The following is a 56,900-nucleotide window of genomic DNA, read 5'->3' as shown; positions in this document are numbered from 1 at the left end:
GCGGCGTGAACAGCTGGCTCTGAAGGTTCCTGCCCGTACATGGCGGGATGCTCGCCGTAGGTCCGCTGCCAGTGCTCGCGCTGGGCCTCGGCCAGCTCCTGCTTCGCCACCGCGGACGCCCTTCCCACCACCCAGCCAGCGCCGGGCCTTTAGAAGCCAGCCTAGAGAGTCCCGCCAGGTGCCGTCGTCGCGCCGTTCCTTACACGGTCCAGGGGCGGGCGGGCCGCCCGTTGCTGCCAGGGGTCGGGGCCTGGGTCGTGGCCGGTGGCGGCGTGGTGGAGGCGGGCCAGGAAGTGGTTCCAGCCGCTGGCGTGGACGGAGGTCTGGCTGTCGGGCAGGTTGCGGTGTTCGAGGCGCAGGCGGGTGCCGGTGGGGGTGGCGTCAAGAGTGAACTCGACTTCGGTCGCACCTGGGGGTAGGTCGGTGCTGCCGGCGACGCCCCAGGTGACGACGATGCGGTGGGGTGGTTCGACGATCCGGTAGTGGCCGCGGACGGGGACGCCGTTGACGTCGAGGTGGAAGGTGCCGCCGGGGCTGGGGTCGAGGGTGGCGTGCTGGCCCATCCAGCGGATCATGTGAGCGGGGTCGGTGAGGTGGCGGAACACGTCCTCGACGGGGGCATCAATGTTGATCTCGGTGCTGTAGGGGTCAGCCATCGCGGCGCCGCCCTGGTTCGGAGGCGTCGGGCGTCGGCTCGTTCGGCTCTCGCTGCCCGCGGGGGCGTTCGAGGGCGGTTTTGAGTTGGCCGAGGTGGTGGGTCCAGAAGTCGTCGAGGAAGTCCTGGACAGCGGCGAAGCCGTCGGGGCGGACGAGGAAGAGGTGACGTGTGCCCTCGCGGCGCTCGTCGACCAGGCCGGCTTCGTGCAGCACCTTCAGGTGTCGGGAGACGGCCTGGGAGGTGATGGCGAGTTGGTCGGCGATCTCACCGACGGACCGGGGGGTGGTCGAGACCAGCCGCAGGATGTCGCGCCGGTTCGGTTCGGCGAGCGCTTTGAGGGCCACGTCGGGGTTCATGACTGGCGGCCGAGGAATCCCACCAGCCGGTCGGTGACCGGGGCGGTCGCGGCGACCGGGAGTGCCGGCCCGATCGCGGTGCCGCGGAAGTCGTCGGTGATGGCCTGGCTGGCGAACGCGAGGACGTGGCTGGCGAGGTCATCGTCGAGGCTGACGGGCTGGCCGGTGGCGGTGGCGAGGTCCCAGCCGTGCACGAGAATGTCGAGCGTGGTCAGCCCCGCGAGGGCTGGGCCGGGCATGTCTCCTAGCGGGGTCGTGTGCAGGCGGGTGAGGGTGTCGCCGACGCGGGCCGCGGCCAGCAGCGCGGCGGACCCGGTCGCGTACGCCGTCGCCGGGTCGTCGCCGACCAGGTCGGTGGCGGGCAGGCCGCCGGGTGCCATCGGGTGGCGCGGCGCGGCGTCGGTGAACAGGGCCTCGCCGAGCCACAGCGTGCCGACGAGGTGGTTGAGCAGCGCGCGCACGTCCCACTCAGTGCAGGGTGTGGTGGCATCCAGCTGGTCGGGGCGCACGGTCTTGATGATGCCAGCGGTCGAGGTGACCGCGCCGTCGAGCGCGTCGAAGATCTCCATGCTAAGACTCCCATCTGCAACCAGATTGTTGTGCAACTGTACGTTAGCGCAATGGGTAGGTTGTGGATGTCGGGGTAGGGACACGTCGCCGGCTGCCGGCCGGTCGGCCAGTCCAAGCCCGGTCCGGACTGCCGCACGGCGCCTTGGACTGCGAGGTGACACCCCCGCCGGAGCGGAGGCTGCGTGACCACGGCACCGCCGCTCGGCTCGGCGGCCGGCCGTTGGGTCATCCGTTCTCCGTGGCCGAGACGGCCCGCCGCGACGCCCACGGGCGGGGCCGCCCCTATGTCGCCATCGGCCGCGACCGCGTCTCTCACGACCTGACCATTGCGGGGATCACCGCCGAGGGAATATTCGACCCGCCGGCCGGACGTGGCGCATGAAAGAGCCAACCCAGGAAACAAGGACAGAAGCACACCGGCCACATGGTCTGGTGCCGGCGTAACCGTAAGGGCGCCGCCACCAACCGTGCCAACCCTGTGGAGAACTGGATCTGGTCGCCGCGCGCGGTCCATGAGGCGTTCGTCTCACTCGAAGGCTTCGTCGACGCCCAACAAATCATCGCCCACCGTAGAGGGTCCCGCGGCGAAGGCGGCGTCAACCGGCACCCCCAGACCAAAAGGGTCTACCGGCTACGCAGCTACATCTTCTGCGAGCTGTGCGGGCGGCGGATGTACGGCAAGACCCACGCGAAGGTCAGCTACTACGTGTGCGCCCCGAAGAAGGGATACGTCCCGTCCGGGCACCCAGGCGCATCGAGTTTCTCGCGCCGCGAGGAGCACCTGCTCGACGGCATCAACATCTTCCTCGCGGAATGTGTGTTCGGCGGGTACCGCCGCGACCTCCTCGCCAGCACGATCACAACCAGTCACGACCACGCCGACGATCACAAGAAGCGGATCGGGAAGATCGACCTCGCAGGGCTGCCGGACGACCTGAACCGCCGCCTCTTCGAGGCGCTCCGGTTCGAGATCCGCTACAACCGCTACACCAGCAGGGCCACCTGTCGCATCACGCTTCGAGGCGAGACCGTACAACCCGCCGCAAAGATTGCACGTCAAGCCATGACTGTAGAACCGAGTCGGCCCGATGAGACCGACCGGCAGGAGGAAACAGGGTGGAGGGACACAGGCATGGTCAAAATCTCGCAGAAGGTTGCCTCCTTCTACGGAGTGCCCCCGGCAGGATTCGAACCTGCGCACCTGCCTCCGGAGGGCAGTGCTCTATCCCCTGAGCTACGGGGGCGTACAAGCCGCGGACCGCCTCGAACATACGGTCCCGCCGCCGGATCGCCTTGGCAACGAGGCATACCGTACCAGGTCCGATCGCCGGACCGGGGCGCGGGCTCGCCGTAAGCTTCCGCCGTGCACCTTGAACCCCCGCGTGTCCTGGTCGTCGACGACGACCCGACGCTGCGCCAGCTCGTGGTCGTGAACCTGGAGCTGGAGGGTTTCGAGGTCCATGAGGCGGTGGACGGCCAGGACTGCCTGGAACGCATCCGTGAGATCGCTCCGGCCGTGGTGACGTTGGACATCATGATGCCTCGGGTCGACGGCTGGGAGGTCGCGAGCCGGCTGCGGGAGGACCCGGCGACCGCGGACATCAAGCTCGTCGTGCTGACCGCCGCCACCCGCGAGGCGGACCTGCGCCGCGGCGCCCGGGTCGGGGTCGACTACTACCTGACCAAGCCGTTCGACCCGGACGACCTGGTCGGCGTGGTGCAGCGACTGGTCGCGGGACAGCGCGTCTGAGCCCGCGGGCCGGGCTGGTGCACGGGCGCTCCTGACGGCCCGGCGGCCGCTCGCGAAGGCCGCCCCGAGGCTCCGCGGCCCGCCGCGCCGGGCGGACTCGGCCTCACGCCCGGATTTGTGCCGGCGACTACTGTCCGACCGCGCCGATAGCATCGCGGCATGACTCCCGCCGACCTTGCCGACGTCATCGTGTCGGCCGTCCGCGCCGCGGTGGCGGACGGTGCGATCGACGTCGCCGTCCCCGTGACGGTTCCGGTGGAGCGCCCGAAGAACCCGGAGCACGGCGACTACGCCTCCCCGGCGGCGCTCCAGCTCGCGAAGGCGGCCCGGCGACCCCCGCGCGAGGTCGCCGAGCTGCTCGCGGACCGGCTGCGCAAGGACCCGGGAGTCGCGACGGTCGACGTGGCCGGCCCCGGCTTCCTGAACATCAAGCTTGCCTCGGACGCGCTCGGCGAGCTGGCCCGCACGATCGTGCGGGCCAGCGAGGCCTACGGCCGGGCGCCCGAGCGCAGGGGGACCCGGGTGAACGTCGAGTTCGTCTCGGCGAACCCGACCGGCCCGGTCACCCTCGCCTCGACCCGGTGGGCCGCGGTGGGCGACGCGCTGGTGCGCATCTTCGACGCGGCTGGCTACGACACGGCCGCCGAGTACTACGTCAACGACGCCGGCGTGCAGATCGCCCGGTTCGGCGCGTCGGTGCTGGCCGCGGCGAAGGGCGAGCCGACGCCCGAGGACGGCTACCACGGCGCGTACATCGCGGAGATCGCCGCGAGCCTGCTGGCGGAGCACCCCGGCCTCCTGGCCGGGGACGACGCGGCCGCGCTCGCCGTCACGACCCGGGACGGGCTCGCGCTGATGCTGGCCGAGATCACCGCCACGCTCGAAGGCTTCGGCGTCCACTTCGACGTCTGGAAGTCCGAGCGCTCGATGCATGACGCAGGCGAGCTCGAGGCGGCGGTCGTCGACCTGCGGGCCCAGGGCCACGTCTACGAGGCGGACGGCGCGGTGTTCCTGCGCACCACCGACTTCGGCGACGACAAGGATCGCGCGCTGATCAAGTCGGACGGTCAGCCCACCTATTTCACGGCCGACGCGGCGTACTACCGGGACAAGCGCCGCCGGGGCTTCGAGAAGATCGTCATGCTGCTCGGCGCCGACCACCACGGCTACGTCGGCCGGCTCAAGGCCCTCGCGGCCTGCTACGGCGACGACCCGAACGAGTCGCTTGACGTGATCATCGGCCAGCTGGTGACGCTGACGCAGGGCGGCGAGCCGGTGAAGATGTCCAAGCGGGCCGGCAACTTCCTCACGCTTGCCGACCTGGTCGACGTCGTCGGCGTGGACGCCGCTCGTTACTCGCTGGTCCGCTCGTCTCTCGACTCGTCGCTCGACCTCGACCTCGACCTGATCGCGAAGCAGACGAACGACAACCCGGTGTTCTACGTCCAGTACGCGCACGCGAGGATCGCCTCGCTGCTGCGCAACGCCGCCGCGTTGGGGATCACCCCGGCGGACGGTCCGGGCGCGGTCCTCGACGGGATCGACGTGTCGCTGCTGGAGCATCCCCGAGAGGGTGACCTGCTGCGGGCGCTCGGCGAGCTGCCGACCGTGGTCGCGTCGGCCGCGTCGTTGCGGGCGCCGCACCGGGTAGCCCGGTACCTGGAGGAGCTGGCCGGCACCTATCACCGGTTCAACGACGCCTGCCGAGTCCTGCCGCGCGGGGACGAGGAGCCGACGCCGCTGACCGGTGCCCGGCTGCTGCTGGTCGAGGCCACGAAGGTGGTTCTCGCGAACGGGCTGCGGCTGCTGGGCGTCTCGGCCCCGGAACGCATGTGACCCTGAGCGCTAGACCCGAATGTGACAGCTAGGCCCAACTGTGATTTCTGGGCCCCGAATGGATGTGAATGTGATGTCGCAAGCCTCGGGCGCCTTGGCGACGACGCCGGTGGCGACACCCGTGGCGCCGTTGGAGGAACAGGTGTGGCCGGCCACGGCCGCGCTCGACTCCGACGGGGTGCTGCGGGTCGGTGGCCTGCGGGTCGACGAGCTGGCGGACGAGTTCGGCACGCCGGCCTTCTTCCTCGACGAGGACGACTTCCGGGCCCGCGCGCAGGCGTGGCGGTCCGGCTTCCCGGACGGGGACGTGTACTACGCCGGCAAGGCCTTCCTGTGCCGGGCGGTGGCCCGCTGGGTCGCGGACGAGGGGCTCAGCCTGGACGTCTGCACCGGCGGCGAGCTGGCCGTCGCCGCGTCGGTGGACTTCCCGCCGGCCCGGCTGCTCTTCCACGGCAACAACAAGTCCGTCGAGGAGCTGCGCCGGGCGGTCGCCTACGGCGTGGGCAGGATCGTGCTCGACTCCTTCGCCGAGATCGAGCGGCTCTCCTCCGTGGCCCGCGCCGCGGGGGTCCGCCAGCGTGTGCTGATCCGCGTCACCCCGGGCGTCGAGGCGCACACCCACGAGTACATCGCCACCGGCCAGGAGGACCAGAAGTTCGGCTTCTCGCTGGCCAGCGGCGCCGCGCTCGCCGCCATCGGCCGGGTGCTGGCCGCCGCGGACGGGCTGGAGCTTGTCGGCCTGCACGCCCACATCGGCTCGCAGATCTTCGACACGGCCGGTTTCGGCCTGGCCGCGCACCGGATGGTCGGCCTGCTCGCCACCGTCCGCGACACCCACGGCGTCGAGCTGCCCGAGCTCGACCTCGGCGGCGGCCTGGGCATCGCCTACACGGGCGAGGACGCGCCGCTGCCGGTCGCGGACGTCGCCGACCGGCTGCACACGATCGTCGGCAAGGAGTGCGCGAGCGCTGGGCTCGCCGTTCCGCGGCTGGCGGTCGAGCCGGGCCGGGCGATGGCCGGCCCGACCACGATCACCCTCTACCGCGTCGGCACCGTCAAGGAGCTGCCCGGCCTGCGCACCTACGTCAGCGTGGACGGCGGCATGAGCGACAACATCCGCACCGCCCTCTACGACGCCCGCTACACTGCCCGGCTGGTCTCGCGCCCGGGCGCGGCCGAGCACCACGTCGTCACCCTGGTCGGGAAGCACTGCGAGTCCGGCGACGTGGTGGCGCACGACGTGTCGCTGCCCGCCGACGTCGCGCCCGGCGACCTGCTTGCCATCCCGGCCACCGGCGCCTACCACCGCTCGATGGCCAGCAACTACAACCACGTCGGCCGCCCACCGGTCGTCGCCGTCCGCGCCGGCGTCGCGCGGGTCGTCGTCCGGCGTGAGACGGAGGACGACCTGCTGCGCCTGGACGTCGACGATCCGGCCGGCGCGGACGCCGCCGGGCCGAAACCGGGGGAGGCCAGGCGATGAAGGTCGCGCTGCTGGGCTGTGGCGTCGTCGGCTCCGAGGTGGCACGGCTGCTGGTCGAGCAGGCCGCCGACCTCACGGCGCGGGTCGGTGAGCCGCTGGAGCTCGCCGGCATCGCCGTGCGGCGCCTCGACCGCGACCGGGACGTCCCGGTCGGGCCGGAGCTGTTCAGCACCGACGCCGCCGGGCTGGTCGCCCGCGACGACGTGGACATCGTCGTCGAGGTCGTCGGGGGCATCGAGCCGGTCCGTACCTGGCTGCTCGCGGCCCTCGACGCCGGGAAGTCCGTCGTCAGCGCGAACAAGGCGCTGCTCGCCTCGGACGGCTCGACCCTGCACGACGCGGCCACGGCGGCCGACGTCGACCTGTACTACGAGGCCGCGGTCGCCGGGGCGATACCGCTGCTGCGGCCGTTGCGCGAGAGCCTCGCCGGCGACCGGGTCCGTCGGGTGCTGGGCATCGTCAACGGCACCACGAACTACATCCTCACCAGGATGGATGAGACCGGCGCGTCCTTCACCGACGCGCTGGACGAGGCGAGCGCCCTCGGCTATGCGGAGGCCGACCCGACAGCCGACATCGACGGCTACGACGCCGCGGCCAAGGCGGCGATCCTCGCCCAGCTCGCGTTCCACACCCGGGTCACGCTCGCCGACGTGCACCGCGAGGGCATCGCGACCGTCACCGCCGCCGACATCGCGAGCGCCAAGGCGATGGGCTGCACCGTGAAGGCGCTGGCCATCGCCGAGCGCTCCTCCGAACGGCAGGGGGTGAGCGTCCGGGTGCACCCGGCGATGGTGCCCCGCTCCCACCCGCTGGCCAGTGTTCGCGAGGCGTTCAACGCGGTGTTCGTCGAGGCGGAGGCCGCCGGGCAGCTGATGTTCTACGGCCGGGGCGCCGGTGGCTCGCCGACGGCGTCGGCGGTGCTCGGTGACCTCGTCGCGGTCGCCCGCAACCGGGTCGCCGGCCGACGCGGCCCGGGGGAGTCCGCCTACGCCGACCTGCCCGTCCTTCCGATGGGTGAGACCATCACCAGTTACCACGTCAATCTCGACGTCACGGACAAGACCGGTGTCCTGGCCACGGTGGCCGGCGCGTTCGCGCACCACGGCGTGTCCATCCGCAGCGTGCGGCAGGAGGGCCGAGGCGACGATGCCAGCCTGGTGCTGGTGACCCACGCCGCCGCGGACTCCGCGCTGGCGGCGACAGTTGAGGACCTGCGGAACCTGGACATCGTCCGCGCGGTGGCCGGGGTGCTGCGGGTCGAGGGAGGTGAGCCATGACCACCACCACGTCATCGGCGCGGCCGGTGGACGGGCACACGAACGGGAGCGCAGGAGTGGACATCGCCGGTGCGTCGAACCTGTTCGCCGGGCCGGGCCGGCCGGCCCGCCGGCCCTGGCGCGGGATCATCGAGGAGTACCGCGACCGGCTCCCGCTGCCGGCGGACGCCCCGGTCATCACCCTGCTGGAGGGCGGCACCCCGCTCGTCCCCGCCAGCCACCTGTCCGAGGTCACCGGCTGCGACGTGCATCTGAAGGTCGAGGGCGCGAACCCGACCGGCTCGTTCAAGGACCGCGGCATGACGATGGCGATCAGCGCCGCCGCCGGCGAGGGCTCCAAGGCCGTCATCTGCGCGTCCACCGGCAACACCAGCGCCTCGGCGGCGGCCTACGCGGCGCGGGCCGGGATGATCTGCGCCGTGCTGGTCCCGAGCGGGAAGATCGCGCTGGGCAAGATGGCTCAGGCGCTGGTGCACGGCTCCCGGCTGCTGCAGCTCGACGGCTCGTTCGACGACTGCCTGCGGGTGGCGAGGGACCTGGCCGAGGCCTACCCGGTGACGCTGGTCAACTCGGTCAACCCGCTGCGGCTCGAGGGCCAGAAGACCGCGTCTTTCGAGATCATCGAGGCGCTCGGGGCGGCCCCCGACATCCACTGCCTTCCCGTCGGGAACGCGGGCAACATCACCGCCTACTGGCGCGGATACCTGGAGGCGGACAAGGAAGCGGGCACCGGGCGGCCGCGGATGTTCGGCTTCCAGGCCGCCGGCGCCGCGCCGATCGTGCGCGGCAGCGTCGTCACCTCGCCGCAGACGATCGCGACCGCGATCCGGATCGGCAACCCGGCCTCCTGGGACTTCGCCGTCGACGCGCGGGACTCGTCCGGCGGGCTGATCGACGCGGTGAACGACCGGCAGATCCTGGCCGCCTACCGGCTGCTCGCCCGCACCGAGGGCGTGTTTGTCGAGCCGTCCAGTGCCGCCAGCGTCGCCGGGCTGCTCGCCGCGCACGAGGCCGGCACGATCGACCCAGGCCAGCGGATCGTGTGCACGGTCACCGGCAACGGGCTGAAGGACCCCGACTGGGCGATCAGCGGCGCGGCCAAGCCGGAGACCATCCGGCCGACCGTCGCTGGCGCGGCCGAGGCGCTCGGGCTGCGGCGGTGACCCCTGCCCCTTCCGCGCCGGTCCTGGTGCGACGGCCCTTGGTGGCGACGGACCGGGCCAGGCCTTGACCGGGGTCTTCGGCCGCTCGTCCGCCAGCGGGGCGGCGGGCCTGGCTGATGCCATGACGGCGGCGAGCGGCGCGGCGCCCACCGCTGGGCAGCCGGGCGCTGAGCTGGACGAGGACGGGCCGAGTGTCGGCGTCCGGGTCCGGGTGCCGGCCACGAGCGCGAACCTCGGCCCGGGCTTCGACGCCTACGGGCTGGCCCTCGGCTACTACGACGACGTCGAGGTGACGCTGCGCCGTCACGGACTCTCGGTCAGCGTCACGGGCGCCGAGCAGGTCTCCGACGGCGAGGACAACCTGGTCGTGGGCGCTATCCGCGCCACGTTCGACGAGCTGGGCCGGCCGCAGCCGGGCCTGGAGGTGCGCTGCGTCAACCGGATCCCGCACGGCCGCGGTCTCGGCTCGTCCGCCGCTGCGATCGTCGCCGGCGTGGCCGCCGCCTGGGCTCTCGACCCTGCCGCGTACTTGGCCGGCGCGGATGGCACCTCAGGTTCGCCCGCCGATGGCGGCCTCACCAGCGGGGCCAACGCGTTCGACCGGTCCGGGGCACTGCGGGTGGCGACCGCGATCGAGGGGCACCCGGACAACGTCGCCGCCGCGCTGTTCGGCGGCTTCACCGTCGCCTGGACCGGGCCCGATGGCGTGGCGGTCCACCGCGCCGAGCCGGTCACCGAGCTGCGCCCGGTCGCGTTCGTGCCGTCGGTCCGAACGTCGACCGCGGACTCCCGTGGCCGGCTGCCGGAACGGCTGGCACACGCGGACGCGTCGTTCTCGGCCGGCCGCGCCGGTCTGCTCGCCCTCGCGCTCACCTCGCCCGTAGCCACGCCGGGCACCCTGGGCGAACCGGCGGCCGACGTCGGCGCGCGCGGCCGGCTGATGCTGGCGGCCACCGAGGACCGGCTGCACCAGCCGTACCGGCTGCCCGCCGTGCCCGAGTCGGCCGCGCTCGTCGAACGGCTGCGGGCTGCGGGCGTGGCGAGCGTGCTCTCCGGCTCCGGCCCGACCGTGCTCGCACTCGCCGTTGGAGGTGGGCAGGCCGCCGCCGCGGTTGGCGTGCCCGCGCCCGGCTTCGCCGTCCTCCCGCTCGCCGTCGACCGCGACGGCGTCCAGGTCACCTCGGCCGGGAGCCGATAGCACGCGTCCCGCGAGGCGGGCCGCCACTCGAGGATGCGGCGGACGGGCGATCCGGGAATATCGGGCGCGTGGTGGGCGCTGTCAGCTTCGCGACGGTCTCTGACGGTGCCCGGTCTGGTCCGCTCCACGCGTCGCCCGTCGGCCTCTCGCCGGCGGCGGGTGGCCGGGCTGGCGACTGCCTGGTGACCGAGCAGCGGTTCGGGGACATTGACCTGAAGCAGCCTGCTTTGCGGCGTGACCTGGGTGACCTTTGGTGGCCGCCGCTTCGGTACTGGCGACGGCGGGTACTGTGGAAGCACGAGAACCGCGGTTTCGGGTCGAGCTTGTGGCCCGATGCGCGAGGGGGCGGCGATCGGCCCGCTGATGGGCGAAAGCGCCACCCCGGCGTCATGACAACCCCAGGTTGTTGCCGAGGTGTCTCCGTCTGGATAGTCTGATGGCTGCACCCGCCGCGCCGCGGCGCGTGCTCGCCCCGCCGGTCTGGCTGGAGCTCTCTCTAGTCCGTCCTGGTGCAGGATTCCGGTGCCCGCGCCTCGCCGCCGTTGCCTCGGCTCGACACCGGCGATGTGGCGGGCGAGCCTGGTCGCTGACCTCTGGTCGGCATTCCGGGTTGGCCCGCGATGTCTCCCGGGGGCGACGACCCCCGGATCCACCGGGGAATCCGGGTTCGTTCGGGCGTCGGCCTTTGTGGCGTCGACGGGCGCGTCATGCGGCCCGGTCAGCGGCGATATCTCCCGCATCTGTCAGCCATGTACACGGTGGAGCCAGGTGACGGGGGTCCATACGCATCACCCGGCTCGAGAGGAGCCGGTTCCTTCAGGGAAGGAAAACCTTGAGCGACACCACCGACGTGCTGCCTGAGAGCGCACGTGAGTCCGCGGCGCCCGCACCGCTCCCCGTCAGCCAGCCGGCCGTCCTTGCGCCGGCTGCTCCGGCTCCGGTGCTGGTAGAGGGTGGGGCCGGCCAGGCGCCGGCGGACGACGCGACTCCAGGCTCGGCCAATCCGCGCCGTCGCCGTAGCGGTACCGGCCTCCAGGCCATGCTCCTGCCAGAGCTGCAGTCCATGGCGAGTTCGTTGGGGATTCAGGGCACCGGCCGGCTCCGGAAGGGGCAGCTGATCGCCGCCATCCAGAACGTGCAGAACGGCTTGGCGCCCATGGCGAACGGCGTCGGCGCCGAGCCTGAGTCCCCGGCCGCCGAGCCGGCCGCGCCTCGGGCCAGGAGCCGGCGGGTCACCCGCGGCATCGTCAGCCCCGAGCAGGCCGAACTCGTCGAGGCGCCGGCCCGGGAAGCCACCGAGCCGCCCGCCACCGAGCCGCCCGCCGCCGACCAACCCGCCGCGGCGACCCCCACCAGCACCACGGGCACCACGGGCACCACGAGCACCACGAGCACGATCAGTACCCCCCGAGCCCGTGAGGACCGCCGCGACCGTGGCGAGCGCCCGGAGCGAGGCGAGCGTCCCGAGCGGGGCGAGCGCGCCGACCGCGGCGAGCGGGCGGACCGGGGTGAGCGGGCGGACCGGGGTGAGCGTCCCGAGCGGGCGGACCGCGGGGAGCGTCCCGAGCGGGCCGAGCGCCCGGAGCGCTCCAACGGCCGGCAGGCCGACCGCCAGGGCTCCCGACAGGACCGCCAGCAGTCCGACCGGTCGGACCGGCAGTCCGACCGGTCGGACCGGCAGTCCGACCGCCCGGACCGGCAGTCCGAGCGCACGAACGACCGCCAGAGCCCCCGCGCCGCCCAGCAGCAGCCGCAGGATGACGACGAGGACGGCAACCGGCGGCGCGGCCGGTTCCGCGAGCGCGGCCGCAACCGTGGCCGCGGCCAGGGCGGCACCACCGACAACGAGCCGGTGGTGCGCGAGGACGACGTCCTCATCCCGGTCGCCGGCATTCTCGACGTCCTGGACAACTACGCTTTCGTCCGCACCAGCGGCTACCTGACCGGGCCGGCCGACGTCTACGTCAGCCTCGCCCAGGTCCGCCGGCACGGCCTGCGCCGCGGCGACGCCATCACCGGCGTCGTGCGGGCCCCGCAGGAGGGCGAGGCGCGCCGCGACAAGTACAACGCGCTCGTCCGGCTGGACACCATCAACGGGATGGACCCGGAGGAGGCCCGCGGGCGCCCCGAGTTCACCAAGCTGACCCCGCTCTACCCGCAGGACCGCCTGCGGATGGAGACCGAGCCGCACGTCATGACCACCCGGGTCATCGACCTGGTGATGCCGATCGGCAAGGGCCAGCGGGCGCTGATCGTCAGCCCGCCGAAGGCCGGCAAGACGATGGTGCTCCAGGCGATCGCCAACGCGATCACCACGAACAACCCGGAATGCCACCTCATGGTCGTGCTCGTCGACGAGCGGCCGGAGGAGGTCACCGACATGCAGCGGTCGGTGAAGGGCGAGGTCATCGCCTCGACCTTCGACCGCCCGCCGTCGGACCACACCAATGTGGCGGAGCTGTCCATCGAGCGGGCCAAGCGGCTCGTGGAGCTGGGCCAGGACGTCGTCGTGCTGCTGGACTCGATCACCCGGCTCGGCCGCGCCTACAACCTGGCGGCTCCGGCATCCGGCCGCATCCTGTCCGGTGGTGTGGACTCCACCGCGCTCTACCCGCCGAAGCGATTCCTCGGCGCGGCCCGCAACATCGAGAACGGCGGCTCGCTGACCATCATCGCCACGGCCCTCGTCGAGACCGGCTCCACGATGGACACGGTCATCTTCGAGGAGTTCAAGGGCACCGGTAACGCCGAGCTCAAGCTCGACCGCAAGATCGCGGACAAGAGGATCTTCCCGGCGGTGGACGTCGACGCGTCCAGCACCCGTAAGGATGAGATCCTGCTCGCGCCCGACGAGCTGGCGATCATGCACAAGCTGCGGCGGGTGCTGCACACCCGTGAGTCACAGCAGGCCATCGAGCTCCTGCTCGGCCAGCTCAAGCAGACGCGGACGAACTACGAGTTCCTGATGCAGATCGCGAAGACGACGCCGGCCAGCGACTAGCGGACGCCGCCCGCGGCCTGGGCCCAGGTCCCGCGCTCCGGCGCGGGACCGCGGGACTAGGGCGTGGGCAGCCGGTGTTACAGGGCTGGCGGCGGGTCGTGGGCGCGCCGCTGGCCCGGTCGAAGGTCTGGCAAACTTGGGCTGGTATCAGGCTCCGGTTCACGTCGTCGCGACATGCGGCGGCGACCCGGCGGCCAACGTGAGAAGAGGGACCACCATGAAGGCTGACATTCACCCGACGTACGAGGACACCACCGTGGTCTGTACGTGCGGGAGCACGTTCACCACCAAGAGCACCAAGGCGGGCGGCACGATCCACGCCGAGGTCTGCTCGCAGTGCCACCCGTTCTACACCGGCAAGCAGAAGATCCTCGACGTCGGCGGCCGGGTGGAGAAGTTCGAGCGTCGCTTCGGCAAGCGCCAGCCGGGCCAGAAGGCCTCCGGCACCAATTAGGTCGGTAGCGCGGCGCTCGTCCGGGTTTTGCGGGCGGGCGCCGCTTGCTTTGGCCCCGCCGTCCTACTGGTGCTGTGAAGAGGTAACTGATGCCATCGGCGTTGGAAAAGCTGCTCGATGAGCATGCCGTGATCGAGAAGCGGCTCGCGGACCCGGCGGTGCACAACGACGCCGCCGAGGCGCGCGCGCTGGGCCGCCGGTACGCCGAGCTGGCCCCGGTCGTCGACCTGGCCCGGGAGATCGACCAGGCGAACGGCGACCTGGAGACGGCGCGGGAGCTGGCCGTGGAGGACCCGTCGTTCCGCGCCGAGATGGCCGACCTGGAGACGGCCATCCAGGACCGGCGGCAGCGCCTGCGCACGCTGCTCGCCCCGACCGACCCGGATGACGGCCGGGACGCGATCCTCGAGGTCAAGGCAGGCGCCGGCGGCGAGGAGTCCGCACTGTTCGCGGGCGACCTGCTGCGGATGTACCTGCGCTACGCCGAGCGGCGCGGCTGGAAGACCGAGATTCTCGAGGCCAATCCCAGCGACCTGGGCGGCTACCGGGACGTCAGCGTCGCCGTGAAGTACCGCGGCCACGTCCCGCCGGGCCAGCCAGGTGTGTATGGCCGGCTGCGGTTCGAAGGCGGCGTGCACCGCGTCCAGCGAGTGCCGGTCACCGAGTCGGCCGGGCGGATCCACACCTCCGCGGCCGGCGTGCTGGTGATGCCGGAAGCCGAGGAGGTCGACGTCCAGATCGACCCGAACGACCTGCGTATCGACGTGTTCCGGTCCTCCGGACCGGGCGGCCAGAGCGTCAACACCACCGACTCCGCGGTTCGGGTCACCCACGTGCCGACGGGTGTCGTCGTCTCCTGCCAGAACGAGAAGAGCCAGCTGCAGAACAAGGAGTCGGCGCTGCGCATCCTGCGCGCCCGGCTGCTGACGGTCGCCCGGGAGAAGGCCGAGTCGGAGAAGTCGGCGGCCCGCGCGAGCCAGGTCCGCACGATGGATCGCTCCGACAAGGTGCGCACCTACAACTTCCCGGAGAACCGGATCGCCGACCACCGGGTCAACTACAAGGCCCACAACCTCGAAGCGGTCCTCGACGGCGACCTCGACGACGTGCTCGACGCGCTGGCCGCCGCCGACCTCCAGGCCCGCCTGGCCGGGGACTCCGACGACGACTGACCGCCTGCTGACGGCCGAGCTCGCCGCGGCCACCCGCCGGCTGGAGACGGCCGGCGTCGCCAGCCCGCGGACGGACGCCCAGCTGCTCGCGGCGCACGTGCTCGGAGTGCCCCGCGGGCGGCTTCCGCTGGTCCGGGAGGTCCCGGCCGAGGCGCTCGACCGCTTCTGGGACCTGGTCGGCCGCCGGGCCGGCCGGGCACCGTTGCAGCACCTGACCGGCGAGGCCCATTTCCGCCACCTCACACTCGCCGTCGGCCCAGGGGTCTTCGTTCCCCGGCCCGAGACGGAGACGGTGGTGGGCTGGGCCGTCGAGGCGCTCGCGGCCGAGGCGGCGTCGGCGCCCGGCGGCCGTCGTGGCCCAGGCGATGGGCCGGTCTGCGTGGACCTGTGCGCCGGGTCGGGCGCGATCGCGCTGGCGTTGGCCGACGAGGTTCCCGGCGCCGAGGTGCACGCAGTCGAGGCCGACCCGGACGCGCTCGGCTACCTGCGCCGCAACGTCGCCACCACGGGCCTCCCGGTGCGGGTCCACGCCGCCGACGTCCTGGGCATCCCCCCGACCGGCATTGGGCCCGACTCAGCCGTCGCCTGGGCCCGGCTGCCCGTGCTGGAAGCACTCGCCGGGCTGCTCGGGCGCGTCGACGCGGTCGTCTCGAACCCGCCCTACCTGCCCGACGCGGACCGGGCCGTCGTGGAGCCTGAGGTGGGCCGCCACGACCCGCCGTGGGCGTTGTGGGGTGGCGGCGGCGACGGGCTGGCCGGGCCCCGGGCCGTGGCCGTCGCGGCCGCGGTCCTGCTGCGGCCGGGTGGGCTGTTCGCGATGGAGCACGCGGACGGGCAGGGCGCGGCCGTCCGCGCGCCGCTCGCCGCGGCCGGCGGCTGGAGCGAGATCGCCACCCGCCGCGACCTCGCCGGCAGAGACCGGTTTGTCACGGCCCGTCGGTAGGGATCCGGGTCGTGCCCGCCCGGAGTGGACGATCGTGTGGCGCCGCGGGGAACCCGCGGACGACGGGGCCGTCCGGGCAAGGCAGTAGGTTGGGCGCGTACGTAGCGCTTCCGGGATCCGCGGCGTGCGTCGCCGGCCGAGTCCGGCCGAGCCGAGCGCGGGGCCTCGTGGCGGTCGCGGCGACGGAATGGCTGTGAGGGACGAACGATGCGGCGCTTCGACTGCACGGACGCGGCGGCTCGGCAGGCGGGCCTGGAGATGGCCGCGAGCGCGGTCGGCCGCGGTGATCTGGTCGTCCTGCCCACGGACACGGTGTACGGCCTCGGCGCCGACGCCTTCGACGCCTCAGCGGTGCGCGCCCTGCTCGCCACCAAGAACCGGGGCCGGAACATGCCGGTGCCGGTGCTGATCGGGTCCTGGCGCACCCTGGACGGCCTGGTCAACCATGTCTCGATGCCGGTGCGCGAGCTCACCCGGGCGTTCTGGCCCGGCGGCCTGACCGTGATCGTGCGCCAGGCGCCGTCGCTGCGCTGGGACCTCGGTGAGAGCCGGGGCACGGTCGCGGTGCGGATGCCGCTGCACCCGGTCGCGATCGACCTGCTCGGCCGCACGGGGCCGATGGCCGTCTCCAGCGCCAACCTCAGCGGCCAGCCGGCTGCGACCACGGCCGACGAGGCGGTCGCGCAGCTGGGCGAGCAGGTCGACGTCTACCTGGACGCCGGCCCCTCGACTCACGGCGTCGCGTCGACCATCGTCGACTGCACCACCGACGTCCCCCGGGTCGTGCGGCTCGGCGCGATCGACCTGCCGACGCTGCGTGCGGTACTCCCGCTGGTCGAGGCGGCCTCGGAGGTCTCCTCGTGACGTACGCCGGCCGGGTGACCGGCCGGCCCGGCCGTCTGGCCGGCGCGGCGCGCACCGGCGGTGGCCCGCGGGCCCTAGCCCGGCCCGGCGCGCCGCGCGTTCGCTGGGACAATGCGCGCATGGGGCGGACCCGTGCGTGAGTACCTGCTCGTCTTCGTCGTGGCGGCCGCCGTCACGTTCCTCGCGACGCCGGTCGCGCGGGCGCTGGCGCTGCGGATCGGCGCGGTCGCGGGTGTCCGGGACCGGGACGTGCACGCCAAGCCGACAGCGCGGCTCGGTGGCCTGGCGATGCTCGCGGGCCTCTACGCGGGGCTCGGGGTCGCCGACCGGCTTCCGTTCCTGTCCCAGGTCTCGCGGGACTGGTCGGAGCCGCGCGCGGTCCTCGTCGCCGCGACGCTGATCTGCCTGCTCGGGGTGGCCGACGACAAGTGGGAGCTGGACTCCCTGACCAAGCTCGCCGGGCAGATGGTGGCCGCGGCGGTGATGGTTCAGCTCGGGGTGCAGTTCTCGTTCGCGATCAACTGGAACAGCGAGACGACGGTCAGCCTCGGCCCGGAGACGGCCGTGCCGATCTCGATCTTCTCCATCGTCGTCCTGATCAACGCGATCAACTTCATCGACGGCCTCGACGGCCTCGCGGCGGGCGTCACCGCCATCGCCGCCGGGGCGACGTTCTACTTCGCCTACTCGCTCGCGGTCGTCGACGGCTTCTCCCGGGCCGCGCCCGCGGCGCTGCTCGCGGCGGTGACCGCCGGGGTGTGCGTCGGCTTCCTGCCACACAACTTCAACCCGGCCAGGCTCTTCATGGGTGACTCGGGGTCCATGCTGATCGGCCTGCTGTCGGCGTCGTCGATGATCTCGGTCACCGGGCAGGTCGCCTATGGCGGCTATGCCGGGCCGTCCCGGTCGCTGCCGTCGCTCATCCCGCTGGCCATCCCGCTCGCCGTGCTGGCGGTGCCGTTCCTCGACCTGGGGCTGGCGGTCATCCGGCGGACCAGGGCCGGTCGGTCGCCGTTCTCGCCGGACAAGATGCACCTGCACCACCGGATGCTGGAGATCGGGAAGTCGCAGGTCCGGGCCGTGCTGTTCATGTACTTCTGGGCCGCGCTGGTCGGTTTCGGCGGGGTGGCCGCGTCGTTCTCGTCCGCGCCGCTGCCGATCCTGCTCGCCACCCTGGGGGTGGGCCTGCTGGGGCTGGTGGTGCTGCTCCTGCTCGGCCAGCGGACCGCCCGCCGCGACGCCGGCGCCGCTCCGGCCAGTACCTCCACCTCGGCCTGACCGGCTTCGCGGCGATCGGTCTGGCCGGCTCGGCCGGGGCAGCGCCGGTCCTGGCCGTTACCGTGGGGTGAGGGCCGACGACGAACGGACGACGACGAGCGATGGATGAGGAGCGCGGGTGGCGAAGGGACCGGGAGACCAGGCGCTGATCGGGATGCCGGTGTTGCGGCTTGGCTTGGTGATCAGCGCGGTGATCGCCGTCCCTGCGATCGCGCTCGGCGCCGCCCTGTTCGGCGGGGCCGGAGCCGCCGGGGCACTGATAGGCAGTGCCGTCGTCGCCGGGTTCTTCTCGATGGGCAAGCTCGCCGTCGCGCTGGTCGCCCGCCGGGCGCCGCACCTTTTGCTGCCGGCCGCCCTCGGCACCTACACCGGCCAGATCGGGTTGCTGGGCATCCTGCTGGTCGCGCTGGACGGGGTCGAGGCCATCCACCTGCTGACCCTGGCCTGGACTGTCCTCGTCGGTGTCTTCGGCTGGATGGGCGCTGAGCTCTGGGTGGCGACGCACACCAGGGTGCCGTTCTTCGACCCGGCCGCCTTCGCGGCCCGCCAGGCGGCGCTGGCCCAGGCCGGCCGGCCCGCGAGGGCCGACCAGAGCTCCGCCGGTCCGGCCGGCGCCGCCGCGGAGCAGCGCGCGGCGGGCCGGTGAGCTGGGCGTCATGACGAACAACGAGGTTCCGAGCGGCAAGGAGGACTCCGGCACGGATGCTGGCCCGCGACGCCCGGACGGGCCGGACGGGCTGGCCGGCCCGGGCCAGGCCGGGTCACCTGGCCGCCAGGCGTCCCGCGCTGGCGGCCGGCGGGCCGGGCCGCGCCGGCCGGCTGACACGGACGGCAACGCGGGTCTGGCCTGGAACGTGATCGGGACGCTGGGCGCCGGCATGGCCTTCTGGGGCTTCGTCGGCTGGGGCATCGACCGGCTCGCCCATCTGCACAACGTGTTCCTGCCGATCGGCATCGTCCTCGGCATCGCGGCCGCGATCTACCTGGTGATCTACCAGGCGATGCGCCGCTAGCCTCCCACGGCCGGGGATGAGGCGTCGCATCAACGTTGCAAACCGTAATCATCTGCGGCGCGTCCTGGTTGCGGCATCGCTGACGGTAGCTGTTCGGTCGGATGCTCGCCGCGTTCGTCTGGCTAGACCCCGACCGGCCCTGTCGCCCGGCGTGAACGCCCGGGTGCGTTACGCCAAGGCGGGCACAACAGAACGAAACGTGTCGGCAACGTGTAGATGAAACCGGCGCGGGGTGGATCGCAGCGCGTGCCGCGTAGGCGAAGGTGTGGATAGTATTCGCGGTACCGGGCGCCGACGCCGTCGGCCCCCGGTGGAGACGAGTCCCCGCTGGGCCGCGCCGAGCGACCGAGGGATGCGCGAACGAACGGTGCTCGCGCATCCGGAGGTCTTCAGACGTGACATCAGCCAACGGGTGGGCGATCATGCGATGGTCGCGGTTCCGGTGGTCAGTGTGACACGGTCGGACGGTCGCGCGATCACCGTGTTGGTCGCGTGTCTGTCCGCCTGGGTCGCGATGACTGCCGGGCCGCGCCGCCGGCAGGGCCGGTCGCGCTCCCGGCGGCTCCGGTGGCACGGCCGACGGATGCCAATCGGCAACTGGTCGCCTGATCTTCCGCTCTGTGACATCGTGTGCCCGAGCTTCGGTCACGATGAGTGCATCCGTGGCGGTCGGGCGGAGTGCACCGATAGGGTGGGATCCCTTTCCGCCGGGGCGAGCCCGTGTCGCCTGGTGACAGTGCGTAGAAATTTGGATCATGGAGGTGTGTTGCGTGCCCGTCCTCGCCGCTAGTGACGAGGGCTTCCAGGGTCCCACCACGGCGGTCTTCAACCCGCCGCACTGGTTTGACGCGCACCTGGGTCCGATCGACCTATACCTGAACAAGGCCACCGCGCTGGTCATCTTCGCGGCGCTGTTCGTCGGGGTCCTGTTCTGGCTCGCCTACCGCCGCGCCTCGGTCGTGCCGCGCGGCCTGCAGAACTTCGTGGAGTCGATCTACGACTTCATCGACACCCAGATCGCCCGGGACATCATCGGCAAGTCCGGTGCGCGCTACACGCCGTACCTGATGGTGCTGTTCAGTTTCGTCCTGGTCTGCAACGTTCTGTCGATCATCCCGGTGGCCCAGTTCCCGGCGACCTCGCGCATCGCGATCCCGATGATCCTGGCGCTCATCACCTGGGTGATGTTCAACTACGCCGGCATCAAGGCCAACGGCGCGGGTGCGTATTTCAAGGAGATGGTCGACCCGGCGCCGCAGGCGATGCTGCCGATCCGCCTCGTCCTCGCGCCGATCGAGATCCTGTCGACGCTGATCGTCCGGCCGTTCACGCTGGCGGTCCGGCTGTTCGCCAACATGTTCGCCGGCCACATGCTGCTGCTGATCTTCTCGCTGGGCGCGGAGTACATGATCCAGCGCCCGCCCTACGTCTTCGGCGCGGTCTCGTTCGTCATGACGGTCATCATGACCGGGTTCGAGCTGGTGATCGACCTGCTGCAGGCGTACATCATCACCGTGCTCACCGCCGCCTACATCGGCGGAGCACTGGCCGCGCACGGCGGCGGCGACCACGACGAGGACCACAGCATCGAGGACCCCGGGCTGCCGCAGCCCGCGCTGGCCACCGCCGCCGCGCACTCCTGATTTTTCGGACACCCCCACTCGCACCGGTGAGTTCCGGTGCCCGACAGGATAAGGAATTCCCATGGACCCGACATTGATCCTCGCCGCCAAGGACCACGTCAGCGGCAGCCTCGGTGCGGTCGCGTACGGCCTCGCCGCCATCGGCCCGGGTATCGGCGTCGGCATCATCTTCGGCCTCGGTGTGCAGGCGATCGCCCGTCAGCCGGAGGCCGAGCAGGTCGCCTTCCGCTACATGCTGATCGGCTTCGCCCTGGTCGAGGCACTCGCCCTCATCGGTTTCGTCGTCCCCTTCGTCTTCGCTTAACCGAGGACGAGTGTGAGCGTCACGTCGAGCGTCCTGCTCGCGGCCGCGGAAAAGACGGACGAGAACGTCCTCGTTCCGCCGCTTGGCGAGCTCATCATCGGAACCATTTCGTTCGGTCTGCTGGTCGCCTTCTTCTTCTGGAAGGTCAAGCCGCAGATCCAGAAGTTCTACGCGGAGCGCACCGAGCGGATCGAGGGCGGCCTGGCCCGCGCCTCGTCCGCCCAGGCGGAAGCGCAGGCCGTGCTGGAGCAGTACCGCGCCCAGCTGGCCGACGCCCGGTCGGAGGCGGCGCGCATCCGTGACGAGGCGGCCGTCCAGGGCCGTCAGATCGTGGCGGAGCTGCGGGCCCAGGCCGACCGTGAGGTCGCCGAGATCCGGGCCCGTGGCGAGGCACAGCTCGTCGCCGAGCGGTCGCAGATCGTCTCGCAGCTGCGCGGCGAGCTGGGCGGGGTCGCGCTTGAGCTGGCGACCAAGATCGTCGGTCACGAGCTGGCGCGTCCGGAAGAGCATGGTCAGCTGATCGACGACTTCATCGCTTCGCTCGACGCCGGTGACGCAGCCGCTGCCGCGCCTGCCGGGTCGGGAGGCTGACGGTGGAGGGACCCAGCCGGGCGGCTCTCGCCGCGGCGCGGGCCACGCTCGACGAGCTCACCGCGGTCCCGCCGGAGGGCGGGGCCGCGGCCCGTCAGTCGACCGTCGCGGCGGCCGGCCAGATCGGGTCCGACCTGCGGGCCGTCGCCGACCTGCTCGGCGCGGACCTGACGTTGCGCCGAGCGCTGTACGACCCGAGCATGCCGGCGGCCGCCCGCGAGGGCCTCGCCGACCGGCTGTTCGGCGGGCAGATCGCGCCGTCGTCGCTCGCTGTCCTGAAGTCGGCCGTCGCCGGCCGGTGGGCGCGGGCGCTCGACCTGCGGCTCGGTCTGATCGAGCTGGCGGTCGAGGCGCTCCTGGTGGACGCCGAGACGTCGGGCGCGCTGGACGAGGTCGAGGACGAGCTGTTCCGGTTCGGTCGGATTCTCGACCGCAACCCGCAGCTTTCCCTCGCGCTGACCGACCCGGCGGCGCCGGCGTCGGCCAAGGACGGCCTCGTCGAGCGGCTGCTCGCCGACAAGGCGAACGCGGTGACGGTCCGACTGGCGAAGCAGGCGGTCGCCGATCGTGAGTTCGGGGACCTGTCCCGCCGGCTGGAGGAGTTCAGCCGGATCGCCGCCGGCCGCCGTAACCGGGTGGTCGGGGTGGTGCGCACCGCGGTGCCGCTCAGCGACGACCAGTTCGCCCGGCTGCGGTCCGCGCTGTCCCGTTACTTCGGCCGCGAGATCCAGCTGCAGGCCGACCTCGACCCGGCGGTGCTCGGCGGTGTCGTCGTGCGCGTCGGTGACGAGGTGGTCGACGGCTCCGTGCTGCGCCGGCTCGCCGCCGCCCGTCAGGCTCTGACCCGGTAGCGCGTGAACACGACGACTCGTGGCCCCGCCGCCGGCGCCCGCCGCCGGCGTGGCCCTTGTCTCTGGTCCGCCCCGAATTCGATCGCTCCGGTCTCGACAAGGCCGGACAGTAACCAGCCGGCCTCGCCGAGGCCGGACCTTGCCCATGCTCGGGCGGCAAACTCCATGCCCAGCAATGAAGGACCGAAGCGATGACTGAGCTGACCATCAGGCCGGAGGAGATTCGCGACGCCCTCCGGGACTACGTCGAATCCTTCGAGGCCACCTCCGCCGACCGGGAGGAGGTCGGCCGCGTCATTCTGACCGGTGACGGTATCGCGCGGGTGGAAGGCCTCCCGCACGCGATGACCAACGAGCTGCTGGAGTTCCACGGCGGCGTGCTCGGCCTCGCGCTCAACCTCGAGGTCGGCGAGATCGGCTGCGTCATCCTCGGCGAGGGATCGCACATCGAGGAGGGCCAGGAGGTCCGCCGGACCGGGCGCATCCTGTCGGTGCCGGTCGGTGACGGCTACCTCGGCCGGGTCGTCGACCCGCTGGGCCGCCCGATCGACGGCCTCGGCCCGATCGCCACCGAGGGCGAGCGCGCCCTGGAGCTCCAGGCCCCGACCGTCGTGCAGCGGCAGCCCGTCAAGGAGCCGCTGCAGACCGGCATCAAGGCCATCGACGCGATGACCGCGATCGGCCGCGGCCAGCGCCAGCTGATCATCGGCGACCGGCAGACCGGCAAGACCACGGTCGCCATCGACGCGATCATCAACCAGCGGGCCAACTGGGAGAGCGGCGACCCGAAGAAGCAGGTCAAGTGCGTCTACGTCGCCGTCGGCCAGAAGAAGTCGACCATCCGTGAGGTCGTCAACACGCTGGAGGAGTCCGGCGCGCTGGCGTACACCACCATCGTCGCGGCCCCGGCGGACGAGCCGGCCGGCTTCAAGTTCATGGCCCCGTACAGCGGCTCGGCGATCGCCCAGCACTGGATGTACAACGGCCAGCACTCGCTGATCGTCTTCGACGACCTCTCGAAGCAGGCCGAGGCCTACCGGGCCATCTCGCTGCTGCTGCGCCGCCCGCCGGGCCGTGAGGCCTACCCGGGCGACGTCTTCTACCTGCACTCGCGCCTGCTTGAGCGTTGCGCCAAGCTCTCCGACGAGCTGGGCGGCGGCTCGCTGACCGGTCTGCCGATCATCGAGACCAAGGGCAGCGACATCTCGGCCTACATCCCGACGAACGTCATCTCGATCACCGACGGCCAGATCTTCCTGGAGTCGGACCTGTTCAACCAGGGTGTCCGCCCGGCCATCAACGTCGGCACCTCGGTCTCCCGAGTCGGTGGCTCCGCCCAGGTGAAGGCGATGAAGTCGGTCGCCGGCCGGCTGCGGCTCGACCTGGCCCAGTACCGCGAGCTGGAGGCCTTCTCGGCCTTCGGCTCCGACCTGGACAAGGCGTCCCGTGACCAGCTCGCCCGCGGCTCCCGCCTCGTCGAGCTGCTCAAGCAGCCGCAGAACCAGCCCTTCGCGGTCGACCGGCAGGTCGTCTCGCTCTGGGCCGGCACGACCGGCCAGCTCGACGAGGTGCCGGTCGCGGACGTCCGCCGGTTCGAGACGGAGTTCCTGGACTTCGTCGGCCGCTCGTACCCGGGGATCTACGACGTCATCTCGGCGACGGGCAAGCTCGAGGAGGCGACGACCGCCGACCTGGCGAAGGCGATCGACGCGTTCAAGGCCCAGTTCACGCTGAGCGGCGGCTCGCCCTTGGTCGTCAACGAGGCCGCGCTCGACGCGCTCGCGCCTGGCGAGGTCCAGCCCGAGGAGATCACGGTGCACCGCCCGGTGCACTCGGTCGAAGAGGCCTGATCGGATGGCTGGCCAACTTCGCCAGTACCGGCGGCGCATCCGCACGGTCCAGTCGACGAAGAAGATCACCCGGGCGATGGAGCTGATCGCCGCGTCCCGGATCGTCAAGGCCCGGACGCGCGTGGCGGCCTCGCGGCCGTACGCGCAGGAGATCACCCGGGTGATCTCCGCGGTCGCCTCACAGTCGACGATCAAGCACCCGCTCACCACCGAGCGGTCCGGGGTCACCCGGGCCGCCGTGGTGGTCGTCACCTCCGACCGTGGCCTCGCCGGCGGCTACAGCTCCAACGCGATCCGGCGTGCCGGCGAGCTGATGGAGCTGCTGGACGACGAGGGCAAGTCGGTGGCGCTGTACGTGGTCGGACGCAAGGGCGTCACGTACTACCGCTTCCGCAACCGGGCGATGGCCGGCGAGTTCACCGGCTTCACCGAGCAGCCCACGTACGCGGACGCGAAGGCGGTCGCGGACGAGCTGCTCGCCGCGTTCGCCGTGCCCGAGGCCGACGGTGGCGTGGGCGAGATCCACGTCGTCTACACCGAGTACGTCAGCGCGCTGACGCAGACCCCGGGCGCGCACCGGCTGCTGCCGATGAAGCTGACCGAGTCAGCGGAACCGCCGCCCGGTGGCCCCCTGCCCGTCTACGAGTTCGAGCCGTCGGCCGAGGGGGTGCTCGACGCGCTGCTGCCCCGGTACGTCGAGAGCCGCCTGTACGTCGCGCTGCTGGAGGCGGCCGCCTCCGAGTCGGCGTCCCGCCAGCGGGCAATGAAGTCCGCGACGGACAACGCCACCGAGCTGATCCGTACCTACACCCGGCTGGCCAACCGGGCCCGCCAGGAGGCGATCACCCAGGAGATCTCGGAGATCGTCGGCGGCGCGAACGCGCTGGCGGACGCCGGCTAGCCGGCCTCTCAGCGCGGCCAGGTCGCGGGGAGGGTGTCATTAGTTGGCGGGGTACGGCATCGTAGGTGATACCAACCACTACAGCGGCGTCAAAGATGGATGGACCGGCCGGCCGGAGATCCGAGCCGACCGCCCGGCCGCCGTCGCTCCGCGCGGCACCACCACGGTCGAGGCGTCGGCGCGGTGTCGCCGCCGACGCGGGCGCGGCACCGAGGACGTGGCACTGCCGCACCACCCGGCACCATCCGGCACCGCCCCAAAGGACGCGAACCGCCACCAGACGTAACGACGAAGCACCGCGGAACTGAAGTCCTGCCTGAAGCCAAGGGTGGCCGAGGGCGCCAAGCCAGCCCCTATGGACCCGAACGGCAGCACGTGGGCCTCCGGGGGCGCGGAGAAGTCGCAGTACGCGCCCCTTCGGCGCTCTAGTGAAGATCGAGGACGCCATGACCGTCACCACCAGCTCGACCGCCCCGGCGGACGGCCGGGTCCCGGGGATCGGCCGGGTCGCCCGAGTCATCGGCCCGGTCGTCGACGTCGAGTTCGCTCCGGAAGAGCTTCCGGAGATCTACTACGCGCTGCACGTCGAGCGCACGCTCGGCGACGAGACCGCCACGTTGACCCTTGAGGTCGCCCAGCACATCGGTGACAACACCGTGCGGGCCATCTCCATGCAGCAGACCGACGGCCTGGTCCGCGGCGCCCCGGTGACCGATACCGGCGCTCCGATCTCGGTACCGGTCGGCGACGCCACCAAGGGGCACGTGTTCAACGTGCTCGGCAAGCCGCTCGACGTGGAGTCCGTCGAGGCGGAGACCACCTGGGCGATCCACCGCTCCGCCCCGCCGTTCGACCAGCTCGAGTCCAAGACCGAGATGTTCGAGACCGGCATCAAGGTCATCGACCTGCTGGCGCCGTACGTGCGCGGTGGGAAGATCGGCCTGTTCGGCGGCGCCGGCGTCGGCAAGACCGTCATCATCCAGGAGATGATCCGCCGGGTCGCCAAGGAGTTCGGTGGCGTCTCGGTGTTCGCGGGCGTCGGCGAGCGGACCCGCGAGGGCAACGACCTGTTCGAGGAGATGACCGAGGCCGGCGTCATCGAGGACACCGCGCTGGTGTTCGGCCAGATGGACGAGCCGCCGGGCACCCGGCTGCGGGTCGCCCTGGCCGCGCTGACCATGGCGGAGTACTTCCGCGACGTGAAGAAGCAGGACGTCCTGCTCTTCATCGACAACATCTTCCGGTTCACCCAGGCCGGCTCCGAGGTCTCCACGCTGCTCGGCCGGATGCCGTCGGCCGTGGGCTACCAGCCCACCCTGGCCGACGAGATGGGCGTGCTGCAGGAGCGGATCACCTCGACCCGAGGCCACTCCATCACCTCGCTGCAGGCCATCTACGTCCCCGCGGACGACCTGACCGACCCGGCCCCGGCGACGACGTTCACCCACCTCGACGCCCAGACCGTGCTCGACCGCTCCATCTCCGACCTTGGCATCTACCCGGCGGTGAGCCCGCTGGAGTCGACGTCGCGCATCCTGGACGCCCGGTACGTCGGCCAGGAGCACTACGACGTGGCCCGCGAGGTGCAGCGCATCCTGCAGCGCTACAAGGACCTGCAGGACATCATTGCCATCCTCGGCATCGACGAGCTCTCCGAGGAGGACAAGGTCCTCGTTCGGCGGGCCCGGCGGATCCAGCGGTTCCTGTCGCAGCCGTTCTTCGTCGCCGAGCAGTTCACCGGCATTCCCGGCAAGTTCGTCCCGGTCGCCGAGACGATCGACTCGTTCAAGCGCATGACCCTGGGCGAGTTCGACCACCTGCCGGAGCAGGCGTTCTTCATGTGCGGCGGGATCGAGGACGCGCAGAAGAACGCGGAGAACCTGTAATGCCGTCGATGCGGGTCGCGGTCGTCTCCCCGGAGGAGAAGGTCTGGGAAGGCGAGGCGAACTTCGTCCTCGCCACGACGACCGACGGTGACCTCGGCGTCTGGCCCCGCCACGTCCCGCTCCTGGGCGTGCTCAAGGACGGCGCCGACGTCAAGGTCGAGACTCCGGGTGGCGACCTGCTCTACACCGTCGGCGGCGGCTTCATCTCCGTCACCCACGACGGCGTCAGCATCCTCGCGGAATCGGCCGTCGCGAAGTCCTGACGGCTCGGCGCTCGCTCCACGAGGCGGGGCACGTTCGATTCCGAACGTGCCCCGCTTCGTCGTTGCCCGGCCGAGCCGCGATTCTGTCCTGATCCTCCCGGCGTCAGTCGCCCGCGCGGAAGATCCTCGGCGGCCCGCGTCGAGGTCCGCCGCCCGCCCACCCTGAAGATCGCCATTTCGGCCCTCTGGTGGTTGCGATTGGAGCCCTGCGACGGCCACGCCAGGGCCTAGACAGCGATCTTGGTTGCGTGAGTACGACAGGGCCATATCCTGGTCTGAATTCAGACCGGTTGCTATTATGGTCGCTATGGAGACCATTCCGATCACCGAGGCCAAGACTCGAATCGCCGAGCTGGCAGACCGAGTGGCTCGGGAGCACGACCACTTCACGATCACCCGCAACGGCCGTGCCGATGTGATGCTGATCTCTGTCGCAGAGTACGAGTCGATGCAGGAGACCCTCGACGTTCTCTCGGACAGCGAGACCCTCGCGGACCTCCGTCAGTCTCGGGAGGACTTCGCCGCCGGCGATACGTTCAAGCTCGACGAGGTGCGAGCCGACCTGGAGCGGCGCCGGGGTGGAACCAGCTGATGCCCCCGGATGGCGGCCGATCGGGCGATCAGTCCGGACAGGCGGCGCCGTACGAGGTGGTGATGTCCCGCCGAGCGCGTCGAAACCTTCAGGAAGACCTGCCACTCGAGGTTGCGGTTGCGGCGATGGAGACCATCCAACGCGCGATTGCTCCGAATCCCCACCGAGTTGGCAAGCCGCTGGACGAGCCGTTTGACGGCTACTACTCGGCTCGTCGCGGCACCTACCGGATTATCTACCGGATCGACGCGTCGAAACACTCGGTGGAGATTCATTCGATCAGACATCGCCGAGACGCTTACCGACCGTAGATTTGCCGGCGGACGAAACTGCGCACGTTCCAGCGGGAACGTGGCCTGCCTGAAGTCGTTTGGCGCCCAGGCGGCGTCATGCAACGATCCGCGGATGGCATCCGAGGACATGAGCTGGTACGCGGTGCGCTGTGTCTTCGACACCGGCTTCGAAGCTGATGACGCCGGGCATCGGGTGTACGAGGAACGGATCACCCTCTGGCGGGCTGGAGGGTTCGACGAGGCGATCGCCCTTGCCGGGGCAGAGGCCCGCCGCTATGACGCCGTGATCCAGGACTATCCCGTCGGTCGCTACCTGGGCCTCGCGCAGGCCTACAAGCTCTTCGACGAGCCCGGTGTCGGTGCGGAGATCTTCTCGCTGATGCGCGGCAGTCCCCTCGAACCCGACGAGTACCTGGACCGTTTCTTCGACACCGGCAGTGAGCACCAGCGCGGGCTGGACGAGCTGTCAGGCGTTGCCGCCGGGCTTCCAGAGGACGTCGCCACCGGGGTTCGCGACGCGGCTGAGGATGAAGAGCAGGTCTGACAGACGGTTGAGGTACTGGGCCGTCAGGGAGTTCGTCCGGTCGCTGTCCACCGCGAGAAGCGCCCACACGTTGCGCTCCGCGCGCCTGGCGACGGTTCGGGCCACATGCAGGAGAGCAGCGCCAGGGGTGCCGCCGGGCAGGATGAACGAGTCCAGCTTCGGCAGGTCCTCGTTGAACGTGTCGCAGGCTGCTTCCAGCCGGTCGACGTAGTTCTGGGTCACCCGCAGCGGCGGGTACCTGGGGTCGGGCACGATCGGCGTCGCGAGGTCCGCGCCGACGTCGAACAAGTCGTTCTGTACCTGGCCGAGCACCGCGCGGACCTCGTCCGGCAGGTTGCCGAGAGCCAGCGCCACCCCGATCGCCGCGTTCGTCTCGTCCGTGTCCGCGTAGGCCGTCAGCCGCGGGTCGGTCTTCGACGTTCGGGACAGGTCACCGAGCGCCGTCGTCCCGTCGTCGCCGGTCCTGGTGTAAATCCGCGTCAGATGGACAGCCATACGCCTACCCTAGGGGCGCCACCGGTCCCGGCGCGTCGCCCAGGCATGGGTCACAGACGCCGTCGCTGGGGACCAGTGAGACTCGGCCATCGGCTCAGATCTCGGCCCACACCATGGTCGCGTCGTCATGGGCACCAAACCTGGGCGTCCGGACGCAGTCCGGGTCCGCGGCCTCGGCGGCCCGCAGCTCGGCCAGCAGTTGGGCCGCGCCGCCCGCGACAATCCGGTCCCACAGCTCGCCGGCGTCCCCCACGAGGCCGAAGGGCCACAGCGCACGAGCGAAGCCGTCGGACATCAGCACGACGTTCGTGTCGGGCGGCGCGGGGAACGAGTCGATCGCCACGTGCCGCGCGGCCTCGGGCGCCGCGGCCAGGATCCACAACCCAGCCGGCGAGTTGCGCTCCAGACGTCGCTGGTGCAGCTGTACCCGGATCTCCTGGTAGACGGTCGCGGCGGCGACGCCGCGGTCCAGTCGGTCGTGGACCCAAGCCAGCGCCGCGTCCTCGGCTCCCTCGAACTGGGGATCCATCACCTCGATCGGCTTGCCCTCGACGTCGATCAGCACCGTGCAGTCCCCAAGCGAGCAGACCTCCACCCGGTCACCCATGCGGCGAACCAGCGAGATGGCCGCCGTCGGGAACTCCCGGCCGGCCAAGCCGTACGCGGCGCCCTGATCGGCCAGCTGGCCGATCAGGGACCGCATGACGTCCGGAAGTGAGCGCCCCACCCAGGGAAGGTCGCGAAGTATCTCGCTCGCCGTGTGGCTGAGCCAGGCTGCCGGGCTGACGCCCGCGACCAGCGGAGCCTCGTCGAGCGGGGTCGCACCGTCGATCACCCAGAGGCCGTCGTCCCGGCTGCCGTAGGCGTCCTCGTTGGAGCTCTTGAACGACGCGCTGATGGCCTCGCGCACCCGCATCCGCGGGCCCCTCACCACTCGACCTGTCCCCACCCAATGATCCCCTGTGGTCGCGGAACCCAGCGGGAGCGCCGCCATGAGGTATGGATCGGTGCCGCTGGGGGTCCAGGGCGGCTAGGGGAGGCTGTTCGCCGCGCGGATGATGTCGACGAAGCCGGACATGATGTCGGTGAGGCCGTAGTCCTTGGGGGTGTAGACGGCAGCCACGCCGGCGGCGCGCAGCGTGTCGGCGTCGCGGTCGGGGATGATGCCGCCGACGACGACCGGGACATCACCGAGGCCGGCGGCGCGCAGGCCGTCGAGGACCTGGGGGACCAGCTCCAGGTGTGAGCCGGACAGGATCGACAGGCCGACGAGGTGGACGTCCTCCTGCACGGCGGCGGCGACGATCTGCTCGGGTGTGAGGCGGATGCCCTGGTAGACGACCTCGAAGCCGGCGTCGCGGGCGCGTACGGCGATCTGTTCGGCTCCATTGGAGTGGCCGTCGAGGCCGGGCTTGCCGATGAGGACCTTCAGCCGGCGGCCCAGCTCGTCGCCGGTCGCCGTGACGCGGGCCCGGACGAGGGCGAGCTCGCCGCCACCGGCCCCGGCCGTGGCGCCGACGGCCACGCCGGAGACGCCGGTCGGGGCGCGGTACTCGCCGAAGACCTCGCGCAGCACCCCTGACCATTCGCCGGTCGTGACGCCTGCGCGGGCGCAGGCCAGGGTGGCGGGCACCAGGTTGGCCTCGGTCTTGGCCGCCTCGCGCAGCGCGAGCAGGGCCTCGTCGACGGCGGCGGGGTCGCGCCGCGCCTTCCAGCCGGCGAGCGAGGTGCGGGCGGCCTCCTCGACGGCGGGGTCGACCGTCTGGATCGCGGTGTCCAGGTCGGCGAGCAGCGGGTTCGGCTCGGTCTCGGTGAAGCGGTTGACCCCGACGACGACGTCCTCGCCGGACTCGATCCGGGCGCGGCGCGCCGCCTGCGATCCGACGAGCTGGGACTTCATGTAGCCGGACTCGACGGCGGCCACCGCGCCACCCATCGCCTGGACCCGGTCGATCTCGGCCTTCGCCGCCTCGACCAGCTCGCCGACGCGGCGCTCGACGACGACCGAGCCGGTGAAGATGTCCTCGTACTCCAGCAGGTCGGTCTCGTAGGCGAGGATCTGCTGGATCCGCATCGACCACTGCTGGTCCCAGGGCCGGGGCAGGCCGAGTGCCTCGTTCCAGGCCGGTAGCTGCAGCGCCCGGCAGCGGGCGTCCTTCGACAGCGTGACGCCGAGCGCCTCCAGGACGATGCGGATGACGTTGTTCTCGGGCTGCGCCTCGGTCAGGCCGAGCGAGTTGACCTGCACCCCGTACCGGAACCGGCGGTGCTTCGGGTTCCGCACGCCGTACCGGGTGCGCAGCAGGTCGTCCCAGAGCGCCACGAAGGCGCGCATCTTGCACAGCTCCTCGACGAACCGGACGCCGGCGTTGACGAAGAACGAGATGCGGGCGCAGACGTCACCCAGCCGCTCGGCCGGCACCTGCCCGGACGCGACGACGGCGTCGAGCACCGCGATGACGGTGCAGATCGAGTACGCCAGCTCCTGCACCGGCGTGGCTCCGGCCTCCTGCAGGTGGTAGCTGCAAACGTTGATCGGGTTCCACTTCGGGATCTCGGTGACCGTGTACGCGATCAGGTCGGTGATCAGCCGCAGCGACGGGCCGGGGGGGAACACGTACGTCCCCCGGGACAGGTACTCCTTGATGATGTCGTTCTGGGTCGTCCCGTTGAGCAGGGCCGGGTCGGCCCCCTGCTCCTCGGCGACGACCTGGTAGAGCGCGAGCAGCCACATGGCCGTCGCGTTGATCGTCATCGAGGTGTTCATCTTCTCGACCGGGAGCTGGTCGAACAGGGCCCGCATGTCGCCCAGATGGGCCACCGGGACCCCGACCTTGCCGACCTCGCCGCGAGCCAGCACGTGGTCCGGGTCGTAGCCGGTCTGGGTCGGCAGGTCGAAGGCGACCGAAAGGCCGGTCTGGCCCTTGGCGAGGTTGCGGCGGTAGAGCGCGTTGCTCTCCGCCGGGCTGGAGTGGCCCGCGTACGTCCGGATGATCCAGGGCCGGTCCCGTTCCTTACGGGCCTCGGGCGCCGTCGCCGCCCCGGTGGGCGCGTCCGCTGCGGGCGGGGATCCCTGTTCCTCGGCCATTGCCAGCCGTCCCCTCGCCATTGGGGGGTCGGGCACGCAGCGCGCCGCCGCGACCCCCAGATCGTGGCCAACGGCGAAAGCGTACCGGCGCCACCCGGTCGGGCGCCCGCGAAGTGAACTGTCATGCAATGGCGGTCAGCCGGAACCGGCGCTTGCGCGCCTGCGGCTGCTCCGCCTGCTTCGGGCGCTTGGCGCCCTCGCCCTGGTTCGGGGGCGGGCTCAGAGGGCTGGGGCTGGGTTGGGGTCCCTGGGGATCGGACTTGGTTAGAAGAGGGTGGGAATGGACGGTTCCAGGCCGCGCAGGGCGTCGTAGTCGACGGTCACGCAGGCCAGGCCCCGGTCGGTTGCCAGGAGGCGGGCCTGCGGGGTGATGGACTGGGCGGCCAGGATGCCGTGTACCGGGTGCGGGAGCGCCGGGTCGTCGGTCATCCGCGCGATGTACCGGGTCAGCTGCTCGACGCCGTCGATCTCGCCACGCCGTTTGATCTCGACGGCGACCGTGGACCCGTCGCCGGCCCGGCAGAGCAGGTCGACGGGACCGATCCCGGTCTCGTACTCCCGGCGTACCAGGGTCAGGTCCGGCCGGATCGCGTCGGGGCGGTCGGCCAGCAGCACCTGCAGGTGAGCCTCGACGCCGTCCTTGCGCAGCCCGGGGTCGATCCCGAGATCGTGGGTGGAGTCGTGGACGACCTCCTCGATCGTGATGACGAGGGTCTCGGCGGCCTTGTTGGTGACCCGCCAGACACCCTCGGCCTCCGTCAGCACGCAGGGCGGGCTCATCCAGTTCAACGGCTTGTAGGCGCGGCCGTCGGCGTGGATCGAGACCGAGCCGTCGGCCTTGAGCAGCAAGAGCCGCACCGCGCTGGGAAGGTGCGCGTTGAGCCGTCCGACGTAGTCCACGCTGCACCGAGCGATCACGAGGCGCACTCGGCTACGTTATCGCGCCAGCGAGCCACTTCCCGGCACAGGTGCCGCCTTGGTCGCCGAAGGACCGCCATCGCCCGATCTGGGCCGCGGATCCCGGCTCAGACGCTGCTGCCGCCGCTGGTGCCGGGCGGGGTCGCGGCGCGGGCGAGCACCAGTTCGTCGAGCAGCGCGCGCCGGGCGACGTAGCGGCGGGCGAGCCGGTCGGCCTGTTCAGCGGGCAGCCGGCCCAGCCGGACGGGATCGCTGTTGTCGGCCATGTCGGCATGTTTCACGACGACGGCGACCGGGTCGGCCGCCACCCTGGCCAGGTAGGCCTCGGTCGGCTCGTCCGCGCGTTTGGTCAGCGCGTCGACCGCCGCGACGACCCGCGGTGAGTACCCGCGCCCGGCCAGGTCCGCGAGGGTCACCTCGGTGTCCTCGACGACGTCGTGCAGCAGCGCCGCCAGCTGGGCCTGCAGCGGGTCGACGCCGGCGGCCGGCGCGGTACGCTCGACCGTCGCACGGACCCGCAGCGGGTGCCCGATGTACTCCTCGCCGGCCTTGTCGAGCTGGCCGGCGTGCATCTCGGCCGCGAAGGACTCTGTCGCCGCGATGCCTGGTTCAGGACACGCCATGTCCTCACGGTATCCGCGGCCGGCCAAGGCCCGCCCAACCGGCCCGACGGTCCTGGCCTGGTCCCTGATGATGGGACTCTTGGACTCTGGCTTGGCGGGTCGACGCGCCGGGAAGGGGCGGGACATGCCGGAGGCCACGCGGGATGAGCCCGTATCGGGTGAAGGACAGCCGTTGCGATCCCGTGGGGGCACCGGAGTGTCCACGCAAGCCCTAGCATCGCTTTCTGTGGAACGCTTCGTCGTCACCGGCGGATGTCAGCTGGCGGGTGAGGTCTTCATCCCCGGGGCGAAGAACTCGGTCCTGAAGCTGATGGCCGCGAGCCTGCTGGCACCCGGCGTGACGACCCTGTCGGCCGTGCCCGAGATCCTCGACGTGGACGTCATGGCCGACGTGCTGACCACTCTCGGTGCGACGGTCGGGCGCGACGTCGCCGCCGGCACGATGACCATCGACACCCCCGTCACCCCGGGCGCGGCCGCCGACCCCGACCTGGTGCGCCGGATCCGGGCCTCCGTGGCCATCCTGGGCCCGCTCGTCGGCCGGTGCGGCGAGGCGAGGGTCGCGCTGCCCGGCGGCGACGCGATCGGCTCGCGCGCCCTGGACATGCACGTCAACGGCCTGCGCCGGCTCGGCGCCGTCGTCGACATCGAGGATGGCGTCCTGGTCGCGCGGTCGTCCGGCCGGCTGCAGGGTGCGGCCATCTGGCTGGACTTCCCGAGCGTCGGCGCGACCGAGAACCTGCTCATGGCGGGGGTTCTGGCCAAGGGGACGACGGTCGTCGACAACGCAGCACGGGAGCCGGAGATCGCCGACCTGTGCCAGTTCCTGACCGAGATGGGCGCCCGGATCGAAGGCATCGGCGGTTCCACGCTGGTTATCGAGGGCGTTGACGAGCTACGGCCCACCACCCACGAGACAGTGCCGGATCGGATCGTCGCCGGAACCTACGCGATCGGCGCCGTCATGACCCGGGGTGACGTCTTCATCCGGAACGGCCGGGCCGAGCATCTCGGCATCGTGCTGGAGAAGCTGTCCGCCGCCGGGGCGGTCGTCGACGTCGGCGGCGACGGGTTCCGGGTCTCGATCGACGACCGGCCTCGCTCGATCGACGTCGTCACCCTGCCCTTCCCGGGGTTCCCGACCGATCTGCTGCCGCAGATCATCGCCCTGGAGGCGGTCAGCCAGGGCATCTCGCTGATCACCGAGAACGTGTTCGACAGCCGCTTCGTGTTCTGCCGCGAGCTGCTGCGGCTGGGCGCGCAGCTACGGACGGACGGCCATCACGTCGTCGTGCGGCCGGCCGCCCAGCTCGTCGGAGCGTCGGTGGCCGCGTCGGACGTCCGCGCCGGCGCCGGCCTGGTGCTGGCCGGCCTGGTCGCGCAGGGCACGACCGAGGTCCACGAGGTCCACCACATCGACCGCGGCTACGCGGGGTTCGTGGAGAACCTGCGGGCGCTCGGCGCGGACATCCGCCGCGAGCGCGACGCTGTCGCCGCCTGACCGACGGGAGGCCTCCTCGTGCGCCCGCCGCTGGGGACCCGAACGGCCGGCGGCAGCGACGCCCAGCCCCGACCACACGGCATACTTCAGGCATGCGAGTTGCGTCACCTGTGGCCAGGAGCGGGACTGCCTGAGCCGGCTCGCGGGAACCACCGGTCGACGGCCGGCGTGACCCCCTCGCGACGGCCCGTGGCTGGCGGTGGGCGCCGTGGTCGCGTCCGGGGCCACCCCGCACCCCGGAGGCGAGATCGGGCTGGGGGCTGTGCGATCCTGCCTTTCGAATGCACAGCCGGAGGCCTACGTCCCCCGGAGTGGTGGGGGGAAGGTGCGCAGGCCGAACGGAGGCACGTGCTGGACATGGATGTACCGATGCCGGCGGGTTCTGGAGCCCGCGCCAGTGGCGTGCCCTGGAAGGCCTGGGTGGAACAACGGCGTCGGCCCGTGATCATCGGCGCCTTCGTCGCGGCTGCCCTGCTGGGCGTCCTGATCGGCCTGCTGACCGCGCCCAGCACGAACGGGCCATCTGGTACAGAGGCCTCGGCCGCCGTGGCGCAGGCCCGTCAACCGGCGCTGCCGTCGGTTCCCTGGAATGGCGACCGCTCGCCGGGCGCAGCGGTGAACGTCACCCTCGACCAAGCCATGTCGCCCATCGTGCGTACGGCCTTGGCATGGGCGGCTGCCGACGACGCACTCGCGAAGGCGGGACGGCCCACCTGGTCCGAGGTCTTCCTCTCCTCGGGTTCCCCGGCGTCGGGCACGGCCGGCGCGCAGGCCGCCACCAGTAGAGCCGTGCTGACGGACCAGTCGATCACCATCCCGCAGGGGCTTCTCTACGGTGCCATTCAGGGCACTGACGCGGCATCTGACGATTTCTGGGCAGTCGGCTTCGCCGAAACCTCGGGCAGCGTCGTTCCGGTAGACCGGCTACACGTCTGGGAGCGGATCGGCAACTCAGCCTGGAAAGTCGTCGCCACCGGCCCAGGCGCCTGCACCAAGGTTCCCCCCAGCATGACCGCGGTCTGGGGAAGCCACCCAGAGATCTGCAACGCTTCCTGACCCGCCTTCCGTTGGGAAGGACTCACTGACCGAACGGCGCGATGACGCCCGTCGTGTAGAAGTTCTGGCCAATCGTGTAGTACAGCTGGGTGCTCACCTGCCAGTTGCTCGTGACGGTGGAGCACCAGCCCCCGCTGGGTGCGGTTCCGATACCGACTGTCACTCCGAGGTCGGTGCCGGCGTACACCGTTCCCGCGGTCATGAGAAGATTGGTCTTGCCGTTGGCGATGTAGTTGGCGCCTCGCGCGACCTTGAGGCTGCCTTTCACCCAGGTCTCAATGGCGGCACCATGCTCGGGCGAGCTCGTGTTGTTCAGATGCGGGTAAATACGATTGACGAGAGAGTATCCCTGATACTGCAGATCGGCGGCGGTGCAGGGCAGGGCCGCGGCAAGATAACAGTCCGGATTGATCAAACTACACTTCCAGTCTGGTCGGGCCTGGAGAAGTGCTTAGAGTTGATCAGGAAACCCAGCAACCACAGGCGGTTCACGTCGCTGCCGGTCTATCCGTGCCGGCCGAATTCGACTACCTTGAGTAGTCATGCGCTGCCGAGAGCGATCTCGCCGCAGCCCTGGGTGCAGGGCCCGGCAGCCTGCGCCATCGATGGAAAACCGATGAATACAATTCCTAGTGTCAGCAGGACGAGCGGCAAGACCGTCAGGCGGCGACGGACCGAAGAGCTGATCTCGCTAAGGTGCATGAAAAGACGACAACGATCCGCCGGTAGCGGGCCGACAGGGATTCTCGCATGTTGCCTGTCCGTTGTCTTTTCTTATCCGTCGTGCGCCGCGGGCAGAGTTGTCCGCTGGATCGCGTCTCGGGCCGACTAACGGCGGTGGTCGTGGAAGCCGCGGCCGGTCTTGCGGCCGAGGTAGCCGGCGGTCACGAGATGCTCCAGCAGCGGAGCGGGCGCGTACCCGGGCTCGCGGAACTCCAGGTAGAGCGTCCGCTGGATGGCCAGCGTGACGTCGAGGCCGACGACATCGGCCAGCTCGAACGGGCCCATCGGGTGCCCGCAGCCGACCTTCATCGCCGTGTCGATGTCCTCGACGCCCGCGTAGTGCGCCTCCAGCATCCGCACCGCGTCGTTGAGGTACGGGAACAGCAGCGCGTTGACGATGAACCCGGCCCGGTCGGCGCAGGTCACCGGGTGCTTGCGGGCGGCCCGGGCGACGGCGAGCACGGTCGCGACCACGTCCGGCGCGGTGAGCACGGTGGGCACCACCTCGACGAGCTTCATCGCCGGCGCCGGGTTGAACCAGTGCATGCCGATGACGTCGCCCGGCCGGCTGGTCGCCGCCGCGCATTCCACGACCGGCAGTGACGAGGTCGTCGTCGCCAGCACCGCGCCGGGCTTCACGACCCGGTCGAGCTCGGCGAACAGAGCCTGCTTGACGGCGAGGTCCTCGACGACGGCCTCGACCACCAGGTCGGCGCCGGCGAGGTCGGTGAGCTCGGTCGTCCCGCGCAGCCGGGTCAGCGCGGTGTCCCGGTCCTCGGAGGTCAGCCGGCCCTTCTCGACGGCCCGCGCCAGCGACGACTCGACCTTCTTGCGGACCGCTGCGACCTTGTCGTCGGTCCGGGCCCGCACGACCACCTCGTAGCCGGACTTGGCCAGCACCTCGGCGATGCCGCAGGCCATCGTGCCGGTGCCGACGACGCCGACCGTGTGCACCGGCCGTTCGGTCGTGCCGGCGACCGTCGCCGGGGGAGCCGGGTCGACGATCTCGGGCGAGTCCGGCCCGGCGTAGCGGTAGAAGCCGCGGCCCGACTTGCGGCCCAGCATGCCGGCGGTGACCAGCTGCTTGAGCAGTGGCGCCGGGGCGTGCAGGTGGTCGCGGGAGGTGTGGTAGATCGAGTCGAGGATCGCGTAGGCGGTGTCCAGGCCGATCAGGTCGAGCAGGGCGAGCGGGCCCATCGGGTGGCCGCAGCCGAACCGCATCGCCGCGTCGATGTCCTCACGGGTCGCGTAGTGCGCCTCCAGCATGCGGACCGCGTTGTTCAGGTAGCCGAACAGCAGCGCGTCGACGATGAACCCGGCCCGGTCGCCTGCCGTCACCGCGTTCTTGCCGACGCGTTCGACGAGGGCCGCGAGGTCGGCGAGCACCGCCGGGTCGGTGACGACGGTGCTGATGATCTCGACCAGGTCCATCACCGGCGCCGGGTTGAACCAGTGCGTCCCGACCACCCGGGCCGGGCGGCCGGTGGCCGCGGCGAGCTGGGTGACCGACAGCGAGCTGGTGTTCGTCGCGAAGATGGTCTCGGGCCCGCAGAGCCCGTCGAGCCGCGCGAACAACGCCATCTTCGCGTCGAGGTCCTCGTCGATCGCCTCGATCACGAGCGGCGCCCCGGCCGCCGCGGACAGGTCGGTCCCGGCCTGGATCCGGGCGAGCAGCGCGTCGCGCTCGGCCGGGGTGAGCTTTCCGCCGGCCACCGCCCGGTCGGTCGAGTGCGCCAGGTGCCCGAGCCCGCGCCGCAGGCCCGCGTCGTCCTTCTCGACGCCGACCACCCCGATGCCCGCCCGCGCGAGGACCTCGGCGATGCCGGCGCCCATCGTGCCGAGCCCGACCACCGCGACCGTCGTCAGCTCACGACTCATGTCAGCTCCCTGTCGAAAGTGCCTCGCGCCGGTCCACCGGCTCTCCCGCGGCCACGGATGAGCGGCGTCAGCCAGGCTGGGCGCGGGCCGGGTGTCAGAAGCGTCTGCTGCTGGGCGGAATTCTCCCAGATCAGTGACGGACAAGCTCGTGATCGCGAGGAGGACTGTCGCCTATCTGCCGCCGCGCGGGCCGGGAAAGGATGTGGTGACAGAGAGTGTTGGCATGGGCGCGCCTGGTGTGCAATCGAAGGCCCCGCACCGGGGGGAGGGGCGCCCGGCTGACCCCCCGGCTGGCCGGGCCGACCGGGCGGATCGTTCGGACGGGCCGGATCGGCCGTTCCCTTGGGGGCCGGGCGGCCGGCCCGGCGGGAGCTATGCGGTCGTACGCACGTTCTAGGATGGATCGGCAGGTGAGTGGCGTCTCCCGATGATCTTATGGCGGCAGGGTCTCGCGGCGCCGGCAGTGCGAAGGAAGGAAGGGTCGGCCGATGGTCTCGCTGGACAAGGACGCGGTCCGCACGTTCGGCCGAGAAGTAGCCACCTTCCTGCCTGATCTGGCCCTCATGCTGCGCGGGGTGGTCGCCGATCCGCGGGTGCCGCAGTCGGCGAAGGTCGAGGCCGGGGCGGCGCTGGCCTACCTCGTCTCCCCGCGTAACCGGATCACCAACGTCATCCCGGTCATCGGGCAGCTCGACGACGTCGCGGTCGTCGCCTTCGCGTTCCGCCGCCTCGTCGTCGGCGCGGGCGAGCCGATCCTGCGGGAGCACTGGCGTGGGAGCGACCGGGCCTTCCACGCGCTCATCGGGGCCTCGTCGGCCCTCGCGAGCCCGGCAGGGGCGCTGCGCAAGGCGAAGCTCGCGACGACGCTCGCCGGCGCCGCCTTCGGCCGGGTCGGCAACCTGGGCGGCCGGTTCGGCCATTCGGGCCGCGTCGTCGACGGCGAGGTCGTCGGCCGCGTGGACGAGTCGGCGCCGACCGGCTCGTCGGGACGGACCGACGGCGGTCGCTTCCGCAAGTGAGCCGTCGGCGTCCGCCGGCCAGCAGGCGCGGCGTTCCAGCGGTGGGGGATGGGCCGACGGCCGAGGCCGGGCGGCTGTCGTGAGCCCACGACGCGCGGGATCGGCTGGCCGTCCCCGCAGGGGCCGACCGCAGGACGACGAGCAGGGGTCCCGGCCGGGCTGGCTCGTCGAGTCGGTCGAGGTCGATGGCGAGGACTGGTCACAGCGCCCGGTGACCGGCGCGGCGAGCGGTAAGCCCTACCGCTGCCCCGGCTGCGACCACGAGATCTCGCCGGGCACCCCGCACATGGTGGCCTGGCCGAGCGGGCGGACCGACAGCCGGCGCCACTGGCACACGCCCTGCTGGGCGCGCCGCCGCGCGGGTGGGCGCCCCTACCGGGCTCCCTACTGATCGGGGCCTGGCACCGGACTGCCTGGTCCAGCCCCGACCGCGGCCAGCCTGCCCCCGCTAGCCCGTCGCGGGTGGCGGCGGGCGTTCGGCGAGACCGCTCGTGACTAGATGCGGCTGCCGGCCTTGGAGCTGACGGCCTTCTGCTCTTCCAGGCCGGGCAGCTCGATGGCCGCAGTGGCGGCGGCGAGCTGGTTCTGCAGCGCCGACAGCTGCTGGGTCACCTGGTTGCGCAGCGCGCCCAGCTGCTGGGTCACCTGGTCCCGCTGCCGCTCGAGCTCGCTGAGCCGATGCTGCGACTCGTCCTCGAGCTTGTGCGCCTTGGTCCGGGACGTGTCGATGATGTGCTCGGCCTCGCCGCGCGCGGTCGACACGATCCCGGCGGCCTGCTCGTCGGCTTCGCGCAGGGTCCGGTCCCGGGTGTGCTCGGCGTCGGAGACGATCCGCCGGGCCTCCTCGAGCTGCGCGTCGGCGTCCCGGGTCCGCTCGGACCGCACGGTGGCGGCCTCTTCCTCGGCCAGCATCAGGATCTGGGTGATCCGGCCGCCGAAGTCGTCCCAGGCCGGCCGGCCGGCGGCGAGGTCGTCGCGGACGCGCGCGGCCTCGGCCGCCGCCTCCGACGCCGCGGCCTCGGCGGCGGCGCGGTGCGCCTCGGCCTCCCGAAGCTGTTCCATGAGCCAGGCGACATGAGAGTTCACCTGGTGAGGGTCATAGCCGCGGCGAACCAAGTCGAAGCCCGGAGAGCCTTCAACTTCGCCGCCCATTGGCAACATGTCGGAGTGCTCGGTCATAGCAGACCAGCAATCCAGACGGTCGCGTGCCTAGTCACAAGGGCAACCCTACCGTCCGCTGGAGCGCCTTCCGCAGCACCCCCGCCGAATGGTTTCCGGCCGGTTTCGGACGCTGTGAAACCGGCCTACCTGCCCGGGAGCCGGTCCCGGACAGGTACGAATGGCGTGCAGTCCGTGCCTGCCGACAGGCGTCAGATGCCACGGAACCGGTTGATCGCCGCGAGATGACGGTCTCTGAGCGCCTGGTCGCGGACGCCGAGCCCTTCGGCCGGCGAGAGGCACAGGACGCCGACCTTCCCCTGGTGCACGTTGCGGTGAACGTCGTGAGCCGCCTGGCCGGTCTCGTCGAGCGGGTAGACCTTGGACAGGGTCGGGTGGATCAGACCGCGAGCGACCAGCCGGTTGGCCTCCCAGGCCTCGCGGTAGTTCGCGAAGTGCGAGCCAATGATTCGCTTGAGGTTCATCCACAGGTAGCGGTTGTCGTAGGTGTGCATGAACCCGCTGGTCGACGCGCACGTCACGATCTGGCCGCCCTTCCGGGCGACGTAGACGGACGCGCCGAACGTTTCCCGGCCGGGGTGCTCGAACACGATGTCCGGGTCCTCACCGCCGGTCAGCTGGCGGATCCGCTTGCCCAGCCGCTGCCACTCCTTCGGGTCCTGGTTGTGCTCGTCCTTCCAGAACCGGTAGTCCTCGGCGTTGCGGTCGATGACCAGGTCGGCACCCAGCGAACGGCAGATGTCGGCCTTCTGTGGCGAGGACACGACGCAGACCGGGATCGCGCCGCCGCGCAACGCCATCTGGGTGGCATACGAGCCCAGGCCGCCGGAGGCACCCCAGATCAGCACGACGTCGCCCTGCTTCATGGCGGCGCCGTTGCGCGAGACGAGCTGCCGGTAGGCCGTCGAGTTCACCAGGCCGGGGCTCGCCGCCTCCTCCCAGCTCAGGTGGCCCGGCTTCGGCATCAGCTGGTTGGCCTTCACCAGGGCGAGCTGGGCCAGGCCGCCGAAGTTCGTCTCGAATCCCCAGATCCGCTGCTCGGGGTCGAGCATCGTGTCGTTGTGCCCCTCGGGCCGCTCCAGCTCGACCGACAGACAGTGCGCGACGACCTCGTCACCGGGCTTCCAGGCGTGCACTCCCGGGCCCGTGCGCAGCACCACGCCGGCGAGGTCGGAGCCGACGACGTGGTAGGGCAGGTCGTGCCGCTTCGCCAGTGGCGACGTCTTCCCGTAGCGCTCCAGGAAGCCGAACGTCGACATCGGCTCGAAGATCGACGTCCAGACGGTGTTGTAGTTGATCGCCGACGCCATCACGGCGACCAGCGCCTCGCCCGGCCCCACCTCCGGAGTGGCGACCTCGTCGACGTGCAGCGACCGGCGCGGGTCCTTGTCCCGGGAGGCCAGGCCCTCGAACATGCCGACCTCGTCCTTGCGGACGACCACCCCCCGGTAGGACTCGGGCACGGGCAGCCGGGCGAACTCCTTCGCGCGGGTCTCAGCTGTTGACCTTTCAGCAAGATCGGCTGGTGACCCTTCGGCAAGGATGGCGTCGAGGATGTCCTTCACGGGTCTACCTCCGGCGTTCGAGCGGCAGTCAGTCCTTCGAGCGGCACGGCAAGTGTCATCGATAACCACCCTCACAGTCGCGTCATCCCCGCAGGACCGATGGCGGACAAGCATCGGGAACCGGACTCGGCTGACTAGCTGTGGCGGGAAGCGGTAGAACGGAGACGACAACCCAAACGGCCCGGTCGGCGTCAAACAGTCGTGACCGCGCCCATGACAGTCGTGGAAGGGTGGCGGCCCGTGCCTGCGCGGAGCGACGCCGCCCGCAGTGCCGTCGCCCGGGACGCCGACCAGGCGCTGACCGCGCTGTACTCCGAGCACTACCGGTCCCTCGTCCGGCTGGCGGCCCTGCTCCTGGACGACATCGGCCTGTGCGAGGAGGTCGTGCAGGACGCCTACATCCGCGTCCACGCGGCCTGGGGGCGCCTGCAGGACAAGGACAAGGCCCTCGCCTACCTGCGCCAGACCGTCGTCAACCTGGCCCGTTCCACGCTGCGGCGCCGGCTCGTGGCGCTCAAGCACGCCCCCAAGCCGATGCCCAACGCCGCCAGCGCCGAGGAAGGGGCCTACTCTCTCGTCGAACGGGCGGCGGTCGTGCAGGCGCTGCGAGAGCTGCCCCGCCGGCAGCGGGAGGCCGTCGTCCTGCGTTACTACGGTGACATGTCCGAGGCCGACGCCGCCGCCGTCATGGGGTGCAGCGTCGGTTCCGTCAAGGCGTACACCTCCCGTGGCCTGGCGGCCCTGTCGACCAAGCTGGCGGACCTACGGTGAACACCCCTGAGCAGCGGGACGTGCTCGGCCCCGAGGAGCTGAGCCGGCTGCTGCACGCCGCGGTGGAGCCGATCCGGCCGTCGCCGGAGGCCTACCGGCGGATTCAGGCCGGCGTCGAGCGGCGCGGCCGGTGGCGGGCGCCGCTCTACGCGGCCGGCGGGCTGGTGCTGGCCGGCGCGATCGTGCTGAGCGTCCTGCTGGTCCGGCCGCGCCAGCAGGACGACGTCGTCGAGGTCCAGCCACCGATCAACGTGACGGCCGCGTCCCAGGCCGGCGGCTCGACCGGCCCACACCCGACGAACGGGCCCAGCTCCGGCGGTTCGACGAGGCCGGGCACCTCGACCGGGCCTTCCGTCGGGCCGAGCGGTCAGCCCTCCGGCGTCACGACGTCCACCGGCCCGGTGCACACCACCGCGTCCTCGACCGACGGGGGCAGCCTGGCCCGGCCGACACCGGTGGCCTGGCCGGCGAAGCCCGGCGACATCGACGGCGACGGCACGGTCGACGCGGTCCACGCCAGCGGCACCAGCGTTCAGGTCACCCTCAGCCGCGGGGGTGCGGCCCGGGTGACCCTCCCCGCCGGCTCCACGGCCGGGCCGAGCACGGCACTCGACCTCGACGACGACGGCTTCGCCGAGCTGATCGTCCAGACGGGCGCCGGCAGCGGCGTCACGACGTATGCGCTCGCGCGGTACCTCGCGCCCCAGGAGATGCAGGTGGTGGCGCCGCCGCCCCAGCCCGAGCGCCTCGCCGCCGGCACCTCGGGCGCCACCGCGGGCTGGGGCTTCGCGTGTGTCAGCGCTGGCGTCCAGTTCGTCGTCGGCACCTCGTCGGACAGCGGCCAGACCTTCCAGGTCACCACCGTCACGCTGAAGCCGACCCTGACCGGCGGCTGGGTCCAGCAGGGTGACCCCACCACCAGCACGATGGCGGCCTCCGTCGCGACGCCCTCGTTCGTGGCCCACTGCGGTTCGCTGGGCTGAGGCGGTCGGCCCGAACGGGCGCTGAGCGCCCGCGGCAGACCTGCCAGATCGCCGACCTCCCAGATGGGCTCCGCCCATCCGGCAGGAACCCTGTCGCCGATCAGGCAGGGACCCCGGCTCCGCCGGTCCGGGCGCTGAGCGCCCTCACCGACGTGGTCCGGGGTGGCGTTGAAGTGCGAGGGTGGGCGCTGGTCCAGGGTCGGGAACTGCCTGCGTTTCGCCCGAGTGCGGGTTCTGGGCGCGTCTCGCTCGCGACGTGGCGGGGAGTGTGACGTGCGTGGCGGGTGGTGCTTGCCACGCTCCGGCGGCACGTTCTGCAAGATCACGTTAGTGTGGGAAGAACGCCTTTCCTGATTCGCACTCCCCTCTGCTGGAGGCAGCCATGCCTGGTTCGGTCATCGTGGCCGGCGCGCGGACCCCGATCGGCAAGCTCTCCGGGGCGCTCAAGGGCTTCTCCGCGGTCGAGCTGGGCGGGGTCGCGATCAAGGGCGCGCTGGAGCGTGCCGGGATCACCGGCGACGCCGTCCAGTATGTGATCTTCGGCCAGGTCATCCAGGCCGGCTCGATGCAGATGGCGGCTCGCCAGGCGGCGGCCAAGGGCGGCATCCCGATGACCGTCCCCTCGATCACGATCAACAAGGTCTGCCTGTCGGGCCTGGACGCGATCGCGCTCGCCGACACCTACGTCTCCAGCGGCGAGTACGACGTCGTCGTCGCCGGCGGCATGGAGTCGATGACGAACACCCCGCACATGCTGCTCGGCGCCCGCGCCGGGTTCCGCTACGGCGCCGCCGAGCTGGTCGACGCGACCGAGTACGACGCGCTGACCGACGCCTTCGAGCGGATCGGCATGGGCCTGGCCACCGAGCAGTACAACGTGCCGCTGAACATCTCCCGCGCCGAGCAGGACGAGTTCTCCGCGCTGTCGCACCAGCGGGCCGCGGCGGCCATCAAGAACGGCCTGTTCGAGGACGAGATCGTCCCGGTCGAGGTGCCGCAGCGCAAGGGCGACCCGATCGTCGTCAGCCAGGACGAGGGCGTCCGCGGCGACACCACCGCCGAGACCCTCGGGAAGCTGCGCCCCGCGTTCACCAAGGACGGCACGATCACCGCGGGCTCGTCCTCGCAGATCTCCGACGGGGCCTGCGCGGTCGTCGTCATGAGCCGCGCGAAGGCCGAGGAGCTCGGCCTGCCGATCCTCGCCGAGGTCGGCCACCACGGCTTCGTCGCCGGTCCGGACACCTCGCTGCAGTCGCAGCCGGCCAACGCCATCAAGGCGGCGCTGACCAAGGAGGGCCTGACGCCCGCCGACGTCGACCTCTACGAGATCAACGAGGCCTTCGCGTCGGTCGGCATCCAGTCGATGCGCGAGCTGGGGATCACCTCCGGCGTGGTCAACGTCAACGGCGGCGCGATCGCGCTCGGCCACCCGGTCGGCATGTCCGGCGCCCGGATCGCCCTCACGCTGGCCTACGAGCTGCGGCGGCGCGGCGGTGGCGTCGGTGCGGCCGGGCTGTGCGGTGGTGGCGGCCAGGGTGACGCGCTGATCCTGCGCGTGCCGGCCGCCTCCTGACCCACTTGCCCGGCCGAGCGGCCGCCGTGGCCCGAGGCCCGTATGCGAGCCCGGAGGCGCTGGTGGCGGCGGCCGTCGAGGACGGCTCGCCGCGCGCGCTGGCCCGGCTGATCTCGCTGGTCGAGGAGGGCTCGCCCTGGCTGCGGGAGATCGCCCGGCTGCTGGCGCCGCTGGCCGGGTCGGCGCAGGTCATCGGCATCACCGGTGCGCCCGGGGTGGGCAAGTCGACGTCCACCTCGGCGCTGGTGAGCGCGTTGCGGGCGGACGGGCGCCGGGTCGGAGTGCTCGCCGTCGACCCGTCGTCCCCGTTCACCGGCGGCGCGCTGCTCGGCGACCGGGTCCGGATGACGGCGCACACCACCGACCCGGGCGTCTACATCCGGTCGCTGGCCTCTCGCGGCCATCTGGGCGGGCTGTCATGGGCGACGCCGCAGGCGCTGCGGGTGCTCGACGCGGCCGGCTACGACGTCGTGCTCGTCGAGACGGTCGGGGTCGGCCAGGCCGAGGTCGACATCGCCTCGATCGCCGACACCACGCTCGTGTTGCTGGCTCCCGGAATGGGCGACGGCATCCAGGCGGCGAAGGCCGGCATTCTGGAGATCGCGGATGTCCTGGTCGTCAACAAGGCCGACCGCCCCGGCGCCGACGACACCTACCGCGACCTGACGAACATGGTCCGCCTGTCCGGGCTCACCGGTCATCGCGGGCGCGACGGTGCGGCGGCCGACGACGGGCGGTGGGTCCCGAAGGTGGTCCGGACGGTCGCGGCCGCGGGAACGGGCGTCATCGACGTCGTCGAGGCCGTCGCGGCGCACCGCTCGTGGCTGGAGGCAAGCGGCGAGCTGGCCCGCCGCCGGGCCAGGCGGGCCGCCGACGAGATCGAGCAGATCGCCGTCGCGGGGCTGCGCGCCCGGTTCGGGGAAACCCGCGGGTCCCGCCACCTCGGTGCTCTGGCCGACGAGGTCGTGGCTGGGCGGCTCGACCCCTGGACTGCCGCCGACGACCTGATCGCCGCCCTGACCGGCTCGCCGGAGCCGGCCCGATGAGCGGGAGCTCGGAGCGCACCCCCGAGCAGGCCGCCGGACCCGCCTCGGCCGGTCCGGCGGGGGCCCAGGACCACCCGCTGATCGCCGCGCTCGGGCTGGCGGCTCATCCGGAGGGTGGCTGGTACCGGCGGACCTGGGCGAGCCCTGACGAGATTCCGGCCCACGGCGGCCGGCGCCCGGTCGCCACGTCGATCCTCTTCCTGCTCCAGCCCGGCGAGGCCTCCGCCTGGCACCGGGTCGCCTCGGCGGAGATCTGGCTGTGGCAGGGCGGCGGCCGGCTCACCCTGACGCTCGGTGGCACCGGGGCGGACCCGTCGCCCGGCGAGCAGGTCACGCTCGGCCCCGACCCGGCCGGTGGCGACGCCCTGCAGGCCGTGGTGCCCGCCGGCCACTGGCAGATGGCGCGCCCCGTCGCGGGCGAAGCCGTCCTGGCCGGCTGCGTGGTGGCTCCGGGCTTCGACTTCGCCGACTTCGAGCTATACGGCACTCACCCCGAGCCCTGACCCAAGCCGTGGTGCCACCGGGCCCGCCGCGGCGGCGGGGTCAGGACTGCGTGGTGGCGGGGTACTGGGGAGCCGCGGGGTACTGCGTCCCGGCCGGCGACGCGCCGTTGGGGTGGGCTCCCGCCAGCTCCGTCGCGGCGCTGCCCGCGGCGCTCTTGACGGCGATGACGAGCGCGCCGGTGTCCATCGGCGACGGGACCACGTCCCGCGCGCCCGCCTGGCGCAGGCGCAGCGCCTCGGCGGCGTCGTCGGCCGCGGAGAGGATCACGTTGGGCACGGCGCCGGCCTTGGGATCGCCGGCCAGGTAGGCGAGCAGGTCCGAGGCCGTTGTGTCCGGCAGCTGCTGATCGATCATGATGAGGTCCGGCTGGGCGCGGTGGATCGCGTCGAGCGCGAGCGCGCCGCGGGGCACGCTGATCGTGTCGGCGCCGAACGCGCGGGCCAGCGTCTGGGTCACCTGGGCCCGAGTCGCGGGATCGCCGCTGACGTGCACCACCCGCATGCTCGCCCCGGTCGGGATCCGGCCGCCGATGCCCGGCGGGAACGGGTCCTGGTCGGGGTCCGGGTGCGGGTAGCGGACGTCGACGGCGTCGAGCACCACCGCGAAGACGCTGCCCACGCCGTATCGGCTCGCCGCCGTCAGCACGCCGCCCATCGCGGTGACCAGGGCGTGCGAGAGCGCCAGGCCGAGGCCGCTGCCCTCGATCCGGGTCTGCTCGGCGCCGAGCCGTTCGAACGGGCGGAACAGGCGGTTCATCGCGTCCGGCGGCAGGCCCTGGCCGTCGTCCTCGACCTCGATGCGCAGCCGCCCGCCGGTGATCGGCACGATGCCGACCCGCACGGTGCCGCCCTCCCGGCCGTACTTCAGCGCGTTGCCGACCAGGTTGAGCAGCACCTGCCACAGCCGGCGCCGGTCGGCGTCGACGATCAGCGGCTCGGCCGGGTGGATCACCCGGCGGATGCTGCGCCGCTGGGCGAGCGGCTCGACCAGCTCCACCACGCCCTCGACGATGTCCAGGACGTTGACCGGCGACTTGGTGATGTCGCCGCGGCCGGCGCGCAGCCGGGCCAGGTCCAGCACGTCGTCGATGATCGCCTGCATGTGCCGGCCGCCGGTGATGATCCGCTGGACGTCGTCCAGCAGGTTGTTCGGCAGCGGCTCGAGCTCCAGGAGCTGGGCGAAGCCGAGCATGGCGTTCAGCGGGGTGCGCAGCTCGTGGCCGAGCCGGGCCATGAACTCGTCCTTGGCCCGGGAGCCCCGCTCGGCGTTCAGCCTGGCGTGGCGGTCGGTGACGTCCCGGGCGACGAGGGCCACCCAGCCGGCCCGGTCGGCCCGTACCGTCACGTCGAACGGCACCGCGTTGCCGGCCATGTCCAGCAGGTTGGCCGAGCCGCGCCACTCGCCGAAGCGGGCCAGCCCGTCGAGCACCGCGTCGGGCGACACCCGCGAGGCCGGCTCGACGACGTCGGCGAGGTCGCGCAGGCAGCTCACGCCGGCCAGCCGGTCGCCGAGGAAGGCACGCGCCGCCGCGCCGACGTCGAGCAGACGTCCGTCGGCACCGACCACAACGACGAGGTCGTTCAGTGCGTCCAACAGCGTGCGGGTGCTCACCTGGTCCACATCCCGTCGGGCCGCCCGCGGTGTGGGGGCACCGGGGCGGACAGGGGCGGTCCGGCCGGGTGGTGGCGCGCGTCAGGGCCTACCGAGCGAGCTCGGCGGCTGTGCCCCACCTGTGTCCGTCCCACGGCGGCCAATGGTAGGGCGTTCCGTCATCCGGTGTTGTGGCGGGTTTGCGCGGCACGGCTCGGCGTAGCGTCTTCGTGGACTCGAAGCGACCATTCGCTAGCACAGCGGGTTCGCTCCGGCGTTAACGTCACATGTCGAATCGTCTCCGAAGCCCGGGGTGTTCGCCGCGGGCGGGGTGGACGCTGCAGCGCCAGCGGTTGGCACGCATCGTAGCTGCGACGTCGGCGGGCCCGCCGTGTCTGGTTTTGTGCCCTTCGGGGGCCAGGGCGGGCCGGTGTTGGGCGCCCGGCGGCCCTGGTGTGCCGGTGCCGGTGCCGGTCCGGGCGGCCAGGCCGCCGCGTCCCCAGCCGGGCGTGATATTCCGTGAGCCATGCTTGTAGCGTTCAGCGTGACCCCGATCGGCGCCGGCGAGGATGTCGGTGCCCTGGTGGCCGAGGCCGTCCGGGTCGTCCGGGCCAGCGGCCTGCCCAACGAGACCACCTCGATGTTCACCACGATCGAGGGCGAGTGGGACGAGGTCATGGACGTCGTGCGCCGGGCGACCGAGGCGGTCGGCGCCGGCGGCGGGCGCGTCAGCCTCGTCCTGAAGGCCGACATCCGGCCGGGCGCCCACGATGCCCTGCATGCCAAGGTGGCAATGGTCGAGCGTTACCTGGAGCCCGCGGGCGAGTTCTGAGGCTTTCGCCCGTTCGGCCGGGCTGACGGTTCCCGGTCGTACGGGAAAACAGTCGTGTCCGGCTCGGCCCGGTCGTCGTGGGAGGTGTCACGATGGTGGGTATGCAACGTAGGCCTCCAGTCCCACCCACGGCTGGTCGACCGGGCGCGCCCGGCGCCAGACCCGCGCGCGGGCAGTCCTCCCGCAACCAAGCCGGGCCGCTCCCGGATCGGCTCGGCGGGCTGCGGCTGGCCGGTGCGGTTCCGCTCGACCCCAAGCCAGCGCCGCCGCCCGCCGCCCGCCCGCCGGCCGCCGCGCCCGCCGGTGGCGGCGCGGGGAGCCCGGCCGGCCCGGTGGTCATCGACGTCACCGAGGCGACCTTCGCCGACGAGGTCGTCAACCGGTCCATGCAGGTGCCGGTGGTGCTCGACTTCTGGGCCGACTGGTGCGGCCCGTGCAAGCAGCTCAGCCCGATCCTGGAGCGCCTGGCCGTGGCCGACGGCGGTCGCTGGGTGCTGGCGAAGATCGACGTGGACGCCAGCCCCGGCCTTGCCCAGGCCGCGCAGGTCCAGGGAATCCCGGCGGTGAAGGCGGTCGTCGGCGGCCGGATCATCGGGGAGTTCACCGGCGCGCTACCGGAGGCAGAGGTGCGCGGCTGGCTCGACCAGCTCCTCGACCTCGTCGCCGAGACCTTCGGTGACATGCCGGGGGCCGCCGGCCCGGCCCGTGACGCCAACCTGACCGCGGCTGACGAGGCGATCGAGCATGGCGACCTGCCCGCGGCGGCCGCGGCGTACCGGGCCAGGCTGGCCGAGGCGCCCGCCGACCCGGAGGCGGTGCTCGGGCTCGCCCGGGTCACCCTGCTGGAGCGGGTGAGCGGCGTCGACCCCGCGGACGTGCGCCGGCGCCTCACCGCCAACCCGGACGACGTCGACGCGGCGCTCGTCGCGGCCGACCTCCTGATCGTGCAACAGGGCCAGATCGACGACGCGTTCGGCCAGCTGGTGGCGCTGGTCCGGCGCACCACCGGCGAGGACCGGGAGAAGGTGCGCGCCCACCTGGTCGGCCTGTTCCAGGCCCTCGGCGACGCCGACCCCGCCGTCCCCCCGGCCCGCCGAGCACTGGCCGCCGCCCTCTTCTAGAACCGAGCGAAGCGAAGATCGGGCCCCGTTCGCGTTTGCGATATGGACCGACCCGGTGGCTTCGCGTAGCCCGCCGGGCCAGCAGGCCGGAGCGAAGCGACCGGCCTGACTGGCCCGGCGGGCGGAGCGGAGCCCGTTCGCGGCGGAGGACGCGAGCCGGAGGTCCCGACCGGAGCGAAGCGAGGATCGGGGCCGCAGGCTCGCGCCCGGACGCCGCGAACAAATATCACAGCGCCCGGACGCCGCGAACAGAGAGACTCAGCCTTCGTAAGCGAACCAGAGGGTGGCGAGGGCGGGGATCGTCAGCGGGGCCGAGGCCGGCTGACCGTGGTGCGGCTCGGCGGTGGCCGTGACCCCGCCCAGGTTGCCCTGGCCGGCGCCGCCGTAGCTGCCCGCGTCGGTGTTGAGCACCTCGCGCCAGCGGCCGGGCCTGGGCAGGCCGAGCCGGTAGCCGTAGTGCGGGCTGCCGGAGAAGTTGGTGACGCAGGCGAGCATCGTCGTGCCCGCGCCGTCGGCGTGAGGCCCGCCGGGGTGCTCGCCGAAGCGCAGGAACGACAGGACGTTGTTCTCCGCGTCGTTCGCGTCGATCCAGCCGAAGCCGCCCGGTTCGTTGTCCCTGGCCCACAGCGCGGGCGTCGCCCGGTAGGCGCGGTTCAGATCGCCGACCAGGCTGAAGACGCCCCGGTGGCCCGGGTCGTCGAGATGGCCCCAGTCCAGCGTGGTCGACTCGTCCCACTCCCGGTCCTGGCCGAACTCACAGCCCATGAACAGCAGCTGCTTGCCCGGGTGGGCCCACATGTAGGCGTAGAGCGCGCGCAGGTTCGCCAGCTGCTGCCAGCGGTCGCCCGGCATCTTGCGCAGCAGCGAGCCCTTGCCGTGCACGACCTCGTCATGGCTGAACGGCAGCATGTAGTTCTCGGAGTAGGCGTAGACCATTGAGAACGTCACCTGGTGGTGGTGGTACATCCGGTAGATGGGCGCCTTGGTCATGTAGTCGAGCGTGTCGTGCATCCAGCCCATGTTCCATTTGAAGCCGAAGCCGAGCCCGCCGAGATGGGTCGGCCGGGTCACGCCCGGCCAGGCCGTCGACTCCTCGGCGATCATCATCGCGCCCGGCGCCTTGCGGTACACCGTCGCGTTGACCTCCTGCAGGAACGACACCGCGTCGAGGTTCTCCCGGCCGCCGTGGATGTTCGGAATCCATTCGCCGGGCTTGCGGGAGTAGTCCAGGTAGAGCATCGAGGCGACCGCGTCGACCCGCAGGCCGTCGATGTGGAACTCCTCGAACCAGTACAGGGCGTTCGCGACCAGGAAGTTGCGCACCTCGACCCGGCCGAAGTCGAAGACGAACGTGCCCCAGTCCGGGTGCTCGCCACGGCGCGGGTCGGCGTGCTCGTAGAGGGCGGTGCCGTCGAACCGGCCCAGCGCCCAGTTGTCCCGCGGGAAGTGCGCGGGCACCCAGTCGGCCAGCACGCCGATGCCGGCCTGGTGCAGCGCGTCGACCAGGTAGCGGAAGTCGTCCGGGCTGCCGAACCGGGACGTCGGCGCGTAGTAGGCCGACACCTGGTAGCCCCACGAGCCGCCGAACGGGTGCTCGGCGACCGGCAGGAGCTCGACGTGGGTGAACCCGGCCTCGCTCACGTAGTCGACCAGCTCGGTCGCCAGCTGCCGGTAGGACAGGCCGCGCCGCCAGGAGCCCAGGTGCACCTCGTAGACCGAGACCGGCGCGGCGTGCCATGAGGTGCCGGCCCGCTCGGCCATCCACGCCTCGTCCGACCACTCGTAGTCCGACTCGAAGACGACGCTGGCCGTCGCGGGCGGGGTCTCGGTGTGTGCCGCCATCGGGTCGGCCTTCTGGCGCCACACGCCGTCGAAGCCGAGGATCTCGAACTTGTACCGGGTGCCCGCCTCGACGCCGGGTACGAAGAGCTCCCAGATGCCGGTGTGGCCCAGCGAGCGCAGCGGGTACGCGCGGCCGTCCCAGAAGTCGAAGTCGCCGACGACGCGCACGCCGCGGGCGTTCGGCGCCCAGACGGCGAAGCTCACCCCGCGCACGACGCCGCCACCGGCCGTCGGGTAGTGGCGCACGTGCGCGCCGAGCACCGTCCACAGCCGCTCGTGGCGCCCCTCGGCTATCAGGTGCAGGTCGACCTCGCCGACCGTCGGCAGGTACCGGTAGGGGTCGTCGACCAGGAAGCTGGAGTCGGGGTAGGTGACCTCCAGCCGGTAGTCGGGCACCTTGCCGATGGGCACCGCGACACCGAAGACACCGCTGGAGTGCAGCCTGGTCGTCGGGTAGCGCTCCTCGCCGACGAGGACGGTGACGCTGACCGCGTCCGGGCGCAGCGCGCGCACGATCGTCCAGTCGCCGGCCGGGTGGGCGCCCAGGATGCCGTGGGGCTGGTGGTGGCGGCCGCTGACCAGCTGGTCGAGCTCGCCGCGGGGCAGGTCGATGCTGGGCGGGGCGAGGACCGGCGGCTGCGCGAGCGCCGGGCCGTCCGCCGCTGGCCTGGGGCGACCGTCGTCAATGTCGATCACTTCAGCTCCCACGCGTCTCTTCCGGTCTTCCGGCTGGTGTCACGATGTTCCTCTCTTGCGTGCCCCTATTAGCCGCCCGGTCAACCTCGGCGCCTTATGCGGCGGCGGATCCGGTGGGCAGCGGGGGCTGGAGCGCGGTGAGCCGGCGGACCGCGCCGAGCGGGATCTCGACCCAGGACGGCCGGTGGCGGGCCTCGTAAAGCACCTCGTAGACGGCCTTGTCCAGCTCGTACGCGCGTAGCTCGACCGCGTGCGCGGACAGGTCGAGGCCGCTGGCGGCCTGGTAGCCGTCCAGGAAGGCGACCCGGTTGCGCTCGGCCCACTCGCTGGCCCGGTAGGCGAGGCCCGGCTCGTCGGCGCGCTCCAGCAGCATCGACTGAGCGGCGTAGTCGAACGAGCGCAGCATGCCGGCGATGTCGCGCAGGGGCGAGTCCAGCCGGCGGCGCTCGGGCACCGGCCGGGCCGGCTCGCCCTCGAAGTCGAACAGCACCCAGCCGTTCTCCGTGCGCAGCACCTGGCCGAGGTGCAGGTCGCCGTGGATCCGCTGGTAGGGCGCCGCCGCGGCCACCGCGGCCAGAGCGTCGTAGGCGGCCCGGGCGCCCCCCTCGTGCGGGGTGAGCTCCGGGACGGCGGTCAGGGCCGCGTCGAGCCGGCCATGTAGCCCCAGCGCGGTGGTGCGAAGCGCGTCCGGGTCGACCTTGGCCGTCGGGAAACAGCCCGCCAGCAGGGTGTGCACCTCGGCGGTGGCGGCACCCAGCCGCTCGGACTCGCCGGCGAAGTCGCCGCCGACCTCGTCCGGGGGCAGGTCGCCCTCGGCGTACAGGTCGCGGACGCTGGTGATCGCGAGCTTCCAGCCCTCGGTGCCGCTGCGCAGGTACTCCTGCATGAAGGCGAAGGTGGTCTCGGCGCCCTGGCCGGTCTCGCCGCCGGGCAGCTCGCCGTCCAGCCAGGCCAGCGGGGTCGCGACGTGGCGGGTGCCGGCGGCGGCCAGCGCCCTGGTGACCTCGAGGTCGGGGTTCACCCCTGGCCAGAGGCGGCGGAAGACCTTGAGGATGTACTCCTCGCCGTACACGATCGAGGTGTTCGACTGCTCGGCGCCGACCGAGTGCGCCGGCAGCTGGCTCAGCGGCGCGACGGCGTGGGCCGCCAGGGTGCCATGGCGGCGGCCGGCGGAGAGGAAGTCGAGCAGCGCCGCGCTGCCGTCCGCGTCGTGCAGCCCGTCGTAGACCAGCCCGGCGGAGATCTCCCCGAGCAGGAAGCCCGAGTGGCCGTGCGGCGCGTCCGGCCGGATCATCAGCGGGACCTGGTAGAGGTCGCGGGGGCCGCCGTCGGAGTAGACGACCTCGACCACGAGGTGACGCAGGCGTTCGGAGACGGGGACGTCCCCGACGATGCCCACCCGCGCGTCGGCGCGGCCCTTGCCGGCGAACCAGCGCTGCCTGGGCAGCCAGTCCGTCAACAGGGACGTGAGCTCGGAATGGTCTCGCACGGTCGACCTCCCTCTGGCCGGCGGCTGTGCGATCGTGATCTCCTCGCACGGCCGGAGCCTGTAGTTGACGCAGGGCCAAGGACCGCGCTTCGAGAGGTGCCGGCGGCTTGGGCACGCGCATCTCGATCACGCAGCCGGAGGGCCGTTGTCCCCGGATCCGGAGGCGTTATCCCCTCGCGGGCCGTCGGATGTGGCGGTGTTCAGTTGAGTAGTTCCCCTGGGACGCGAGCTGAGACGAGCGACCGGAGCCCACATGCCACGGCCCGCCAAAATAGGGCCCTGCGGCCTGACCCCGATGGGCCGGGCCGGCGTACCGACACGCCTTTGCGGCTGCCGTCAACCTAACGGACCTGTCATCCGGTAGATAGCACTTGTCCAACCGATTTGCCAGAGATGGCAAGCGCCCACCCGCCCTTGGGCGGGCGCTCCCATACGAACACGCGGCGGCCCGGCCGGGCGTGCCGGGCGGGCTCCCGGCGTCGGTTCAGCCCTGGAATTCACCCGCGGCGGACAGGGCGAACCAGTAGTGGCCGTGGCCGGGCAGGGTGAGCAGGTAGGGCAGCTCACCGATCGGCGGGAAATGCACCCGACCGAGCAGCTCGACCGGGACCATTCCCTCGAAGCGCCGCAGGTCCAGCTCGACCGGCTGGGCGAACCGGGAGAGGTTCGCGACGCACAGCACCCGGTCGTCCCCGAACGTCCGTACGTACGCGAACACCGACGGGTTCGACGCGGCGAGCTCCTCGAAGTCCCCGAGGCCGAAGACGGAGTGGCGTTTGCGCACCTCGATCATGCGCTTCGTCCAGGACAGGAACGACGTCGACAGCCGCTGGCCCGCCTCGACGTTCAGGCCCTGGTACCCGTAGACCGGGTCCATGATCGGCGGCAGGTAGAGCCGGGCCGGGTCGGCGTTGGAGAAGCCGCCGTTGCGGTCCGGCGACCACTGCATCGGAGTGCGCACACCGTCCCGGTCGCCCAGGTAGATGTTGTCGCCCATGCCGATCTCGTCGCCGTAGTACAGCACCGGCGAGCCCGGCAGCGACAGCAGCAGCGAGGTGAACAGCTCCATCTGGTCGCGGCTGTTGTCCAGCAGCGGGGCCAGCCGGCGGCGGATGCCGATGTTCGCCTTCATACGTGGGTCCTGCGCGTACTCGGAGTACATGTAGTCGCGTTCCTCGTCGGTCACCATCTCGAGCGTGAGCTCGTCGTGGTTCCGCAGGAAGATGCCCCACTGGCAGTTCGGCGGGATCGCCGGCGTCTGGGCGAGGATCTCCGAGATCGGGTAGCGCGACTCGCGGCGCACCGCCATGAAGATGCGCGGCATCAGCGGGAAGTGGAACGCCATGTGGCACTCGTCGTCGTTGCCGAAGTACTGGACGACGTCCGACGGCCACTGGTTCGCCTCGGCGAGCATGACGCGGTCGGCGTACTTGGCGTCGATCTCCTTGCGGACCCGGCGCAGGTACTCGTGCGTCTCCGGCAGGTTCTCGCCGTTGGTGCCGTCCCGGACGTAGAGGTAGGGCACGGCGTCGAGGCGGAACCCGTCGATGCCCAGGTCCAGCCAGAACCGCAGGACCTCCAGCATCGCGTCCTGGACGTCCGGGTTGTCGAAGTTCAGGTCGGGCTGGTGCGAGAAGAAACGGTGCCAGTAGTACTGGCCGCGCACCGGGT

53 protein-coding genes and 1 tRNA gene (2 of these 54 running past the window's edge) are annotated in these 56,900 nt (G+C 71.8%); 36 read left to right on the top strand and 18 right to left on the bottom strand.

Annotated elements, in window-relative coordinates:
• The 5 genes from FRADC12_RS08265 to FRADC12_RS08240 form a co-directional block, all read right to left on the bottom strand.
• Positions 1-110: the start of a class I SAM-dependent methyltransferase gene (locus tag FRADC12_RS08265; protein ID WP_198152825.1), read on the bottom strand. 550 nt of this gene lie to the left of the window's left edge; only the first 110 of its 660 coding nucleotides appear in the window; its start codon is at positions 108-110; its stop codon lies beyond the left edge, outside the window.
• Between the two features lie 51 nt (positions 111-161).
• A complete protein-coding gene (locus FRADC12_RS08260; RefSeq protein WP_232303674.1) occupies positions 162-656 on the bottom strand; it encodes an SRPBCC family protein in 495 nt (164 codons plus the stop codon).
• Positions 649-1,014, bottom strand: coding sequence for an ArsR/SmtB family transcription factor (locus FRADC12_RS08255; protein ID WP_045876221.1), 366 nt, complete (start codon positions 1,012-1,014; stop codon positions 649-651). Before FRADC12_RS08255 ends, FRADC12_RS08260 begins: the two co-directional genes overlap by 8 nt.
• Complete coding sequence (locus FRADC12_RS08250; protein WP_045876220.1) at positions 1,011-1,583, bottom strand: TIGR03086 family metal-binding protein; 573 nt, start codon at positions 1,581-1,583, stop codon at positions 1,011-1,013. The genes FRADC12_RS08255 and FRADC12_RS08250 overlap by 4 nt, the downstream gene beginning before the upstream one ends.
• A 1,173-nt stretch (positions 1,584-2,756) precedes the next feature.
• Positions 2,757-2,828 (bottom strand) — tRNA-Arg (locus FRADC12_RS08240).
• 119 nt (positions 2,829-2,947) lie between these two features.
• On the opposite strand from FRADC12_RS08240, the gene FRADC12_RS08235 reads away from it, so the two are divergent.
• The 25 genes from FRADC12_RS08235 to FRADC12_RS08115 all read left to right on the top strand — a co-directional run bounded on the left by FRADC12_RS08235 (position 2,948) and on the right by FRADC12_RS08115 (position 28,737).
• Positions 2,948-3,334: a response regulator gene (locus tag FRADC12_RS08235; RefSeq protein ID WP_045876218.1), complete on the top strand. Its 387-nt coding sequence runs from the start codon at positions 2,948-2,950 to the stop codon at positions 3,332-3,334.
• A gap of 159 nt (positions 3,335-3,493) precedes the next feature.
• Entirely contained in the window at positions 3,494-5,170 is a 1,677-nt protein-coding gene (gene argS / locus FRADC12_RS08230) for an arginine--tRNA ligase (RefSeq protein ID WP_045876217.1), read from the top strand.
• Positions 5,171-5,243: 73 nt separating this feature from the next.
• Positions 5,244-6,653 carry a diaminopimelate decarboxylase gene (gene lysA, locus FRADC12_RS08225; RefSeq protein ID WP_052711263.1) on the top strand — a complete coding sequence of 470 codons (1,410 nt, stop codon included), beginning with the start codon at positions 5,244-5,246 and terminating at the stop codon, positions 6,651-6,653.
• On the top strand, positions 6,650-7,933 hold the full coding sequence (locus FRADC12_RS08220) for a homoserine dehydrogenase (RefSeq protein ID WP_045876215.1): 1,284 nt from the start codon (positions 6,650-6,652) through the stop codon (positions 7,931-7,933). The genes lysA and FRADC12_RS08220 overlap by 4 nt, the downstream gene beginning before the upstream one ends.
• Positions 7,930-9,096, top strand: coding sequence for a threonine synthase (gene thrC / locus FRADC12_RS08215; RefSeq protein ID WP_084010518.1), 1,167 nt, complete (start codon positions 7,930-7,932; stop codon positions 9,094-9,096). Before FRADC12_RS08220 ends, thrC begins: the two co-directional genes overlap by 4 nt.
• Positions 9,097-9,217: 121 nt before the next feature.
• Positions 9,218-10,294 (top strand): homoserine kinase, encoded by a 1,077-nt coding sequence (locus tag FRADC12_RS08210; RefSeq protein WP_045879249.1) that lies wholly within the window; start codon positions 9,218-9,220, stop codon positions 10,292-10,294.
• 832 nt (positions 10,295-11,126) lie between these two features.
• On the top strand, positions 11,127-13,295 hold the full coding sequence (gene rho / locus FRADC12_RS08205) for a transcription termination factor Rho (protein ID WP_045876213.1): 2,169 nt from the start codon (positions 11,127-11,129) through the stop codon (positions 13,293-13,295).
• A gap of 217 nt (positions 13,296-13,512) precedes the next feature.
• Entirely contained in the window at positions 13,513-13,749 is a 237-nt protein-coding gene (gene rpmE, locus FRADC12_RS08200; protein WP_045876212.1) for a 50S ribosomal protein L31, read from the top strand.
• An 89-nt stretch (positions 13,750-13,838) separates the two neighbouring features.
• Positions 13,839-14,921, top strand: coding sequence for a peptide chain release factor 1 (prfA, locus tag FRADC12_RS08195; RefSeq protein WP_045876211.1), 1,083 nt, complete (start codon positions 13,839-13,841; stop codon positions 14,919-14,921).
• Positions 14,922-14,925: 4 nt separating this feature from the next.
• The gene (prmC, locus tag FRADC12_RS08190; RefSeq protein ID WP_045876210.1) at positions 14,926-15,864 is read left to right on the top strand and encodes a peptide chain release factor N(5)-glutamine methyltransferase; all 939 of its coding nucleotides are present in this window, start codon (positions 14,926-14,928) and stop codon (positions 15,862-15,864) included.
• 207 nt (positions 15,865-16,071) lie between these two features.
• Positions 16,072-16,728: an L-threonylcarbamoyladenylate synthase gene (locus FRADC12_RS08185; RefSeq protein WP_045876209.1), complete on the top strand. Its 657-nt coding sequence runs from the start codon at positions 16,072-16,074 to the stop codon at positions 16,726-16,728.
• A gap of 132 nt (positions 16,729-16,860) precedes the next feature.
• Positions 16,861-18,006 (top strand): MraY family glycosyltransferase, encoded by a 1,146-nt coding sequence (locus FRADC12_RS08180; RefSeq protein ID WP_045876208.1) that lies wholly within the window; start codon positions 16,861-16,863, stop codon positions 18,004-18,006.
• A 118-nt stretch (positions 18,007-18,124) separates the two neighbouring features.
• The gene (locus FRADC12_RS08175; RefSeq protein WP_198152824.1) at positions 18,125-18,652 is read left to right on the top strand and encodes a Cg1360 family ATP-synthase-associated protein; all 528 of its coding nucleotides are present in this window, start codon (positions 18,125-18,127) and stop codon (positions 18,650-18,652) included.
• A 10-nt stretch (positions 18,653-18,662) separates the two neighbouring features.
• The gene (locus tag FRADC12_RS08170) at positions 18,663-19,019 is read left to right on the top strand and encodes an AtpZ/AtpI family protein (protein WP_045876207.1); all 357 of its coding nucleotides are present in this window, start codon (positions 18,663-18,665) and stop codon (positions 19,017-19,019) included.
• A gap of 755 nt (positions 19,020-19,774) precedes the next feature.
• A complete protein-coding gene (gene atpB / locus FRADC12_RS08165; RefSeq protein ID WP_045876206.1) occupies positions 19,775-20,662 on the top strand; it encodes a F0F1 ATP synthase subunit A in 888 nt (295 codons plus the stop codon).
• Positions 20,663-20,723: 61 nt separating this feature from the next.
• Positions 20,724-20,966 (top strand): ATP synthase subunit C-like protein, encoded by a 243-nt coding sequence (locus FRADC12_RS08160; protein ID WP_045876205.1) that lies wholly within the window; start codon positions 20,724-20,726, stop codon positions 20,964-20,966.
• 12 nt (positions 20,967-20,978) lie between these two features.
• Positions 20,979-21,557, top strand: a complete 579-nt coding sequence (locus FRADC12_RS08155; RefSeq protein WP_045876204.1) for a F0F1 ATP synthase subunit B — start codon at positions 20,979-20,981, stop codon at positions 21,555-21,557.
• Positions 21,558-21,559: 2 nt separating this feature from the next.
• On the top strand, positions 21,560-22,408 hold the full coding sequence (locus tag FRADC12_RS08150; protein WP_045876203.1) for a F0F1 ATP synthase subunit delta: 849 nt from the start codon (positions 21,560-21,562) through the stop codon (positions 22,406-22,408).
• A 191-nt stretch (positions 22,409-22,599) separates the two neighbouring features.
• Positions 22,600-24,258 (top strand): F0F1 ATP synthase subunit alpha, encoded by a 1,659-nt coding sequence (gene atpA, locus FRADC12_RS08145; protein WP_045876202.1) that lies wholly within the window; start codon positions 22,600-22,602, stop codon positions 24,256-24,258.
• Positions 24,259-24,262: 4 nt separating this feature from the next.
• Positions 24,263-25,159 carry a F0F1 ATP synthase subunit gamma gene (locus FRADC12_RS08140; RefSeq protein WP_045876201.1) on the top strand — a complete coding sequence of 299 codons (897 nt, stop codon included), beginning with the start codon at positions 24,263-24,265 and terminating at the stop codon, positions 25,157-25,159.
• A gap of 446 nt (positions 25,160-25,605) precedes the next feature.
• Complete coding sequence (gene atpD, locus FRADC12_RS08130; RefSeq protein ID WP_045879247.1) at positions 25,606-27,045, top strand: F0F1 ATP synthase subunit beta; 1,440 nt, start codon at positions 25,606-25,608, stop codon at positions 27,043-27,045.
• Positions 27,045-27,308 carry a F0F1 ATP synthase subunit epsilon gene (locus FRADC12_RS08125; protein ID WP_045876199.1) on the top strand — a complete coding sequence of 88 codons (264 nt, stop codon included), beginning with the start codon at positions 27,045-27,047 and terminating at the stop codon, positions 27,306-27,308. Before atpD ends, FRADC12_RS08125 begins: the two co-directional genes overlap by 1 nt.
• Positions 27,309-27,615: 307 nt before the next feature.
• Complete coding sequence (locus FRADC12_RS08120) at positions 27,616-27,900, top strand: type II toxin-antitoxin system Phd/YefM family antitoxin (protein ID WP_045876198.1); 285 nt, start codon at positions 27,616-27,618, stop codon at positions 27,898-27,900.
• A complete protein-coding gene (locus FRADC12_RS29360; protein ID WP_084010516.1) occupies positions 27,900-28,211 on the top strand; it encodes a type II toxin-antitoxin system RelE family toxin in 312 nt (103 codons plus the stop codon). Before FRADC12_RS08120 ends, FRADC12_RS29360 begins: the two co-directional genes overlap by 1 nt.
• A 94-nt stretch (positions 28,212-28,305) precedes the next feature.
• Positions 28,306-28,737 (top strand): hypothetical protein, encoded by a 432-nt coding sequence (locus FRADC12_RS08115; protein ID WP_198152823.1) that lies wholly within the window; start codon positions 28,306-28,308, stop codon positions 28,735-28,737.
• On the opposite strand, the gene FRADC12_RS08110 is transcribed toward FRADC12_RS08115, so the two are convergent.
• From FRADC12_RS08110 to FRADC12_RS08090, 5 genes are all read right to left on the bottom strand, one after another.
• The gene (locus FRADC12_RS08110) at positions 28,660-29,232 is read right to left on the bottom strand and encodes a cob(I)yrinic acid a,c-diamide adenosyltransferase (RefSeq protein ID WP_045876197.1); all 573 of its coding nucleotides are present in this window, start codon (positions 29,230-29,232) and stop codon (positions 28,660-28,662) included. The two genes, FRADC12_RS08115 and FRADC12_RS08110, sit on opposite strands and share 78 nt — an antisense overlap.
• A gap of 94 nt (positions 29,233-29,326) precedes the next feature.
• A complete protein-coding gene (locus FRADC12_RS08105; protein WP_045876196.1) occupies positions 29,327-30,148 on the bottom strand; it encodes a protein phosphatase 2C domain-containing protein in 822 nt (273 codons plus the stop codon).
• A 114-nt stretch (positions 30,149-30,262) separates the two neighbouring features.
• Complete coding sequence (locus FRADC12_RS08100) at positions 30,263-32,320, bottom strand: ethylmalonyl-CoA mutase (RefSeq protein WP_045876195.1); 2,058 nt, start codon at positions 32,318-32,320, stop codon at positions 30,263-30,265.
• 264 nt (positions 32,321-32,584) lie between these two features.
• Complete coding sequence (nucS, locus tag FRADC12_RS08095) at positions 32,585-33,247, bottom strand: endonuclease NucS (RefSeq protein ID WP_045876194.1); 663 nt, start codon at positions 33,245-33,247, stop codon at positions 32,585-32,587.
• Between the two features lie 98 nt (positions 33,248-33,345).
• Positions 33,346-33,861 (bottom strand): HD domain-containing protein, encoded by a 516-nt coding sequence (locus FRADC12_RS08090; RefSeq protein WP_045876193.1) that lies wholly within the window; start codon positions 33,859-33,861, stop codon positions 33,346-33,348.
• Between the two features lie 226 nt (positions 33,862-34,087).
• Between FRADC12_RS08090 and murA the strand changes: the two genes are divergently transcribed.
• A complete protein-coding gene (gene murA, locus FRADC12_RS08085; RefSeq protein ID WP_045876192.1) occupies positions 34,088-35,362 on the top strand; it encodes a UDP-N-acetylglucosamine 1-carboxyvinyltransferase in 1,275 nt (424 codons plus the stop codon).
• Between the two features lie 348 nt (positions 35,363-35,710).
• Positions 35,711-36,418: a hypothetical protein gene (locus tag FRADC12_RS08080; protein WP_157488739.1), complete on the top strand. Its 708-nt coding sequence runs from the start codon at positions 35,711-35,713 to the stop codon at positions 36,416-36,418.
• 22 nt (positions 36,419-36,440) lie between these two features.
• Here the strand turns inward: FRADC12_RS08080 and FRADC12_RS08075 are convergent, their stop codons facing one another.
• Together FRADC12_RS08075 and FRADC12_RS08070 are read right to left on the bottom strand one after the other, a co-directional pair.
• Complete coding sequence (locus FRADC12_RS08075) at positions 36,441-36,833, bottom strand: hypothetical protein (protein WP_045876190.1); 393 nt, start codon at positions 36,831-36,833, stop codon at positions 36,441-36,443.
• Positions 36,834-37,246: 413 nt separating this feature from the next.
• Positions 37,247-39,019 (bottom strand): 3-hydroxyacyl-CoA dehydrogenase family protein, encoded by a 1,773-nt coding sequence (locus FRADC12_RS08070; protein ID WP_045876189.1) that lies wholly within the window; start codon positions 39,017-39,019, stop codon positions 37,247-37,249.
• Positions 39,020-39,507: 488 nt separating this feature from the next.
• Between FRADC12_RS08070 and FRADC12_RS08065 the strand changes: the two genes are divergently transcribed.
• Positions 39,508-40,038: a YkvA family protein gene (locus FRADC12_RS08065; RefSeq protein ID WP_045876188.1), complete on the top strand. Its 531-nt coding sequence runs from the start codon at positions 39,508-39,510 to the stop codon at positions 40,036-40,038.
• Positions 40,039-40,117: 79 nt separating this feature from the next.
• Entirely contained in the window at positions 40,118-40,429 is a 312-nt protein-coding gene (locus tag FRADC12_RS08060; RefSeq protein ID WP_045876187.1) for an Rv1322 family protein, read from the top strand.
• Between the two features lie 104 nt (positions 40,430-40,533).
• On the opposite strand, the gene FRADC12_RS08055 is transcribed toward FRADC12_RS08060, so the two are convergent.
• On the bottom strand, positions 40,534-41,217 hold the full coding sequence (locus tag FRADC12_RS08055; protein WP_045876186.1) for an ATP synthase subunit B family protein: 684 nt from the start codon (positions 41,215-41,217) through the stop codon (positions 40,534-40,536).
• A gap of 191 nt (positions 41,218-41,408) precedes the next feature.
• On the bottom strand, positions 41,409-42,782 hold the full coding sequence (gene ccrA / locus FRADC12_RS08050; RefSeq protein WP_045876185.1) for a crotonyl-CoA carboxylase/reductase: 1,374 nt from the start codon (positions 42,780-42,782) through the stop codon (positions 41,409-41,411).
• A gap of 213 nt (positions 42,783-42,995) precedes the next feature.
• Between ccrA and FRADC12_RS08045 the strand changes: the two genes are divergently transcribed.
• From FRADC12_RS08045 to FRADC12_RS08025, 5 genes are all read left to right on the top strand, one after another.
• Positions 42,996-43,553 (top strand): SigE family RNA polymerase sigma factor, encoded by a 558-nt coding sequence (locus FRADC12_RS08045; protein ID WP_013422151.1) that lies wholly within the window; start codon positions 42,996-42,998, stop codon positions 43,551-43,553.
• Positions 43,550-44,536: an FG-GAP repeat domain-containing protein gene (locus tag FRADC12_RS08040; RefSeq protein ID WP_052710755.1), complete on the top strand. Its 987-nt coding sequence runs from the start codon at positions 43,550-43,552 to the stop codon at positions 44,534-44,536. Before FRADC12_RS08045 ends, FRADC12_RS08040 begins: the two co-directional genes overlap by 4 nt.
• Positions 44,537-44,918: 382 nt before the next feature.
• Positions 44,919-46,109 (top strand): acetyl-CoA C-acetyltransferase, encoded by a 1,191-nt coding sequence (locus FRADC12_RS08035; RefSeq protein ID WP_045876184.1) that lies wholly within the window; start codon positions 44,919-44,921, stop codon positions 46,107-46,109.
• A 26-nt stretch (positions 46,110-46,135) separates the two neighbouring features.
• Positions 46,136-47,155, top strand: coding sequence for a methylmalonyl Co-A mutase-associated GTPase MeaB (gene meaB, locus FRADC12_RS08030; RefSeq protein ID WP_084010514.1), 1,020 nt, complete (start codon positions 46,136-46,138; stop codon positions 47,153-47,155).
• Positions 47,152-47,658: a cupin domain-containing protein gene (locus tag FRADC12_RS08025; RefSeq protein ID WP_084010513.1), complete on the top strand. Its 507-nt coding sequence runs from the start codon at positions 47,152-47,154 to the stop codon at positions 47,656-47,658. Before meaB ends, FRADC12_RS08025 begins: the two co-directional genes overlap by 4 nt.
• 40 nt (positions 47,659-47,698) lie before the next feature.
• Here FRADC12_RS08025 and FRADC12_RS08020 read toward each other — a convergent pair whose 3' ends face one another.
• On the bottom strand, positions 47,699-49,270 hold the full coding sequence (locus FRADC12_RS08020; protein ID WP_232303673.1) for an ATP-binding response regulator: 1,572 nt from the start codon (positions 49,268-49,270) through the stop codon (positions 47,699-47,701).
• Positions 49,271-49,775: 505 nt separating this feature from the next.
• Between FRADC12_RS08020 and FRADC12_RS08015 the strand changes: the two genes are divergently transcribed.
• Positions 49,776-50,081 carry an MTH1187 family thiamine-binding protein gene (locus FRADC12_RS08015; protein WP_045876183.1) on the top strand — a complete coding sequence of 102 codons (306 nt, stop codon included), beginning with the start codon at positions 49,776-49,778 and terminating at the stop codon, positions 50,079-50,081.
• Between the two features lie 92 nt (positions 50,082-50,173).
• A complete protein-coding gene (locus FRADC12_RS08010; protein WP_084010512.1) occupies positions 50,174-51,202 on the top strand; it encodes a tetratricopeptide repeat protein in 1,029 nt (342 codons plus the stop codon).
• Between the two features lie 258 nt (positions 51,203-51,460).
• Here FRADC12_RS08010 and glgB read toward each other — a convergent pair whose 3' ends face one another.
• The 3 genes from glgB to treS form a co-directional block, all read right to left on the bottom strand.
• A complete protein-coding gene (gene glgB, locus FRADC12_RS08005) occupies positions 51,461-53,740 on the bottom strand; it encodes a 1,4-alpha-glucan branching protein GlgB (RefSeq protein ID WP_045876181.1) in 2,280 nt (759 codons plus the stop codon).
• A gap of 94 nt (positions 53,741-53,834) precedes the next feature.
• Positions 53,835-55,229 carry a maltokinase N-terminal cap-like domain-containing protein gene (locus FRADC12_RS08000; protein WP_045876180.1) on the bottom strand — a complete coding sequence of 465 codons (1,395 nt, stop codon included), beginning with the start codon at positions 55,227-55,229 and terminating at the stop codon, positions 53,835-53,837.
• Between the two features lie 484 nt (positions 55,230-55,713).
• Positions 55,714-56,900: the 3' portion of a maltose alpha-D-glucosyltransferase gene (treS, locus tag FRADC12_RS07995; RefSeq protein WP_198152822.1), read on the bottom strand. The gene runs 505 nt beyond the window's last position; 1,187 of the gene's 1,692 nt are visible here — the last part of the coding sequence; its start codon lies beyond the right edge, outside the window; its stop codon occupies positions 55,714-55,716.

It is taken from the genome of Pseudofrankia sp. DC12, assembly GCF_000966285.1.
GTDB lineage: Bacteria > Actinomycetota > Actinomycetes > Frankiales > Frankiaceae > Pseudofrankia.
Note: the sequence above shows the minus strand (reverse complement) of the source record. Positions and strands in the feature narration are given on the sequence as shown.

What these genes read in the sequence shown, in the direction of transcription:
- FRADC12_RS08260 (WP_232303674.1), bottom strand. Translation starts at nt 656, where the DNA reads ATGGCTGACCCCTACAGCACCGAGATCAACATTGATGCCCCCGTCGAG.
- FRADC12_RS08255 (WP_045876221.1), bottom strand. Translation starts at nt 1,014, where the DNA reads ATGAACCCCGACGTGGCCCTCAAAGCGCTCGCCGAACCGAACCGGCGC.
- FRADC12_RS08250 (WP_045876220.1), bottom strand. Translation starts at nt 1,583, where the DNA reads ATGGAGATCTTCGACGCGCTCGACGGCGCGGTCACCTCGACCGCTGGC.
- argS (WP_045876217.1), top strand. Translation starts at nt 3,494, where the DNA reads ATGACTCCCGCCGACCTTGCCGACGTCATCGTGTCGGCCGTCCGCGCC.
- lysA (WP_052711263.1), top strand. Translation starts at nt 5,244, where the DNA reads ATGTCGCAAGCCTCGGGCGCCTTGGCGACGACGCCGGTGGCGACACCC.
- FRADC12_RS08220 (WP_045876215.1), top strand. Translation starts at nt 6,650, where the DNA reads ATGAAGGTCGCGCTGCTGGGCTGTGGCGTCGTCGGCTCCGAGGTGGCA.
- thrC (WP_084010518.1), top strand. Translation starts at nt 7,930, where the DNA reads ATGACCACCACCACGTCATCGGCGCGGCCGGTGGACGGGCACACGAAC.
- FRADC12_RS08210 (WP_045879249.1), top strand. Translation starts at nt 9,218, where the DNA reads ATGACGGCGGCGAGCGGCGCGGCGCCCACCGCTGGGCAGCCGGGCGCT.
- rpmE (WP_045876212.1), top strand. Translation starts at nt 13,513, where the DNA reads ATGAAGGCTGACATTCACCCGACGTACGAGGACACCACCGTGGTCTGT.
- prfA (WP_045876211.1), top strand. Translation starts at nt 13,839, where the DNA reads ATGCCATCGGCGTTGGAAAAGCTGCTCGATGAGCATGCCGTGATCGAG.
- FRADC12_RS08185 (WP_045876209.1), top strand. Translation starts at nt 16,072, where the DNA reads ATGCGGCGCTTCGACTGCACGGACGCGGCGGCTCGGCAGGCGGGCCTG.
- FRADC12_RS08170 (WP_045876207.1), top strand. Translation starts at nt 18,663, where the DNA reads ATGACGAACAACGAGGTTCCGAGCGGCAAGGAGGACTCCGGCACGGAT.
- atpB (WP_045876206.1), top strand. Translation starts at nt 19,775, where the DNA reads ATGGAGGTGTGTTGCGTGCCCGTCCTCGCCGCTAGTGACGAGGGCTTC.
- FRADC12_RS08160 (WP_045876205.1), top strand. Translation starts at nt 20,724, where the DNA reads ATGGACCCGACATTGATCCTCGCCGCCAAGGACCACGTCAGCGGCAGC.
- atpA (WP_045876202.1), top strand. Translation starts at nt 22,600, where the DNA reads ATGACTGAGCTGACCATCAGGCCGGAGGAGATTCGCGACGCCCTCCGG.
- FRADC12_RS08140 (WP_045876201.1), top strand. Translation starts at nt 24,263, where the DNA reads ATGGCTGGCCAACTTCGCCAGTACCGGCGGCGCATCCGCACGGTCCAG.
- atpD (WP_045879247.1), top strand. Translation starts at nt 25,606, where the DNA reads ATGACCGTCACCACCAGCTCGACCGCCCCGGCGGACGGCCGGGTCCCG.
- FRADC12_RS08125 (WP_045876199.1), top strand. Translation starts at nt 27,045, where the DNA reads ATGCCGTCGATGCGGGTCGCGGTCGTCTCCCCGGAGGAGAAGGTCTGG.
- FRADC12_RS08120 (WP_045876198.1), top strand. Translation starts at nt 27,616, where the DNA reads ATGGAGACCATTCCGATCACCGAGGCCAAGACTCGAATCGCCGAGCTG.
- FRADC12_RS29360 (WP_084010516.1), top strand. Translation starts at nt 27,900, where the DNA reads ATGCCCCCGGATGGCGGCCGATCGGGCGATCAGTCCGGACAGGCGGCG.
- FRADC12_RS08115 (WP_198152823.1), top strand. Translation starts at nt 28,306, where the DNA reads ATGGCATCCGAGGACATGAGCTGGTACGCGGTGCGCTGTGTCTTCGAC.
- FRADC12_RS08110 (WP_045876197.1), bottom strand. Translation starts at nt 29,232, where the DNA reads ATGGCTGTCCATCTGACGCGGATTTACACCAGGACCGGCGACGACGGG.
- FRADC12_RS08105 (WP_045876196.1), bottom strand. Translation starts at nt 30,148, where the DNA reads ATGCGGGTGCGCGAGGCCATCAGCGCGTCGTTCAAGAGCTCCAACGAG.
- FRADC12_RS08100 (WP_045876195.1), bottom strand. Translation starts at nt 32,320, where the DNA reads ATGGCCGAGGAACAGGGATCCCCGCCCGCAGCGGACGCGCCCACCGGG.
- FRADC12_RS08090 (WP_045876193.1), bottom strand. Translation starts at nt 33,861, where the DNA reads ATGGCGTGTCCTGAACCAGGCATCGCGGCGACAGAGTCCTTCGCGGCC.
- FRADC12_RS08070 (WP_045876189.1), bottom strand. Translation starts at nt 39,019, where the DNA reads ATGAGTCGTGAGCTGACGACGGTCGCGGTGGTCGGGCTCGGCACGATG.
- FRADC12_RS08065 (WP_045876188.1), top strand. Translation starts at nt 39,508, where the DNA reads ATGGTCTCGCTGGACAAGGACGCGGTCCGCACGTTCGGCCGAGAAGTA.
- FRADC12_RS08055 (WP_045876186.1), bottom strand. Translation starts at nt 41,217, where the DNA reads ATGACCGAGCACTCCGACATGTTGCCAATGGGCGGCGAAGTTGAAGGC.
- FRADC12_RS08045 (WP_013422151.1), top strand. Translation starts at nt 42,996, where the DNA reads ATGACAGTCGTGGAAGGGTGGCGGCCCGTGCCTGCGCGGAGCGACGCC.
- FRADC12_RS08035 (WP_045876184.1), top strand. Translation starts at nt 44,919, where the DNA reads ATGCCTGGTTCGGTCATCGTGGCCGGCGCGCGGACCCCGATCGGCAAG.
- FRADC12_RS08025 (WP_084010513.1), top strand. Translation starts at nt 47,152, where the DNA reads ATGAGCGGGAGCTCGGAGCGCACCCCCGAGCAGGCCGCCGGACCCGCC.
- FRADC12_RS08015 (WP_045876183.1), top strand. Translation starts at nt 49,776, where the DNA reads ATGCTTGTAGCGTTCAGCGTGACCCCGATCGGCGCCGGCGAGGATGTC.
- FRADC12_RS08010 (WP_084010512.1), top strand. Translation starts at nt 50,174, where the DNA reads ATGGTGGGTATGCAACGTAGGCCTCCAGTCCCACCCACGGCTGGTCGA.